A 57,671-nucleotide genomic window follows, 5' to 3' on the forward strand; every position below is an offset into this window, starting at 1 on the left:
GCCACCGGCGGGCCGGGCCCGGCGGGGTACGCCGGCCGGGGGCCGGGCCCGGGGCGGCCGGCGGGATAAGCCGGTCGGGCGGTCGGCGGTCGGCGGTCGGGTGGGCGGCGGGCGGCACGGTCCCGGCGGGGGTGGCGCGGGGCGTCGGGGGTGGGCGGCACAATGCAGCAGGGAACCCGAAACGAAGGCGGATCAACATCGTGACCCAGTCAGTCCATCAGCGGATCGCCGACGAGCTCGGCGTCGCCGAACGCCAGGTGCGGGCGGCCGTGGAGCTGCTCGACGGCGGTGCGACAGTGCCGTTCATCGCCCGCTACCGCAAGGAGGCCACCGGCCTGCTCGACGACGCCCAGCTGCGCGCCCTGGAGGAGCGGCTGCGCTACCTGCGGGAGCTGGACGAGCGGCGGGCCGCGGTGCTGGAGTCGATCCGCGGCCAGGGCAAGCTGGACGAGGCGCTGGAAGCGCAGATCATGGCGGCCGACTCGAAGTCCCGGCTGGAGGACATCTACCTGCCGTACAAGCCGAAGCGGCGGACCCGGGCGCAGATCGCCCGGGAGGCCGGGCTGGAGCCGCTGGCCGAGACGCTGCTCGGCGACCCGACCCGGGACCCGAAGGAGACGGCCGCCGGGTTCGTCGACGCCGACCGCGGGGTGGCCGACGCCGCCGCCGCGCTGGAGGGCGCGCGGGCCATCCTGATCGAGCGGTTCGCCGAGGACGCCGACCTGATCGGCGCCCTGCGTGAGCAGATGTGGTCGCGGGGCCGGCTGGTCGCCCGGGTACGCGACGGGCAGCAGGACACCGGCGCGAAGTTCGCCGACTACTTCGACTTCGCCGAGCCGTACCCGAAGCTGCCCTCGCACCGCATCCTGGCGATGTTCCGGGGCGAGAAGGAGGGCGTGCTCGACCTCACCATGGCCCCCGACGCCGAGGAGGACCCGGACGCCCCGCCCACCGGCCCGACCCGCTACGAGGCGGCCATCGCCGGCCGGTTCGGCATCAGCGACGCCGGCCGGCCCGCCGACCGGTGGCTGGCCGACACGGTGCGCTGGGCGTGGCGTACCCGGATCCTGATCCACCTCGGTGCCGACCTGCGGATGCGGTTGTGGCAGGCGGCCGAGGAGGAGGCGGTGCGGGTCTTCGCCACCAACCTGCGTGACCTGCTGCTCGCCGCGCCGGCCGGCAGCCGGGCGACCATGGGTCTCGACCCGGGCCTGCGGACCGGGGTGAAGGTGGCGGTGGTCGACGCCACCGGCAAGGTGGTCGCCACCGACACGATCTACCCGCACGAGCCGCGCCGGCAGTGGGACGCCTCGATCGAGACGCTGGCGAAGCTGGCCGGGGCGCACCGGGTGGAGCTGGTCGCGATCGGCAACGGCACCGCCAGCCGGGAGACCGACAAGCTCGCCGCCGACCTGATCAAGCGGTATCCGCAGCTCGGTCTGACCAAGGTGATGGTCTCCGAGGCCGGCGCGTCGGTCTACTCCGCCTCCGCGTACGCCTCGCAGGAGCTGCCCACGTTGGACGTGTCACTGCGCGGCGCGGTCTCCATCGCCCGGCGGCTCCAGGACCCCCTCGCGGAGCTGGTCAAGATCGACCCGCGCTCGATCGGCGTCGGCCAGTACCAGCACGACCTGTCCGAGGTGAAGCTGTCCCGCTCGCTGGACGCGGTGGTGGAGGACTGCGTCAACGGCGTCGGGGTGGACGTCAACACCGCCTCCGCCCCGCTGCTGACCCGGGTCTCCGGCATCGGTGCCGGGCTGGCCGAGAACATCGTGCTGCACCGGGACGCCAACGGCCCGTTCCGCACCCGCGCCGAGCTGAAGAAGGTGGCCCGGCTCGGCCCGAAGGCGTTCGAGCAGTGCGCCGGCTTCCTGCGCATCCCCGGCGGCGACGACCCGCTCGACTCGTCCAGCGTGCACCCGGAGGCGTACCCGGTGGTGCGTCGCATCCTGGCCAGCACCGGGCAGGACCTGCGCTCGCTGATCGGCAGGTCGGCCCTCCTGCGTGGGCTGCGGGCCACCGACTTCGTCGACGACACGTTCGGCCTGCCCACCGTCACCGACATCCTCGCCGAGCTGGAGAAGCCCGGCCGGGACCCGCGACCGGAGTTCCGCACCGCCACCTTCGTCGAGGGGGTGGAGAAGATCGGCGACCTCACCCCCGGGATGCTGCTGGAGGGGGTGGTCACCAACGTGGCCGCGTTCGGCGCGTTCGTTGACGTGGGCGTGCACCAGGACGGCCTGGTGCACGTCTCGGCGATGTCGCACACCTTCGTCAAGGACCCGCGCGACGTGGTGAGGTCCGGTGACGTGGTCCGGGTCAAGGTGCTCGACGTCGACGTGCCGCGCAAGCGGATCTCGTTGACCCTGCGGCTGGACGACGAGGTGCCGGCGGGCGGTGGCCGGCCGGCCACCGAGGGGCAGCGGCGCGAGCGCGGCACCCCCCAGGGCGGGCGCGGCGACACCCCGGGTGGACGGCGCGGCGGCGCGGGCGGGTCCGGCGGCCAGCGGGAGCAGCGGGGCGGTTCCCGGGGTGGGCCGCAGCAACGGCAGGGCCGGGGCGGCTCCGCGCCGGCACCCGCCAACGACGCGATGGCCGAGGCGTTGCGCCGGGCCGGCCTGGCCTGACCACCACCGTCGCCCCGCCCGGCGCCCACCGGGCGGGGCGGCGGTGGGCGTACCGTCGCGGTATGGATGGTGACGGCGGTCCGCAGTGGCGGGAACGGCAGCAGCGGGCGGTCCGGGCGCACGCGGCGGCCGACGCCCGCCAGCGCGACGGCGAGCACGCGCAGGCCGAGGAACTGGTGGCCCGGTTCACGGCCGAGGCGACCCGGCGCGGGCTGCGCACCAGCCGCCTGGTGGCCCAGGGCTACGACGGGCGGGGCCGCTACCGGACCGGGCTGACCGGCTGGTACGTCGACCGGGCCGGCCTGCGCGCGGTCACCGTCGACGGCCGGTTCTACCTGCTCACCGTGCCGTCGGGCGTACGCGCCCGGCTGTTCGGCGTCGACGTGCCGCCGGCCCGGCCGCCCCTGGTCGTCGGGCGCGGCGGACGCGACGGTGAGTCGATCCCGCTGGCCGACCTGCTCGCCCGCCGGCTCACCGCAGGCGACGACTGGCCCTGAACCCCGGATCCGCCACCATCTCGCACAGGGTCTGCTCGACCCGGTCGGCACCGACGGCGACGGAGAACATCCGGTCGTAGTGCGCCCGGCCGGCCTGCCCGAGCAGTTCCAGCTTCTCCCGGCCCAGGTCGCAGACCTCCCGCAGGGCGTCGGCGATCGAGTCGGGGTCACCGGGCCGGGCGGTGATCCCCGCGCCGCTGTCCCGGGCCACCGCGGCGGCGTCCCCTTCCGCGGCGACCAGCAGCGCCCGCCCGGCGGCGAGGGTCGCCTGCACCTTGCTCGGCATCGTGTACGCGGACATGCCGCCGGGGCGCAGGCTCACGTAGTGGACGTCCCCGGTGGCCATCAGCGCGGGCATCCGTTCCCGGGGCAACTGCCCGAGGAACCTGACGTTGGACGCGCCCACCGCCGTGGCCCGGCGGCGCAGCCGATCCTGCGTGGTGCCGGAGCCGGCGATCAGGCAGACCAGCCGGGGGTCGTCGGTACGGGCGCAGGCGTCGACCAGCGAGTCGAGCCCCTGTGCCTCGCCGAGCGCGCCCGCGTACACCAGGACCACCTGGTCGGGGCGGAGCCCGAGTTCGGCGCGCAGGTCGGCGGCGCGGACGCCCATCGTCTCGTCCGCCCACACCGGGATGTGCACGAGCTTGTCCCGGGGCACGCCCCGGTCGGCGAGCAGGTCGGCGGCACCGGGTGCGACGTGGGCGACCCGGGAGGCGCTGCGGTACATCGCCGCGCACCAGGCGGCCATCCCCCGCTCGACGGTCCGCGACACCAGGCCGGTGCCGAGGAAACCGCTGGCGACCACGCTGTCCGGCCACAGGTCCAGCACGTGCAGCAGCACCGGCACCCGGTGCACGTACCGGGTGAACCACATCGGCAGGGCGACGCTGATCGGCGAGTTGCCGACCCAGAGGGCGTCCAGGCCGCGCAGCGCCGGGGTGCCGGAGACCAGCGCGGAGACCGCGAACGACCCGTAGTTCGCCACCCGGCGCAGCGCGGAACGGTCGTGGCTGGGATAGAGGGCCACCCGGCGGACCCGGGTCGCGCCGTCGACCTCGTCGTGGCGGCGGGCCAGCCGGTAGCCGGGGGCCAGCCGGCCGGTCGGGTAGTTCGGGAACCCGGTGAGCACCCGGACCTCGTGCCCCCGTTCGGCGAGGGCGCGGGCGAGCATCCCGGGCAGGGCCGCCGGGCCGGGCTCCGGGTCGTACCACTGGGTGAGCAGGCCGATCCGCATCCGCCTCACCCCGCCGCCACGCCGGCCACCGGCCGGTCCGACCGTTCGCCGTCGGCCCGCCACAGCGCGCGCAGCGATGCGGTCAGGTCGTACGCCGGGGTCCAGCCGAGCATCCGGCGGGCGCGGTCGACGTCGGCGCACATCCAGGGCACCGCGGCCGAGCGGGTGGCGTCCGGCGGGAAGCCGCCGGGGCGGATCTGACCGGTGAACCCGGCCGCGTCGGCCAGCAGCCGGACGACGTCGCGGGTGGCCGTCGCCCGCCCGCTGCCCACGTTGACGACGCGGTGCGCGCCGACGGGGGCGCACCGCGTCGCGGCCAGCACCGCCGCCGCGACGTCCCGGACGTCGACCAGGTCCCGGTAGGTGTCGTGCAGGCCCAGGGCGATGTCGTCCGCGCCGTCGGCGATCGCCGTACGGACCATGGCGGTCGCCCGGGCCAGCATGTTGCCCGCCGGCATCCCCGGCCCGACCGGGTTGAAGACCCGCAGCACGATCGTGTCGAGCCGGCCCGCGTCGCCCGCCAGTTCGGCCAGCCGGGTGGCGGCCAGGTGGCTGAGCCCGTACTCGCTCACCGGGGCGGCCGGGTGCTCCTCCGCGACGGCGAGGCCGTGCGGCACGACGCCGTACTCCGCCGCCGAGCCGATCCGGACCAGCCGGGCGCCGGGCGCGGCGGCGGCCACCGCCTCGATCAGTTTCGCGGTCGTCACGACGTGCGCCTGGACGAAGTCGTACCCGGAGCCGACGATGCGGCCCGCCGCGCTCACCACCACGTCGGGTCGTTCCCGGGCGACCAGCGCGGTCAGCTCGGGCAGCTCCATCCTGGCCGGGTCGCACCGGGCGCGGGAGGGGGCCCGGACGGTGGTGTGGTCGGCGAGGGCGGCGTGGATGTGCCGGCCGAGGAATCCGCCCGCGCCCAGCAGCAGCACCCGGTTCATCGGCGCTGCACGACGTCCCGGTCGTCGGCCGACGACCCGGACGGGTGGGCGGCGGCCGACGTGGGTGCCGGTCCCTCGGCGGCCGGCGTGGCGGCCGACGGGGCGTTGCCGGTGAACTCGTGCCAGGTGGCCGCGCCGGGGGCGGAGATGCCCTCCCGGGTGAGCACCACCCGGACGGTGGTCAGCAGGATCCTCAGGTCCAGCAGGAAGGACCGCCGGTCGACGTACTCGACGTCGGAGGCGAACTTCGCCTCCCAGTCCAGGGCGTTGCGTCCGCGTACCTGGGCGAGCCCGGTGATGCCCGGCCGCACCTCGTGCCGGCGGGCCTGCTCGGGGGTGTAGAGGGCCAGGTACCGCACCAGGTGCGGGCGGGGGCCGACCACGCTCATCTCGCCGCGCAGCACGTTCCAGAACTCGGGCAGCTCGTCGAGGCTGCTCGCCCGCAGCCACCGGCCGACCCGGGTGAGGCGTTGCGCGTCGGTCACCAGCCCACGCTCCGGGTCGGGGTGCCGCATGGTGCGGAACTTCACCACGTCGAACAGTTCGCCGTGCAGGCCGGGCCGGGTGTGCCGGAACAGCACCGGCCGGCCGTGGGTGACCAGCACCAGCAGGGCGACCAGCACCAGCAGGGGCGCACCGAGGGTCAGCACGACCAGCGCGCCGAGCACGTCGAGCACCCGCTTGCACCTGTCGTACGGACGGCGGGTCGACGGGTCGGCGTCCCGTCCGGTCACCGGGCCGGCGGCACCGGCGCGCGGCTGTGCCGCGGGGGCAGCAACTTTGGACATGGAACAGACCTACCACTTTCCCGGTGACCGGTCCGCAGTTTCACATTTGCCGCACCGGCGGGTCGGCAATGGCCGTCGCGCAGCACCACGCGAAACGTGAAACGTGACCGTTCCTCCCTTTACCGGAAGCGCGCACGGTCTCGTTATCGCAACAGTATGGTCACCATTGACGAGATCGTGATCCCCGAGGATGGTCCGACGGGAAAAGGCAGGAGGAGATATGCTTTCCTCGCTTGCGGACAGGCGTTTCCTGGTCACCGGGGGCACTGGTTCGTTCGGCCAGACAATGGTTTCCCGACTGCTCGACGCCGGTGCCGCCGAGGTGCGGGTCCTCAGCCGGGACGAGTCGAAGCAGGACGCGATGCGGCACCGCCTCGGCAACGACCGGGTCCGCTACTACATCGGTGACGTGCGCGACTACGACAGCGTGCTCAAGGCCGCCCGGGGCATGGAGTTCGTGTTCCACGCCGCGGCGCTGAAGCAGGTGCCCTCCTGCGAGTTCTTCCCGCTGGAGGCGGTCCGCACGAACGTGCTCGGCAGCGCCAACGTGGTGGATGCCTGCGAACGCGTCGGGGTGGAGACGCTGGTCCTGCTGAGCACCGACAAGGCCGTCTATCCGGTCAACGCGATGGGCATGACCAAGGCGCTGATGGAAAAGGTGGCGCAGGCGCACTCCCGTAACAACGCGACGGCCCGGACCAGGGTCTGCTGCGTGCGCTACGGCAATGTCATGTACTCGCGCGGATCGGTGATTCCGTTGTTCATCGACCAGATCCTGCGCGGCGGCCTGCCGACGGTCACCGACCCGTCGATGACCCGTTTCCTGATGTCGTTGCCCGAATCGGTGGAACTGGTGGAGCACGCGTTCACCTTCGGCCAGCCGGGGGACGTCTTCATCCGCAAGGCCGACGCCTGCACCATCGGCGACCTGGCCACCGCGCTGTGCAACCTGTTCGGGGTGCCGGCGAAGTTCACCGTGCTCGGCATCCGGCACGGGGAGAAGCTCTACGAGACCCTGGCCAGCCGGGAGGAACTCGCGTTCGCCGAGAACCTCGGGGACTTCCTGCGGGTGCCGGTGGACAGCCGCGACCTCAACTACTCCCTGTACTTCGAGGAGGGCGACGTCGAGCACGGCGGCCTCGCCGACTTCCACTCGCACAACGCCCGCCGGCTGTCCGTACCCGAGATCGAGGCGTTGCTGATGACGCTGCCCGAGGTGCGCGCGCAGGTCGCGGCCGCCACGGCGGCCGTGGTGACGAGTTGAACGCGGGCACCGACGCCGCCCGCCCGGACCGGGTGCCCCGCCGCCGCACCGACCACCGGGCCGCCGACCCGGCGCGACGGGTCCTCGTCGTCGGGGTCACCGGCATGCTCGGGCATGCCGTGCTGCGCGAACTCGCCGACGATCCGACGCTCGACGTGCACGGCCTCGCCCGCAGCATCGACGACCGGGCGGGCTGCTACCCGCCGCACCTGCTGGCCCGCATCGTCCCGGCCGTCGACGTGACCCGGTTCGACCACGTCCGGCGGCTCGTCGACGAGTTGCGGCCCGACGTCGTCGTCAACTGCGTCGGCGTCATCAAGCAGCGGCCGGACGTGCAGGACGCGGTGCCGACGGTCACCCTCAACGCGCTCCTCCCCCACCTGCTGGCCGACGCCTGCGCGCAGGTCGGCGGCCGGCTCGTCCACGTCAGCACCGACTGCGTGTTCTCCGGCCGGCGGGGCGGCTACCTCGAGGACGACCTGCCCGACCCGCCCGACCTCTACGGCCGCTCCAAGCTGCTGGGCGAGGCGACGGGCGCGTCGGCGCTCACCCTGCGCACGTCGATCGTCGGGCACGAGCTGACCACCCGCCGTTCCCTGGTCGACTGGTTCCTCTCCCAACGGGGTCAGGTGCGCGGCTTCACCAGGGCGGTCTACAGCGGGGTGACGACCGTGGAGTTCGCCCGGCTGCTGCGTACGGTGGTCCTGCCCCGGCCGGAGCTGACCGGCCTCTACCACGTCGCCGCCGAACCGATCACGAAGTACGACCTGCTCCGGCTGGTCGCCGAGGTGTACGGGTGGCCCGGTGAGCTGGTGCCGGACGACGGGTTCGTCTGCGACCGGTCGATGCGCGCGGACGCCCTCGCCCACGCCACCGGTTACCGTCCGCCGAGCTGGCCGGACATGATCACCGCGCTGCACGCCGCCCGGGAACGTTGGGCGTTCGGCCAGGCCCGGCCGGGCCTGGCGGGCGCGCCGCGCTGACGCAGCAAACGACCATCGCCGGCGCTGCCGGCCCGTCGGAGTCGAAGGACATCACGTGGGTAACCGAGTGGGTCAACTGTGCCTGGTCGTCGGGGCGGTCCTGGCCGTGGTGGTCACCACCGTCGCCAGCGTCACCGTCCCGCTGGTCGCGGTCGGCGCGGTGGCGCTGCTGCTGCTCGCGCTGTTCGCGCTCGCGCAGCAGATGGACGGCTGGCGGTGGCTGCTGGGCCTGACCATGGCGCTGCTGGTCTGCGCCTCGTCCGGGCTGCCGGCCCTGGTGGAGGCCAGCTTCTATCCCCGGTACGCGGCGGTGGCCGCCCTGGTCGTCTGGGCGCTGGGCGCACCGGCCCGGACGGTGGCGCGGGTCGACCCGTGGACCCGCCTGCTCGTCGGCGCGCTGTGGGCGATGGCCGGCCTGGCCACGGTGAGCTTCACCTGGTCGGTGGTGCCGTTGGAGACCCTGCAACGGGGGGTGGCGCTGCTGCTGCTGGCCGCGCTGGTGCACGTCCTGGTCCGCCGCCGGTGGCCCGACCGGGCGGTCATGCTGGCCGACCTGCGCATGGTCTACCTGGTGCTCAGCGGGTCCGCCCTGATCAGCCTCGGCGTCGGGTTCGCCGACGGCACGCTCGTCGCCGCGTTGTCCCGGACCGACCGGTTCGAGGGCCTGTACAACAACCCCAACATGCTCAGCATCGTCTGCGCCCTGACCACGCCGCTGGGCTGGGCGGTCTACCGGCAGTCCCGCCGTCGGGTGGAACTGCTCGGCATGGTGCCGGCCGTGGCCTGCCTGCTGCTGTCGCAGTCCCGCACCGGCCTGATCGCCGTGCTCGCCGGGGCCTGCTGGGTCGTGCTGCGCAACGGGCTGGGCCGGATGGTCCGGCTGGGCGCCGGACTGGCCGTGGGACTGCTGGTGGCGTACCTGTTCAACCTGCTGCCGGTCCTGTTCGCCGGCCCCTGGATGCGGCAGCTCGTGCTGCGCTTCACCGACCCCACCGGCGGCGACCTGTCCAACGGCCGCACCGAGATGTGGCAGGCCACGGTGGACCTGTGGTGGCAGAACCGCCCCACCCTGGGCTTCGGGTACGCCTCCCGCAACCACCTGTTCGCCCTCGCCAGCCTCGACGAGTCCTTCGGGACCGGGGTGAGCGTGGTGCACAACAGCTACCTGCAACTGCTGCTGGAGCTGGGGCTCGCCGCCGTGGCGCCACTGGCCCTGCTGCTGCTGGCCGTCGGCCGGGTCGCCCTGCGGTCCCCGGTACGCCGGGCCGACTCCGGGCTGGTCTGGCTCGTCGTCACCGGCCTGCTGATCCAGATCACCGAGTCGGCCATCTTCGGCACCGGGCAGACGTACCCGTACGTGTTCTGGTGCGTGGTCGCCGGGGTGCTGCTGCACCTGCCCGGTGAACGTGCCGACGCCGACGCACCGGAGGCGGACCCGGCGGCGGTCCCGCCGTGGGTCGGTGCCCCGGCCGACGACCTGGTCCGCCGGCCGGTCCCGGCCCTGCGCTGAGGTCACGCGACGGTGGGCGTCCCGGTCGGGACGCCCACCGTCGCGTGTCCACCCGGCTCAGCGCCGGTCGTCGGCCACCAGGAAGGCGCTGACCTCGTCCCGCCAGGCGCGGTGGTCGAACGACCCGCGGGCCCGGGACCGGGCGGCCCGGCTCATCCCCGTCCACTCCTCGTCGCGCAGCCGCAGCGCCCGCTCGATCCCCCACCGCACGTCGTCCGGCCCGTTGCCGTCGAGCACCAGCCCCTCGACGCCGTCGTGCACGTGGGCGGCCAGGTCGCTGGTGTGGTTGAGCAGCACCGGGCAGCCGGCGGCGAGGCTCTCCGGCACCTTGGACGGGAAGCCGTTGGCCGCGTACCCGCCGGTGGGGCGGACCAGCATCGAGAAGTGCGACTCCGCGAGCAGCGTCAGCACGGTGTCCCGGGGGACGCGACCGAGGAACCGCACCTCGGCCACGATCCCGTCGAGGACCGCGACGTCCAGGTCGGAGTGGGTGGCGGCGGCCTCCCGGGTGACCCCGGCGATGGTGAGGCTGACCCGGCGCTGCTGCTGCGGGGTGAGCCGGCTGATCCCGCGCAGGATCACGTCCAGCATGTCCTTGCGGCCGGGGGTGCCGGCGTAGAGCAGCCGCAGCCCGGTGGAGAGCGCGGGTGGCCGGGCCGCCGGGAAGTCGTCGCAGTCCACCTGGGGCGGCACCACCAGCACCGACATCCCGTGCCCGGTGAGGTAACCGGCCAACGTGGTGGAGACCGCGGTGGCCCGGTCGACCAGCCGGGTGGCCAGGAACGTCGACCAGCGGTGCCGGACGTAGTACGGGGTGAGCCAGCCGTGGCGGAACTGCCGCCGGTCGTGACGTTCGCTGGCGTCGACGACCACCGGGCAACGCAGCGCGAGCCGCAGGACCGTCCAGTTGCCCAGCGTCATCAGCGCCATCGGGAGCAGCACCACGCTCACGTCGCCCCGGCGTACCCCCTGCCGGCGGGCGGCCCGCAGCACGCGGACCGGGCGGGCCAGCCGGGCCGGCAGCCGGGTGAGCCGGTGCCGGCCCCGCACGCGCAGGGTGACCAGATCGACCCCGGCCGCCTCGGGTGGCCGGGCGGGGAAGGCCATCTCGCAGGGCCAGTCGTTGACGACCAGCGTGCGGGTGCCCGCGGGCGCGGCGGACCTGGCGAGTTGCAGCAGGCGGTTGGAGGTGGCGTCACCGTGGGGGAAGGCGTACGCGCCGACGAGCAGGGGACGCGGTGGCCCGGTCCGCCCGGTCGGTCCGCCGTCGGGCAGGGGTCGCGGGTTCACGACCACGGTCTGCTCGTTCATCTCTGTCACCGTCCCGAGCCGACCGGCGGCCGGCTGCTCTGTCGTGGCGTACGGTCCCGTCCGGGGTGGGCCGCCGCCCACCGGTGGTAGATCTCCAGGTGGGTGCTGGCGGCCGTGTCGATGGCGAAGGCGCTGTGGACGAACCGGTCGGCGGCCACCGCGGGCGCGGTCGACGCGGTGTACGCCGCCGCCCGGCCCACCGCCCGCGCCCACACCTGCGGTGGGGCGTCGACCCCGACGACTGTCACGCCGGGCAGCCGCTCGTCGATGAAGCGCACGCCCGGCAGGTCGGCGGCGACGGTGCCGACGCCCAACGCGACGGGCTCCAGCACTCCCCCGGGCAGCCCCTCCAGGCAGGACGGGTGGACGACGACGTCGGCCTGCCGCAGCAGCCCGCCCACGTCGTCGCGGGGGCCCAGCAGGTGCACCCGGTCACCCAGCCCGGCGGCGTCCGCCGCCGCGCGGACCCGCTCGTCGTCGGCCGGGTCGCCCGGCCCGACGAGCACCGCGTGCGCGGACACGCCCCGGTCACGCAGCGCGGCCAGGATCGGCGGCAGCAGCCAGCGGCGTTTCTCGGGTGAGGCCCGGCCCACGGTCACGCAGACCAGGTCGGTCGGTCCCGCGCCGATCAGGGCCCGCAGGTCGTCGGGGCTGGGGCGGCGCAGCCGGTCGAGGTCGAGCCCGTTGAGCACCACCCGGCACCGGGGGTCGGCCCGCCAGCCCGGGTGGTAACCGAACGTCAGCGAGCTGGGCGAGACACCGAGGATGTCGGTGGCGCAGATCCGCAGCAGCCGCCCGCAGACCCACCGGTAGACCCGGCGGCGCAGGGTGCGCGTCGTGTTGTCGTCGCCCCGGAAGTGCGCGACCCGCCCGGGTACGCCGCGCAGCGCGCCCAGCGCGAGCGGCACGCCGGAGAAGTTGGCGCAGTCGGCGTGCACCACGTCCGGGCGTAGCCGCCCGAGCAGCCGCAGGAACCGCAGCGGGAAGCGCGGGTCGAGGGGGATCGCGGTGACGCTGCCGCCGTGCCGGGCGACCACGTCGGCCAGCGGCCCCGGGCCGATCCGGTCGCTGAGCGTCACCAGGTGCAGGTCGACGCCGCCGGCCGCGAGCCGGGGCAGCAGTTCGGCGGTACGCATCTCGGTGCCGCCGAAGTTCAGCTCACCGACGACCCGCAGCACCCGCAGCCGGCCGGTCACGACGGACCGCACCGGGCGAGCGCCCGCCGGTAGCCCACCAGCGCGGCCGGCACCATGGTCGACAGGTACGCGACGCAGGCCGCCGCCGGCAGCCCGGCCAGGCCGAACTGGCGCAGCCCCCAGACCTTGAGCACGGTGGCCAGCACCAGGAACGCCGCCCACCCGACGAACTGCGGCCGGAGCAGGCCGATGCTGTTCTGCACCATGATCAGTGGGGAGGTGACCGCGACCAGCAGTGACCAGCCTGCGAGCCCGACGAGGACGGGCAGCCGGATCGTCGACCGGTCGACCGACCCGAGCCAGAGGGCGATCAGCCGGTGGCCGGTGCCGACCAGCGCCAACCCGACCGAGCCCACGACCACCCCGTAGAGCAGCACCATGCGCCGGGTGTTGCGGCGTACCCAGGCCACCTCGCCCCGGGCCAGGGCGGCGCCGTTGACCGGCCAGACCGTCATGCCCACCAGCCCGACGAAGACCCACAGCACGCCGAACAGCTTCCCCACGACCGCGTAGTGGGCCGCCGCCGCGAGCCCCAGCACGTTGGCGACCAGCGGGTTGTCCACGTTCAGCGCGATCGACGACATCGTGGTGAGCGCGAAGAACCGCACACCCAGCCGGAGCAGGCCGGCGACGGTGTCCCGGTGCACGAGTCGTGGCCCCGGCCGGTGGGCAGGTGGGCAGGCCCAGAAGTAGGTGACGGTGTTGAGCAGGTTGGTCACCGGCACGGCCAGCACCGCACCGGCGACGACCACCAGTGGTGGCCAACCGGCGGCGATGGCGGCGAGCACCACGGCCAGGGCGGCCAGGGCGCCGGCCGACTGCCAGGCGTTGCTCTGCACCATCTGGCCCCGGGCGTACTGCACCCGCTGGACCAGCGAGAGCGGGATGTTGACGACGAACGCGCCGAAGCAGAGCAGGACCAGGGTGGGGGTCTGCGCGGCGACGCCCGGGTCACCGACGGCGAACAGCTCCACCCAGGGCACCACCGGCGTCACCACCAGCAGGGCGGCCAGCAGCAGCACCGCGACCACGCCGAGGGTGGCAAACGCGCCGGAGATCTCCCGGGCCTGCCGGCGGGGGTCGTCGGCCAGTTGACCGAGCCGGGTGAGCAGCCCGTTGCCCAGCCCCAGGTCGGCGAACCAGGCCATCCCGGTGAGCGCGGTGATCGCCATCCACAGGCCGTACCGCTGCTCGCCGAGGTACCGGAAGCAGGCGGGGGTCATGACCAGCGGCGCGGCCAGGCCGATCCCCTTGGCCACCATCGCGGTGGCGATGCCCACCGTGACGGTACGGTCCCGGCTAGGCCCCGGTGCCGGGAAGCCGGCCGGCGGCGCGGCGGTGGTCGTCGTCCCGGTGGCGGCGGTGGTCCCGGTGGCCGTCGCGGCGGCGGGCGTCGTCCCGGTGGGGGCCGTCGCGGCGGTGGGGGCCGTGCCGGCGGCGGCCCGGCCCACGGCCCGGGTCACCGGAGGGGGGCGGGGGCGACGGCCAGCCGCTCGGCCAGCCACCCGGCCGTGGCCCGCAGCCCCTGCCGGCGGTCCACGGGGGTGACGTCCGGGAACAACTCCCGCAGGGTGGTGTTGTCGGCGAGCGAGTGCGGCACGTCCCCGGTACGCGGTGCCACGTGTTGCCGGGCGATCGGCCGGCCGAACACCTCCTCCAGCTCGTCGAGGACCTGGAGCAGGCTGGCCCGCGCGCCGAAGGCGAGGTTGACCGGATGCGGGTGGTGCACCCGGCGGCGCACCGCGTCGAGGATGACCTCGCAGACCGTGCCCACGTAGGTGAAGTCGCGGGACTGGGTGCCGTCGCCGTGCACCTCGACCGGCTCGCCGCACAGGGCGGCGTGGGTGAACCGGGGGATGACGGCCGCGTACGCGTGGTCGTGGCGCTGCCCGGGGCCGAACACGTTGAAGAACCGGAACGCCAGCGTGGGCAGCCCGAACGACGCCTGGTGGGCCAGCGCGTACGCCTCGGTGGCGAGCTTGCTGGCCGCGTACGGGCTCATCGGGCGGGTCCAGGTCAGCTCCGCCTTGGGCAGTGCCGGGTTCATCCCGTACACCGACGAGGAGGAGGCGACCACCACGTGCCCGACGTCGTGCCGGCGGGCCGCCTCCAGCACCATCAGCGTGCCGGTGGCGTTCGCGTGGTGGGAGGCGAGCGGGTCGCGCAGCGAGCGGGGCACGCTGGGCAGCGCGGCCAGGTGGACCACCGCCTCCCGGCCCGCCATCGCCGCGTCCAGGGCCGCCGGGTCCAGGATGGATCCCTCGACGAGGTCGACGTCCAGCCCGGCGAGGTTGCCGCGCAGCCCCACCGAGAAGTCGTCGAGGACGCTGACCTCCTTGACGGCCGGCTCGCCGAGCGCGGCGCGGGCCAGGTTGGCGCCGATGAAACCGGCCCCACCCGTGATCAGAATGCGCATGAACCACCCCCGAGTACGCACATCACCTGTACATCGAGCCGGGACGCGGCACGTTACGGCGGCGGCACGAAATTCACCCTGCCCACGGCGGGGACCTCGGCCGCCGGGCGGGCCGGCATCCGCCGAACGGCCGACGGTGTTGTCCGGGAGCCGACCAAAAACCGCCGTGAACTGCGAAAACGCGCACAGTGACAGCATCGTCGTGCGTCGCGGTGGAGGTGTGGGATGCCTGAGCTGATCGTCTACCGGTCCAACGCCCTGATGTCGGTCAGGTCGCGGTTCGACGCCACCCGGGACGTGGTGATGCCCGCCAACCTGGCGTACGCCGAGGCGATGGTGGGCCTGTGGCACTCCGGCCTGCCGCAGGTGAGCCTGGTGCCCTCGACCGCGACCGACGCCCAGGTGTGGCCGGTCATGTCCGCCGTGGGCACCCGCGTCCACGACACCTCCGACGACAACTGCCCGATCAACACCGGCTGGTCGTACGTCGGCGGCAACCACGGCTACAACGTCGGCAACCAGATCGTCGTGGCCAACCACGGCAAGACGACGGCCGACGTGGGCTCGCAGTGGACCGACGGCACCCGCATCTTCACCCTGCTGGCCGTCACCAACGCCAGCAGCCTGCTGTTCGGCAACCCGTACACCGTGGTGGACGGCATCGCGCAGGGCGCCCGGGTCAAGCCGGCCGCACCGCTCACCCACGTCTCGGGGGCGACCAACCGGACCACCGTGCCGATCACCGGTCTCACCCCGGACGTGCAGATCCGCCCCGCCACCCACTCGCACACGGTCGCCGTCGAACTCGACGGGCGGCCGGTGCCCGACGGCCGGTCGACCGGCCTGGAACTGGTGATCCGGGAGTCCTACCTCATTCCGACCTACCAGGGGATGATCGACACGGCACGGGCGAACGTCGGCACCCCGATCGCCACGATCATGCCGAGGATCCCGTCGCTGTGCCGGATCGCCAACGTCTACCGCTGGTCACCCGGCGGCGGCCTGCTCGTCACCCAGACGGTGACCGCCCTGGCCCGGTTCACCCTCAACGCGGGCGTCACCCAGTGCACGCCGCTGACGCCGGTGACGGGCGGCTCCCGCCGGCAGTTCATGCCGAACGTGGGGGTGGCCGGCGGCCTGAACTGGTCGACCTGGGCCAACATCGACACCCTCGCCGCGCTCACCGACGTCACCCCGGCGGCCCTCGTCGACCGGACGATGCCGGCGGCCAGCATGACCCAGTGGGTGGTCAGCGGCGGCGGCGTGCAGCAGTGGGGCATCGCCGTCGGCCTGCTGCCGGTCGCGGACGGGGCGCCGCAGACCCGCGCCCGCTACACCACCGCCAAGAGCTGGTTCATCAGCTCCAGCCTGAAGAAGAACTACCCGCAACTGGTGTGGGGGCGCACCCTGGCCGCCGGGGAGTCGGTGACCGGCACCGCCTACCGCCGCTACCTGGCCCCGCCGTCGACCGCCACCGAACTCGTCGTCTCCGCCGGCGACGACGACTTCGTGGTGATCGAACGGGTCGGCGCGGTCGCCGAGGCCGAGTTGGCCGCGCCGCAACTGTTCCACCGGCTGCTGGTCCCGGTGGGCGCGACGAACCTCACCGTGCCCGACCGGGTCACCGTCGCCGGTGTGCCGTACGACGTGCCGGTCTCCCCCGGCTACGGGATGTGGCGCGCGGACCCCGACGAGGCCCTGCCGGAGCCGCTGCCGGGGGCGTCGCGGACCCGTGGCGGGTACTTCCTCGCCCGGTCCGGCCCGACGGTGGAGAGCACCTGCACCGGTGCCTACCAACGGCTGCTGCTGCACCCGTTCTTCCTGGCCGAGCCCACCCCGGTCGACCGGGCCTGCGTGGAGGTGACCCGGGTCGGCACCGGTGTGCTGCGCCACGGCGTGTACGCCCACGACCCGGCCACCGGCCGGCCCGCCCTGCTCGGCCCGGTCGCCGACTTCGGCACCGTGGCCGTCACCACCGTCGGGGTGAAGGAGTCGGTGCTGGCCGCGCCCGTCCTGCTGCCGGCCGGCTGGCACTGGTACGGGCAGGTGTGGCAGGTCAGTGGCGTCACCGCGCCCACGGTGCGGGCCGGCGGCGTCGGCTGCGCCACCGTGCTGAACCTGGGTTCGACGGCGGCGGCGATGACCGGGGACCGGTTCGGCTACGAGGTGGCCGCGGTGACCGGCGCGCTGGGGGCGATCACCATCGGCGGGGTGCACCAGTTCCCCCCGCCGCAGGTCGCCTACCGGCGGGCCTGATCCGACTCCGCCGGCCGGGCGGGTCGACGTGTCCCCGGCGTCAGCCGGTGGGGACGCCGTAGATCCGCTTCATCGCCTCGTGCTTGGCCGGCACGGGCAGGTGCCCGATGCCCAGCGACTTGGCCCGCAGCCGTTCCAGGTACTCGTCGGTGGTGCGCACCGGCCGGGCCGGGACCCCGGCCGCCACGGTGTTGTCCGGGACGTCCCGGGTGACCACCGACCCGGCCCCGATGACGCACCGGTTGCCGATGGTGACGCCGGCCAGGATCATCGCGCGCATGCCGATGTAGACGTCGTCGCCGATCGTGATCGGCGCGGTCCAGTCGAGGTCGGGATAGTCCTTGCGGAGGATCAGCGTGCCACCGTCGTGGGTGATGAACTGCACCTCGGAGGTGACGTAGACGTTGTCGCCGATGGTGATCAGCCAGGGTTCCGAGCCGAACATCGCCCGGTTGACCCCGTAGAACCTGACCCGACCGGTGAGGTTGACCCCCAGGGACCTGACGAACGCCTCGGGGTCGCGCGACGCGGCCAGATGGTCCCGTACGCGCCGGGCCATCGTACGAACACGACTGGGCACTGGCTGTCCTCGATCGCAGGTACGGTCACGGGCTGCCGGCCCCCGCCGGGTCCGGTCACTGGGAGAACGAGCCGGGTCCGGCCCCGGTGACGGGGTGACCGCCGCGCACGGCGGTCAGCGGCAGAACTGGCGGGCGTGTTCCAGCACGTGCAGTTCCCGGTGCCGCTGCCGCCAGTGCCGGTAGCGCCGCCCGGCGGTGGCCTTGGCCTCGGCACGTTCGGCGGGTGTCCGGTCGGCGAGCAGGTCGAGCGCCCGGCTGAGGTCGGCCGCCGTCGCCGGTCGGACCACCATCCCGCCGGTGTCGGCGATCAGGTCGCTGAACGGCGTGTTGTCCGAGCAGACGACCGGGCAACCCGAGGCCAGGCTCTCCAGGATCACGTGGCCGAAGTTCTCGCCGAGGGTGGGGAAGAGGAAGGCGTCGTACCGGCTGAACGTCGGCATGACGTCCGCCGCCGCGAGTTCGCCGAGGTACCGGACGCGGACGTGCCCCGGCATGGCCGCGATGAGCCGTCGGCAGCGCGACCAGTAGTGCGGGTCCTCCGGCGGGCCGAAGATGTCGAACTCCACCGGCCTCGTGACGCCGGCCACCGCCTCCAGGGCGGTGGACAGGTTCTTCATCGGCGAGATCCGGCCGACGAAGACCAACCGCAGCGGGCCGTCGTGCGCGACGACGGGTGGGGGCGGGTCCGCCGGGACCGGGCTCTCGTTGCCGTTCACCATCACCTGCGCCCACGGCAGGTTGGCCCGGATCTGCCGCTCCTCCAGCCCGCTGCACGCCTGCCAGCGCACCCGCAGCCTGCGCAGCAGCGGCGCCCACAGCGCCAGGAAGATCCGCTTCTTGGTCGCCCTGATCGCCAGGGCGCCGGGCGACAGCTCGCCGCGCGGGGCGACCAGGATGGCTCCGACCCGGACCAGCCGCAACGCCACCGCCAGGATCGCCAGCACCGAGAACAACGACCAGAGGCTGTTGACGTAGAGCAGGTCGACCGGACGGACCCGGACGTGGCGGACCAGCCGGGCCCAGTGCCGGGGGGCCCACGGGTTCAGGTAGAAGACGGCGGAGCGCCCGTCGCGTCGCAGCAGCGTTCCGGACAGACCGGGGTACGGTGCTGACGAGCCGAGGTCCCGGTCCCGGGTGACCAGGGTGACGTCGAGGTCCCCCGGCAGGGTGTCCAGGATGAACCGCAGCGAGCGGATCGGGCCACCGCCCCGGAAGCCCGGCTCGAACACCCCAGCGGTGGCGACCACCCGGTAGGTGCCCACGGACCGTCGTGGCGCGTCGGCGACGTCCAGGGAGGGCGGCCTTGTCAACTTGTTCACCATCGGTCCACCTTCACCGTGCCGCCCGAGAGGCGGCGTCCCGTAGGAATGTCCACACCGCACGGGCAGCGGCCGCAGGGCCCGGCCCGTTCGGGAGGTCGCAGTCGAGGGGAAGGGTGTGTCCGCGGGCCGTGGACTCGACCCGTGCCGCCGCGCACGCCGGGCGGACACCTGCGGTGCCGCGCGGGGGTGGCGGGCGGAGCGCGACCGGCGCTCCCCGTGACCGGGGGGGCAACGGTTGACCACCGACGTAGTGATCGTAGGCGCGGGTGGGATGGGCAGGGAGATGTTCGGGGTAATTCGGCTGCTCGACGCCCACGCGGTCGGTGCGCAGCCGTGGCGGGTCCTCGGCTTCGTCGACGACTACCCGACCGAGGAGAACGTGGCCCGGGTGCGGCGGCTCGGTGTCCCCTTCCTCGGTCCCACCCGCTGGCTCGCCGACGGTCCGGCGGGCCTGACGGTGGCGCTGGGCGTCGGGCATCCCCGGCTGCGCCGCGAGACCGACCGGGCCCTCGCCCGGTACGGCCTGCCCGCCGCCACGGTGGTGCACCCGGCTGCCGAGATCGGGCCGGACTGTGTCTTCGGGGAGGGGCTGTTCGCGGCCGGTGGGGCCCGGGTGACCACGAACGTGGTGCTGGGCCGCCAGGTGCACCTCAACCAGAACTGCACCGTGGGGCACGACAGCGTGCTCGGCGACCACGTCTCGGTCAATCCGCTCGCCGCGGTCTCCGGCTACTGCCGGCTGGACGACGGCGTCATGGTGGGCACCACCGCCGCCGTCCTGCCGGGACTGCGGGTCGGCCGGGACGCCGTGGTGGGCGCGGGCGCGTGCGTGACCCGGGACGTCCCGGCGGGCACGGTGGTCACCGGGGTGCCCGCCCGGCCGGTGGCACCCGGGTCAGCGGCGGATGCCCGCCCAGTCGTGGTGCCGGCGCACGGTCGACAGGATGAAGTCGACCACCCGGCGTGAGGTGTCCGGGACCCGGTAGTCCGCCGGGCAGTCGACCGGACCGGCCGCCACCTGGTCCACCACGACCCGTACCCCCTCCACCACGCCGGCCGGGTCGAGGCCGGTCATCACGATCGCCCCGGCGTCCAGCGCCTCGGGGCGTTCGATTGACTCCCGCAGGGTCACCGCCGGGAACCCGAGGATCGCCGCCTCCTCGCTGACGGTGCCGCTGTCGGACAGCGTGCACCGGGCGTGCCGTTGCAGGGTCACGTAGTCGAAGAAGCCGAACGGCTCGTGGAAGGTGATGCCGTCCAGGAGCGTGCCGTCGACGGCGAGCACCTCCAGCCGCTTGCGGGTGCGCGGGTGGGTGGAGACCAGCAGCGGCAGCCGCCACTCGTCGCGTACCGCGCACAGGCAGTCGAGCAGCCGACGGAGCCGGTCCGGGTGGTCGACGTTCTCCTCGCGGTGGGCGCTGACGACGAAGTAGCCGCCCGGTTCGAGGGCGAGCTGCGCGAGGATGGTGGACCGTTCGATCTGCGGCCGGTAGTGGTCGAGCACCTCGCGCATGGGTGAGCCGGTGTGCAGGATGCGCCGGGGGTGCAGGCCCTCGGCGAGCAGGTTGCGCCGGGCGTGCTCGGAGTAGAACAGGTTGAAGTCGGCGACGTGGTCGACCAGCCGGCGGTTGGTCTCCTCCGGCACGTTGAGGTCGAAGCAGCGGTTGCCCGCCTCCATGTGGTAGACGGGCACCTTCATCCGCCGGGCCATCAACGCCGCGATGGCGCTGTTGGTGTCGCCGAGCACCAGCAACGCGTCCGGCCGCAGCTCGCCGATGGCCTTCTCGGTGCCGACCAGCACCGCGCCGAGCAGGCTGCCCAGCGACCGGGTGTCGGCCCGCAGGAAGCGGTCGGGCGGGCGTACGCCCAGCTCGGTGAAGAAGATGTCGGACAGCGCCGGATCCCAGTTCTGTCCCGTGTGCACCAACGTGTGCTGCACGGTCCGGTCCAGCGTGTCGATCACCCGGGCCAGGCGGATGATCTCCGGCCTGGTCCCGACGACGGTCATCACCCGGGTCACGGACGCCTCCTCGTGGTTGGTCTCGGTGGTTGGGGGCACCGTCGGCCGGACGGGTCGGCGGTGGTCACGACGTCCGGCCCTGCGGGGGCACCCGGTGCGGCGGTTCGTCGACCGCCCGCCACGCCTGGTCGAGCACGCTGACCCGGGGCCGGCTGAGCCGCCACCGGCGGTAGGCCTCCCCCGCGCTGAGCCGGGCCGCCCGCCGCTGGGCGGGCGGGGCGGTGGCGACCCGGGTGAGCAGCGCGCCCAGCGCCGCCGGGGTCAGCTCGGTGAGCACCTGTCCGCCGCCGTCGCGCAGCACGGGTGTCCACGGCGTCCGGTCCGAACAGATCACCGGGCAGTACGCCGCGAGGCTCTCCGCGATGGCGTTGCCGAAGTTCTCGCCCCGGGTCGGCAGGACGGACGCGTCGTACCTGGCGAACGTCGTGCCGACCTGCCCGGGGGACAGCTCACCCCGGTAGCTGACCACCGACGGGTCCGGCAGGGCCGCCCACAGTTCCCGGCACCGTTGCCAGTACCTCGGGTCCTCGACCGGGCCGTAGACGTCCAGCCGGACCGGGGCCCGGACGTGGGCGAGCGCGGCGAGCACCAGGTCGAGGTTCTTCATCGGGGAGATCCGGCTGATGAAGACCAGCCGCGTGTGGTCGGTGGCCGGCAGCTCGGCCGGGGCGGGTTGCGGCTCGGGACCGGCGGCGAGCGCCACCACCCCGATGCGGGCCCGGGGCAGCACCCGGCGGATGTCGGCGACCTCCTGCGGTCCGGTGGCGTGCCACAGCACCCGGGGGCCGCGCAGCATCCACCGCCAGCCGGCCAGGAACACCCGCTTGCGCAGCCGGTGCAGGCCGAGGGCGGCAGCGCCGAACTCGCCCCGGGGGGCCACCAGGATGCGTTCGGCCCGCAGCAGGCCGAGCCGGGCCGCGACGATGGGCAGGATCGAGAAGACCGACCAGACGCTGTTGACGTAGAGCAGGTCGAACCGGGCCGAGCGCAGCGAGCGCCAGAGCGTCCGCCAGTGCGCCGGATGCCGTACGCCGAGATAGAAGATGTCGGTGCGGCCCCGGCGTACCCAGGTGCCGGACAGGCCGGGATAGGCGGCGGGGCAACCGAGGTCGCGGTCGCGGGTCAGCAGGACGGTGGAGACATCGGCGCTGGCCGTGTCGAGCACGTCGGAAATGGAGCGGACGGGCCCTCCGGCGCGCCAGCCGGGACTGAAGTAGCCGGCCGTGACGAGGACCCGGAAACTCTTCCCCCCGGCTTCGGCCAACCGTTCGTCGACTTCCGTCGCGGGGCTGGTGTCGCCGGCCATCCTCGCTCCTCGCTGAAGACACGAAACTGAGTGGCTCAACGAGCGGAGGCGCTTTTCGTGACTGTGTTCCGCAATTATCGCGAAGCTGTCGAACATTAGCCGGTAAATCCGCAGCCAGCAGGGCGTCAGCCGGTATAAGGAAGTCGGCGCACACAAATCGACCCGGCACGAGAGGACCCCCATGTCGCGAGTGGCACTCATATCCGGCACCACCGGTCAGGACGGTAGTTATCTGTCCGAGTTCCTACTCGACAAGGGCTACACGGTGCACGGGATAAAGCGAAGGTCGTCCTCGTTCAACACCGAACGGATCGACCGGGTCGACGTCCATCCCCGCGACGGCGAGGCCCGGCTGTTCCTCCACTACAGCGACCTGTCCGACCCGGCGTCGTTGAGCGCGCTGATCCGCGACATCCGGCCGGACGAGATCTACAACCTCGGCGCGCAGAGCCACGTCCGCGTCTCCTTCGACATCCCCGCCTACACCGCCGACGTCACCGGGCTCGGCGCCCTGCGGATGCTGGAGGCGGCCCGGGCGGCCGACGTCGACTGCCGCTTCTACCAGGCGTCCTCGTCGGAGATGTTCGGTTCCGCCCCGCCCCCGCAGCGTGAGCAGACCCCGTTCCACCCCCGCAGCCCGTACGCGTGCGCCAAGGTCTACGCCTACTGGACGGCGGTCAACCACCGCGAGTCGTGGGACATGTTCTGCGCCAACGGCATCCTGTTCAACCACGAGAGCCCCCGGCGGGGCGAGAACTTCGTCACCCGCAAGATCACCCGTGCGGTCGCCCGGATCGAGGCCGGCATTCAGGACAAGCTCTACCTGGGCAACCTCGACGCCGTCCGGGACTGGGGCTACGCCCCGGAGTACGTCGAGGCGATGTGGCTGGCCCTGCAGCAGGACACCCCCGACGACTACGTGGTGGCCACCGGCGAGGGGCACACGGTGCGGGAGTTCGTCGAGGCCGCCTTCGACCGGGTCGGGCTCGACTGGCAACGGTACGTCGAGATCGACCCCCGCTACTTCCGCCCGGCCGAGGTCGACGCGCTCATCGGCGACTACACCAGGGCCCGGCGGCGGCTGGGCTGGGCACCCAAGACCCTCTTCGGCGACCTGGTACGGATCATGGTGGACGCCGACCGGCAACTGCTGGAGGACGAGCGGATGGGTCGCCTGGTGCGGGTGGACCGATGAGGATCACCGTCGAGGCCACCCCCATCCGGCCGGGCCACGCCGCCGGGGTCGAGGCGTTCACCTACGGCCTGCTCACCGGCATGGCCGCCGACACCTCCTGCGAGCTGCGGGTGAACGTCCTGCGGGGCACCCTGGAGCGGTGGCGCGAGCAGGTGCCCGCCGACCGGCTCGGCTGGACCGAGGTCGCCCAGCCGCTGCGCTCGGACACCACCGGCGGGCAGTTGCTGCGCCGGTGGACACCGACCCGGGTCCGCGACTCCCTCGCCGTACGCCGGGCGGTCAACGCGGTCCGGCAGCGTTCGGTGCCCCGGCAGCGCGGCGCGGACGTCACCCTCTACCCGTTCCACAGTGCCCCGATCGGTCCCGGACCGTCCGTCGTCGTCGTGCACGACCTGCGGCACCTGCGGGCCGCCTTCCACTCCCCCGGCTTCGCCGCGGTGGTCCGGGAGAACGTGGCCCGCGCCGACGCCCTCGTGGTCACCTGGCCGCACCCGTACCGGGAGATGCTGCGGCTGTTCCCCGAGGCGGCGGAGCGGACCGCGCTCATCCCGACCCCGACGTTCCAACCCGCGCCCGACCGCGCCGCCGCGCGCCCCGAACCGGGCCTGCTGCTCTACCCGTCGTCCACCGCGAGCCACAAGAACCACGCGACGCTGCTGGAGGCGATGGCCCTGCTCCCGCAGTGCCGGCTGGTCTGCCCCGGGCCGCTGGTCGAGCCGGACGCCAGTCGGCTGCTCGCCCGCGCCGCGCAGCCCGACCTGCGCGGCCGGGTCTCCTTCCCCGGGTTCGTCACCCTCGACGAGCTGAACGCCCTCTACGCCCGCGCCGACGCGGTGGTGATCCCGTCGCTGTGGGAGGCGGCGAGCGGCGCCATGCTGGAGGCGTTCAGCTGGGGCCTGCCGGTGGCCTGCGCGGACGCCGAACCGCTGCTGGCGCAGTTGGAGTTCACCGGCGCCGAGGCGGCCGTCTTCCGGGCCACCGACCCCGCCTCGCTGGCCGAGGCGGTCTACCGGCTGCTGGCCGACCGGGCGCACTACGCCGCCGCCGCCCGGCACGCCGACGGCCGGCTGGCCACCCGCACCTGGACGGCGACCGGCGGCGACTACCTCGACGTGTTGCGCTGGGTGGCCGACGGCCGGCCGGGACCGATGCCGCGCTCGGCGTTCGCCGCCGAGCTGACCGGGGAGGAAACCTCGTGAGCCTGACCGACGACCGCTACCCGGTGGCCCGTCCGAGCCTGACCGACCTGGAGGAACGGTACGTCGTCGAGGCCGTGCGCAGCGGTTGGGTCTCCTCCCGGGGCCCCTTCCTCACCGACTTCGAGGACCGCTTCGCCCGCCGGTGTGCCACCGGCACGGCGGTCGCCACCGCCAACGGCACGGTCGCCCTGCACCTGGTCCTCGCCGCCGCCGGCATCGGTCCGGGCGACGAGGTCATCGTGCCCGCGCTGACCTACGTGGCGACCGCGAACGCCGTGGCGTACTGCGGGGCGCGGGCGGTCTGCGTGGACGTCCTGCCGCAGAGCTGGTGCGTCGACCCGGCCGCGGTCGCCGCGGCGATCGGACCCCGGACCCGGGCGGTCGTCGCCGTCGACCTGTACGGCCACCCCGCCGACTATCCGGCGCTGCGCGCGCTGTGCCGGCGGCACGGCCTGCTCCTGGTCGCCGACGCCGCGGAGTCCTTCGGGGCCACCCTCGACGGGGAGCCGACCGGTTCCCTGGCCGACGCCACGACCTTCTCGTTCTTCGGCAACAAGGTGATCACCGCCGGCGAGGGCGGCTGCGTGACCACCTCCGACGCCGCGCTGGCCGAGCGGATGCGGCTGCTGCGCAACCAGGGCATGGACCCGCGGCGGCGGTACTACTTCCCGGTGCTGGGCTACAACTACCGGATGACGAACCTGGCCGCCGCGCTGCTCTGTGCCCAGCTCGACCGGGCCGACGAGATCATCGCCCGGCGGGACGCGGTGGTCGCCGGCTACGAGGCGCAGCTCACCGACGAGCCGGCGCTGTCGGAGCAGCCGGTGCTCCCCGGGGTCCGCCGCGCACCGTGGATGGCCTGCTTCCTGGTCGGGCCCGCCGGGGACACCGGCTCCCGGGACGCGCTGGCGCTGGCGCTGGACCGGCTCGGCGTGGAGACCCGGCCCTTCTTCGTGCCGATCCCCGAACTGCCCGCCCACCACGATCCGGCGGCGCACTGCCCCGTGAGCGTCGACCTGAGCCGGCGGGGCATCAACCTGCCCACGTATCCGGAGCTGACCGAGCCCGGGGTCAAGACGGTGGTGGAACGCGTCCGCGCCGCCCTGGCGGCCGTCGGCTGAGCCGTCGTCCCCGCCGACGCGACCCGGTCCCGCCCCCGCTCAGCCGGCGGGCGGGACCGGGTCGCGTCGGCGGTGCGCCGGTGGGCGGGACCGGGCATCCCACCGGTGGGCAGGTGTGTGCCCGGCCACCCGCCGCAGCAACAACAGATAACTGCCCGCCCAGGCGACCGCGCTGACCAGCGCCAGCACCGCGAGGGCGCCCGCCGCGCCGGTCGCCCCGCCCAGGACCGCCGCGACGACGACCACCGGCACCCGCAGCCCGCCCAGCAGGACCCCGAGCAGGATCGCCCGGCGGCTCGCCTGCTCCACCCGCAGCCCGGCGAAGCCGACGGCGGCCGGCACCGCGAACAGGCTCTCCAACGCCAGCAGCACCAGCAGGCTGCGGGCCAGTTCCCAGTTGCCGCCGAGCAGCATCCTGCCCAGCCGGTCGGGCAGCAGGGCGACCGCCGCCGTCATCGGCAGGACACCGGCGGCCACCAGCAGCGAGACCCGTACGGCCGCCCGGGACCGGACCGACCGGGACGCGGTACGGGTGCGGGCCAGGTAGGGCAGGGTCAGCGTGGCGGCGGTGGACAGGAGCAGGTTCACCGGCCCCAGCAGGGTCCGCCCGGCGCTCAACGCCCCCACCACCGGGGTGCCAGCGAAGGCCGCCACCGCGCTCAGCGACAGCTGTGCCGACCCGGTGGTGAGCAGGAACTGCGTACCGAATCCCAGCGCCACCCGGCTCTGCGCCCGGTCGACGTGCCAGCCGGGCCGCAGGGCGTAGCCGCGCCGGACCGCGACGACCACGCCCAGCACGCCGCCGCCGACCGCCCAACCGGCCACCACCCACGGCGCGTCGACCAGCCCGAGCAGCCCGGCCAGCGCGGCACAGCCGGTGACCGCTGCCCAGATGGCCTCCTGCCACAACGCGCCCGACGGGACGCCGAGCCCGACGGCGACCGCCTTCGCGTGGTCGTAGAGCACCAGCCCCGGCAGGGCGAGGCCCACCCCGACCAGGTAGGGCGACCCGTAGGCCACCCCGGCGGCACCGACCGGACCGCCGCAGAGCACGCCGAGCAGGACGACCCGTCGGGTGGCAGGGGCGAGGCCCGTCCCCGCCGCCAGCGTCGCCTCGGTCACCATGCTGCGCACCAGCCCGGAGCCGAGCACATAACACGAGAAGGCCAGCGCGAACTCGCCCACCCCGCCGATCGACTCCAGCCGGGTGACGGTGACCGCCACCAGCAGGTTGCCCCCGCTGGACAACCCCCCGACGACCAGCGCAAGCACGGCCCGGCGGCCGGTCCGGGGGCGGTCCGCGGCGGCCCCGTGCCCGGTCACCGGGGCCCGGACCCGGACGCTCACCGGACCCGCCCACCGGCGGCGTCGGCCGGTCGCCCCCCGATCACCCGGGGCTGCCCGCCGGACGGGGGATGCGGCGGGTGGACCGGGCGGTGATGGTCCGGGTCATCCACAGCAGGAAGAAGACAGTCATCGCCGACACCACGTGTTGCAGGAAACCGATGGTCGAGTCGGGGTAGGTGCCGGACCAGAGCAGCACGTCGGAGCAGACCAGGCAGAACAGGCTCAACCTGGCCGGGCCGGGGCGGCCCCGCCAGCGCAGCAGCAACGCCACGAACCCGGCCCAGAAGGCGTGCACCGCCACCACCCCGACCGGACCGTCGAAGAACCAGATGTTGCCCAGCAGCAGGAAGTTGGAGGCGGACGTCGGTCCGCCGCCGAGGAACTGGTTGATCTGCTGTCCGGTCGACAGGGCCGGCCGGTCCGGGTCGAGGATCCGGGGCACCAGGCCGTAGCGGAGGTGGTCGGCCAGGTCGGGCTGGCCCAGGTCGACCGGGACCTCGATGCCGGCGGCGGCCGTCAGCTGCCGGTCCAGCCGCAGCCGGTCCGTCGACGTCACCGCGCTGTCCACGGCGATGCCCTGGTCCTCCCGGATGTCGTTGCGGTACTCGAACATCGACGGCCACAGCAGCACCAGCACCACCGTGCCGAGCATGAGGTACCGCAGCCGGAACACGCCGCACACCACCCCGGCGGCCACCGCGAAGAAGGCGAAGGCGATCAGCGGGGCGGTGATGGCGGTCAGCAGGGTGACGACCACCTGGGTGGCGACGAGCGCGCCGAGCCAGCCGTACAGCTTCTGCCGGGACAACCGCCCGCCCAGGTGGCTGGCGACCAGCAGCGCGAAGCCGAGTGCGCCCCAGCCGGAGAAGAGCTTGGTCAGTGCGGCCATCGGCGCGTCCGGCAGCTCACCGTAGATCTGCGCGACGATGCTGCCCCGGCCGAGGTAGGCGCCCAGCAGGTCGGCGGCGATGCTGGTCAGCGTCACCAGCCGGGCCACCGGGTAGAGGTACGGGTACCGGGCGGTCGCCTGCCGCATGCCCTGCCGCCACTGCGGGTCGGGTCGCCCGAAGAGCAGGCCGACCGTCTCGACGGTGACGCTGCCCAGCAACGCCAGCCCCAGCAGGGACACGATGAAGCCGGTCTGCGGGTTGTCGTAGAACACCGCCATCGGCAGGATCAGCAGGGCGTACGGCGCGAGCAGCAGGAACGTGACCGGGTAGCAACGCAGCAACCCACCGACCAGTTCCCGCTGGCGGCCCGGCCGGTCGCCGCCGAGCGGGTGGATCACCCGCGGGGCGGGCAGGCCGATCCTCGGTCCGGGGTCGGGGGCCACCCTGGACCAGGTCATCAGCAGTTTCCCCCTTGTTTCCGGTCGCCTCCTGCGCAACGAACCAGCGGGGGCGGCGACACGCTCGCGGGAAGAAAAACCCCGGAAACGGCCGGAAACGAACGCCCCGCCGGTCACCGTGCGGTGACCGGCGGGGCGCGACGACGTCGTCCGGGTGCTAGCCCAGCACCTCGTCGACCAGGGACTTCGCCTCGTCCTGGATGCGGGCCAGGTGCTCCGGGCCCTGGAACGACTCGGCGTAGATCTTGTAGACGTCCTCGGTGCCCGAGGGGCGGGCGGCGAACCAGCCCGACTCGGTGGTCACCTTGAGCCCGCCGATGGAAGCCCCGTTGCCCGGGGCGCTGGTCAGGGTGGCGGTGATCGGCTCGCCGGCCAGCTCGGTGGCGGTGACCTGCTCCGGGGAGAGCCGGCCGAGCACCGCCTTCTGCTCCCGGCTGGCGGGGGCGTCGATCCGGGCGTACGCGGGCGCGCCGAAGCGGTCGGTCAGCGCGGCGTAGTGCTCGCTCGGGGTCCGGCCGGTGGTGGCGATGATCTCGGCGGCGAGCAGGCAGAGCAGGATGCCGTCCTTGTCGGTGGTCCAGGTGCTGCCGTCGCGGCGCAGGAAGGACGCCCCGGCGCTCTCCTCGCCGCCGAAGCCGACCGTGCCGTCGAGCAGCCCGGGGACGAACCACTTGAAGCCGACAGGCACCTCCAGCAGCGGCCGGCCCAGGTCGGCGGCGATCCGGTCGATCATCGAGGAGGAGACCAGGGTCTTGCCGACGGCCGCCGCCGGACCCCACTGCGACCGGGTACGGAACAGGTGGCCGATCGCCACCGCCAGGTAGTGGTTGGGGTTCATCAGGCCCCCGTCGGGGGTGACGATGCCGTGCCGGTCGGCGTCGGCGTCGTTGCCGGTGGAGACCTGGAACCGGTCCCGGGCGGCGATCAGCGACGCCATCGCGTTGGGCGACGAGCAGTCCATCCGGATCTTGCCGTCCCCGTCGAGGGTCATGAACCGCCAGGTCGGGTCGACCAACGGGTTGATCACGGTGAGGTCGAGCCGGTGCCGCTGCGCGATCTCGCCCCAGTAGGCGACGCTGGCCCCGCCGAGCGGGTCGGCCCCGATCCGCACCCCGGCGTCGCGGATCGCGTCGATGTCGAGCACCGACGGCAGGTCGTCGACGTAGCCGGCGAGGAAGTCGTACGTGCCGGTGGTGTCGGCGGCGCGCGCCCGCGCGTACGGGATGCGTCTGACCTCCTTGAGCCCGGCGGCCAGGATCGCGTTCGCCCGGTCCTGGATCCACTTCGTGACGTCGGTGTCGGCGGGCCCGCCGTTGGTCGGGTTGTACTTGAAGCCGCCGTCGTCGGGCGGGTTGTGCGAGGGGGTGATCACGATGCCGTCGGCGAGCCCGTCGGTGCGTCCCCGGTTGTGGGTGAGCACGGCGTGCGACAGCGCCGGGGTGGGGGTGTAGCCGTCGCGGCTGTCCCGCAGCACGGTCACCCCGTTGCCGGCCAGCACCTCCAGCGCGTCGGCCTCGGCGGGGGCGGACAGCGCGTGGGTGTCCCGGGCCAGGAACAGCGGCCCGGTCAGGCCCTGCTCCCGGCGGTAGTCGCAGAGCGCCTGGGTGACGGCGAGGATGTGGTCGGAGTTGAACGCGTTGCGCAGGCTGGACCCCCGGTGGCCGGAGGTGCCGAAGGAGACCTGCTGCGCCGGGTCGTCCGGGTCTGGGTGCTCGGCGTAGTAGGCGGTCACCAGCCGGGGCACGTCGACCAGGTCGGCGGGCTCGGCGGGCTGTCCGGCACGGGGGTGGGCCACTGCGGAAACCTCCTCGGGTGGTACGGGGCGGGTGCGGTGTCTTCCCGGCGGCGGCCGGGTCACACACCCGGGCTCAGGGCTCGACGCGCTGCCCCTTGCCGATGACGACGACGCCGTTGTCGGAGACGGTGTAGCGCTGCCGGTCCTTCTCCAGGTCGACCCCGATCTCGGCGCCCTCGGGCACGAAGACGTTCTTGTCGAGGATGGCCCGGCGGACCACCGCGTGCCGGCCCACCTCGACGCCCTCCATCAGCACCGCGCCGTCGACCTGCGCCCAGGAGTGCACCTTGACCTTCGGCGAGACCACCGAGTTCTCCACCAGCGAGCCGGAGATCACCGCGCCGGGCGAGATCATCGAGCCGACCGCCCGGCCGACCCGCTCGCCCCACTGGTGGACGAACTTCGCCGGCGGGTACGGCGGCTGGTCGGTGTAGATCGGCCAGTCGAAGTTGTAGAGGTTGAACACCGGGTGCACGTTGATCAGATCCATGTGCGCGTCGTAGAACGAGTCGAGCGTCCCCACGTCCCGCCAGTAGCCCCGGTCCCGGTCGGTGCTGCCGGGCACCTCGTTGTCCTTGAAGTCGTAGACGTTGGCCTCGCCCCGCTCGACGAGCATCGGGATGATGCTGCCGCCCATGTCGTGCTTGCTGGTCTTGTCGGCCGCGTCCCGCTCGACGACCTCGCAGAGCGCCCGGGTGGAGAAGACGTAGTTGCCCATCGAGGCGTAGATCTGGTCGGGGGCGTCGGGCAGGCCGACGGCGTCGGTGGGCTTCTCCCGGAACGACGTGATCCGCTTGCCGTCCGGGCCGACCTCGATCACGCCGAACTGGTCGGCCATCGACAGCGGCTGCCGGATGCCGGCCACGGTCACCGCGGCGCCGGAGGCGATGTGGTCGTCGACCATCTGCCGGGGGTCCATCCGGTAGATGTGGTCGGCGCCGAAGACGATCACGTAGTCCGGCTGCTCGTCGTTGATCAGGTTGAAGCTCTGGTAGATGGCGTCGGCGGACCCGGCGAACCACCACGGGCCCCGGCGCTGCTGCGCCGGCACCGGCGTGACGTAGTTGCCGAGCAGGGTCGACATCCGCCAGGTCTTGGTGATGTGCCGGTCCAACGAGTGGGACTTGTACTGGGTCAACACGACGATCTTGAGAAAGCCGGCGTTCGCCAGATTGGACAGGACGAAATCGACCATGCGGTACATCCCGCCGAACGGGACGGCCGGCTTGGCCCGGTCCGCGGTGAGCGGCATGAGGCGCTTGCCCTCTCCGCCGGCCAGGACGATCGCGAGCACCTTGGCAGCCATGACCAGACGCTATCCATACCGCTGCGACTTCACCACTCGTACGGGCACAGTTCCGCGACCGGTGCGCGGCCGGATTCTGCACTAGGGTGCCGGGCATGACCGACTCCGCCCCGCTGCGCGTGGACCTGCTGACCCGCGAGTATCCGCCGGAGGTGTACGGCGGGGCCGGGGTGCACGTCGAGTACCTGACCCGGGAGCTGCGCCGGCTCGCCGACGTCCGGGTGCACTGCTTCGGCGCGGCGCGCGACGAGCCGGGCGTCACCGCGTACCCCGAGCCGGCCGCCCTGGACGGCGCGAACGCGGCGCTGCGCACCATGGGCGTCGACCTGGCGATGGCCGCCGGATGCGCCGGCACCGACGTGGTGCACAGCCACACCTGGTACGCCAACCTGGCCGGGCACACCGCCAAGCTGCTGTACGGGGTGCCGCACGTGGTGACCGCGCACAGCCTGGAGCCGCTGCGTCCGTGGAAGGCCGAGCAGCTCGGCGGCGGCTACGCGCTCTCCTCCTGGTGCGAACGGACGGCGATGGAGTCCGCCGACGCGATCGTCGCGGTCAGCGCGGGGATGCGCCGGGACGTGCTGACCGCCTACCCGGCGGTGAACCCGGACCGGGTCCGGGTGGTCTACAACGGCATCAACACCGCCCAGTACGCCCCGGACCCCGGCACCGACGTGCTGGACCGGCTCGGCATCGACCCGGACCGGCCCAGCGTGGTCTACGTCGGGCGGATCACCAGGCAGAAGGGCCTGCCGTACCTGCTGCGGGCGGCCCGGGACCTGCCCGCCGACACCCAGCTCGTGCTGCTCGCCGGTGCCCCGGACACCCCGGAGATCGCCGCCGAGGTCCAGGGGCTGGTCACCGAGCTGCGGGCCAGCCGGTCCGGGGTGGTCTGGGTGGCCGAGATGCTGCCCAAGCCCGAGGTGATCCAGGTGCTCACCCATGCCACGATCTTCGTCTGCCCCTCGGTCTACGAGCCGATGGGCATCGTCAACCTGGAGGCGATGGCCTGCGAGACGGCGGTGGTGGCGACCGCCACCGGCGGCATCCCCGAGGTGGTCGCCGACGGCGAGACCGGGCTGCTGGTGCCGATCGAGCAGGCCGGCGACGGCTCCGGCACCCCGCTGGACCCGGACCGGTTCGTCGCCGACCTCGGCCGGGCGATCAACGAGTTGCTGGCCGACCCGAAGCGCACCGGGGAGTTCGGTCTCGCCGGCCGGCGGCGGGCCGTCGAGCACTTCTCCTGGGACGCCATCGCCGCCCAGACCCTGGAGCTGTACCGCTCGCTGCTCGCATAGGGCCGGTTACTCCCCGGGCGCGATCAACTTCAGCGTCGGGAAGTACGAGCGGTAGCGGCTGCCGTCGCGGGTGAGCAGGCGGTAGCGGCAGACCGCCGCGTGCGCGCCGATGTAGAAGTCGGCGATCGGCGAACGCTTGGCGCCGCCCTGCCGGCGGTATCGCGCGTACGCCTTGCCGGCCAGGAAGCCCGCCGGGTACGGCAGTTCCTCGCGGAGAAAATCCGTGGCGGGCAGCGCATCGTCGAGTTCCTCGACACCGTCGAACCGCACGGATACCTCGGCATACACGATCGGATTGATCACCAGAACGCCGGCGTCCCGGGCGGCGGCCAGGGCCTCACCCGACCAGTCTGCCCATTGCGGGTCCTCGGTGAAGACGTCCAACAGGACGTTGGTGTCGACCAGCGTGGCAACCGTGTCCGGCACCCGACCGGCGACAGCCCGGATCCGTTCACTCCCCACGGAGAAGGTCCATCAGATCCTCGGTCGACATGCCCCGCACCTCCTGGGCGCTGCCCCTGCCGCGCATGTGTCGGACCAGACGCTGGCCACGGGTGTCGGCTTCACTGACGCGCACGATGCGCAGCGCGCCGCCCTCCTCGATCACGTCTACCTCGTCGCCCTCGTGCAGGTTGTACCGGACCCGCAGTTCCGCCGGGATCGTCACCTGACCTTTGCTGTTCAACCTCATGGCAGGCCCCCTAGATACGTAATACACATGATACGTGTCGCAGGTCTCTGCCCGGCTGCTCCCAGGTGACGTGAAGTGCGGCGGCGAGGTGGACCAGGGCCGGCGGGGCGGCAGCCCGCCATGCCCAGACAACCTCTGGATGAGCAGGTCATCGAGGATGTGACCCGCTCGATCCGGCTGGCGCTTCGCATCGTGGATTGCCCGCCCGCACGATGCGTCACCCCGACGGGGGTGCACTCTCCAGTAGGTCGTATGACTGTCAGGCATCTTTATGCCTGACAGTCATACGGGTCTCCGACGAAAGTACCGCCGGACGGAGGCAGGCTCCGTGACCATCCCGATGGGCCATCGGAAGATCGCCGCCGACCTGCATGCCGAATCCAGCAGGCCAGCACCCCGCGCCCGCCGCTCGCCAGTACGACGTGCCCGGCTGGCAGAAGGATGCCAGCCGGGCACACGTGTCTCCGGACAGGTGACGCGGGGAGGGGATCCGACGCGGGGCAGGGGCCTGAGGGGAAGGGACCTACCGCACGACCGGGCCACGCGGCAGCACCGCCGGAGAGCTACAGGCAGGGCGGACGCCTGCGCGCAACCCGGAGAGCTACGAGCAGGGCCGGACCCAGGCGGTGCTGACCCAGCCGTTGGTGTCACCCGAGGCGTCCCAGAGCGAGACGTGGTAGCGGCCGTTGGCCTCCTGCGCCGCGAACATGCGGGTGTTGTAGCCGACCGAGTGCGGCCACTTCGTGGTCGACGAGGTGCTGTCCACGAACACGGACAGGCTGACCGCGGTGGAGCACTTGCTGTACTGGTAGTAGGCGGCCTGGGCGGCACCGCCGGTCGCCACGGCCGTGCCGAGGCTGGTCAGGGCGGTCGCCGTCAGGAGGGCGAGCGCGCGCTTGCTGGTCGTACTCACGGGTACCTCCGAGTCGTCGGGTGGTGCGGGGTCGGCGGTGCCGTACGGCGGCCGGTTCAGCAGGCGCGGACCCAGGCGGTGCTGACCCAGCCGTTGGTGTCACCCGAGGTGTCCCAGAGCGAGACGTGGTAGCGGCCGTTGGCCTCCTGCGCCGCGTACATGACGTTGTTCCAGCCGATCGAGTGCGGCCACCGCGTGGTCGACGAGGTGCTGTCGACGAAGAAGGAGAGCGAGACCGCAGTGGAGCACTTGCGGTACTGGTAGTAGCCGGCCTGGGCGGCGGTGCCGGGCAGCACGGCCGCGACGAGGCCGGCGACCGCGGTGCCTGCCACGAGGGTTGCCGCGCGTGATTTGAGCCGATTCATCCTACCTCCAGATCGCGATCTGTCGATTGACCCGGCCGACCATACACACGTGGTGATCTCACGGCAACGCCATGTGTCCGGACCTGGGCGGCGACGCCGGGGCGGGGCGAAGGGGACGCTTGGTTGAGCGCGAGGGGATCTCGCACAGTAGGTTGAGCGGGTGAGCGGACGGTTCCCGATCGAAGACGTCTCCCCCGTCGTCGCCTGCGGTCGCTACCCGGCCAAGGCGGTGGTCGACGAGCTGGTGCCGGTGTCGGCCCGCGCCTACCGGGAGGGGCACGACGCGCTCGGCTGCAACGTGGTCTGGCACGGCCCCGACGGCGTGACCCGCCCGTTCACCCGGATGCGGCCGGGCGAGCCGGGGCAGGACCGCTGGCACGCCACCATCCGACCGGACGCCGTCGGCGAGTGGTCGTTCACCGTCGAGGCGTTCCAGGACCCGTACCTCACCTGGCACAACGCGGTGACCAAGAAGGTCGCCGCCGGGCAGGGCGCGGCCGAGCTGGCCAACGACCTGGCCGAGGGAGTCCGGGTGCTGACCGCCGCCCTGGCACTCGTACCGGGGGGTGCGGCCGGGCGGGTCGAGGCGGCGGTGGCCGCCCTGGGCGACAAGGAGGCCGACCTGGCCCGGCGGGTAGCCCCGGCGCTCGACCTGGCCGACCTGCTCTGGGACCACCCGGTGCGGGAACTGGTCACCACCGGCACCCCGTACCTGCTCTGGGTGGACCGCCCCCGGGCGCTCTTCTCCGCCTGGTACGAGTTCTTCCCCCGCTCCGAGGGCGCGATCCCGGCCACCGTCGACGCCCCGGCCCGCTCGGGCACCTTCGTCACCGCGCTGGAACGGCTGCCCGGGGTCGCGGCGATGGGCTTCGACGTGCTCTACCTGCCACCGATCCACCCGATCGGCCGGGTCAACCGCAAGGGCCGCAACAACGCGCTGACCGCCGGCCCCGACGACGTCGGCTCGCCCTGGGCGATCGGCGCGGCCGAGGGCGGCCACGACGCCATCCACCCCGACCTGGGTACGCCCGAGGACTTCCGCGACTTCGTCGCCGCCGCCGCCGAGCAGGGCCTGGAGGTGGCGATGGACCTGGCGTTGCAGTGCGCCCCCGACCACCCCTGGGTGACCGAGCACCCGGAGTGGTTCACCACCCGGGCCGACGGCAGCATCGCGTACGCGGAGAACCCGCCGAAGAAATACCAGGACATCTACCCGGTCAACTTCGACAACGACCCCGAGGGCATCCGGGCCGAGGTGCTGCGGGTGGTCCGGCACTGGATCGGCGAGGGCGTCCGGATCTTCCGGGTGGACAACCCGCACACCAAGCCGTTCGACTTCTGGCACTGGCTGATCGCCGAGGTCAAGCGCACCGACCCGGACGTGCTCTTCCTGGCCGAGGCGTTCACCCGGCCGGCGATCATGCACGGCCTCGGCAAGATCGGCTTCACCCAGTCGTACACCTATTTCACCTGGCGGACGACGGCCGCCGAGATGCGGGAGTACTGCGAGGAACTGGTCGCCTCGGTCGACTGGATGCGGCCCAACTTCTGGCCCAACACCCCGGACATCCTGCACGAGTCGTTGCAGCACGGCGGACCGCCGATGTTCAAGATCCGGGCGGTGCTGGCCGCGCTGCTCAGCCCGTCCTGGGGCATCTACGCCGGTTTCGAGCTGTTCGAGCACGTCGCCCGGCCCGGCGCCGAGGAATACCTCGACAACGAGAAGTACGAGCTGCGACCCCGGGACTGGGCCGGCGCGCAGGCGCACGGCCGCTCGCTCGCCCCGTTCGTCGCCACCCTCAACCGGGTCCGCCGCGAGCACCCGGCCCTGCACCGGCTGCGCAACCTGGTCTTCCACGACATCGACAACCCGGCGCTGCTCTGCTGGTCCAAGCGCGACCCGGACACCGGCGACACGGTCATCGTGGTCTGCTCGTTCGACTCGCACACCGTGCAGTGGGGCAACACCACGCTGGACATGCCGGCGCTCGGCTTCGACTGGCACGAACGGTTCACCGTGCACGACGAGCTGACCGGGGCCGGCTACGAGTGGGGGCAGCGCAACGCGGTCCGGCTCGACCCGTACCTGCAACCCGCGCACGTGCTGACGGTCCGCCGCCCGCCGACGCCGCCGACCGGGATTCCGGCCGGCGCGGAACCGGCCGGGTTGACAGTCGAGGAGGTGCCCGCGGAACTCTCCGGCGGCACCGCGCCGACCACCCCCGCCCCGGAGGCCGACCAGCCGGCCGGCCCCACCGCGACCGACCTCCCCGCCCCCGACCTGCCCGCACCTGGCCCCGCCAGGGTCCGCCGTGGCAGGGCCGGCGGCACCCGGGCCGGTGGCACCAGGACCGGCCGTGCCCCGCACGGCAGCACCCCGACCGACCCCGCCCCGAAGGACGACCGATGGACCAGCTGATCGCCGGCGCGACGCACGACCCGCACGCCCTGCTCGGCGCGCACCCCGCCGACGGGTGGACCACGATCCGCACCATGCGGCGGGGCGCCGGTGACGTGGCGCTGCTCGTCGGCGACGACCGGCACCCGATGAAGCGGGTGCACGACGTCGGCGTCTTCGAGGCCCGCGTCGAGGGCAGCGTGCTCGACTACCGGGTCGACGTCGACGGGTGGGTCACCGACGACCCGTACCGCCACCCGCCGAGCCTCGGCGAGCTGGACCTGCACCTGATCGGCGAGGGCCGGCACGAGCGGCTCTGGGAGGCGCTCGGCGCGCGGGTCCGCGACGACGGCGTCGCCTTCGCGGTGTGGGCCCCCAACGCGCGTGGCGTACGCGTGGTCGGCGACTTCACCGGCTGGGGTGCCGACGACGGCTGGCCGATGCGCAGCCTCGGATCCAGCGGCGTCTGGGAGATCTTCGTGCCCGGCGCACCCGAGGGGGCCCGCTACAAGTACCGGGTCCTCGGTGCCGACGGGCGATGGCGGGACAAGGCCGACCCGATGGCCGCGTACGCGGAGGTGCCGCCGGCCACCGCCTCGGTGGTGCACCGGTCCCGCTACGAGTGGACCGACGCGCAGTGGCTGGAGCGGCGGGCCCGCCGGCAGCCGCACCGGGAACCGATGAGCGTGTACGAGGTGCACCTCGGCTCGTGGCGGCCCGGCCTCGGCTACCGCGAGCTGGCCGAACAGCTCACCGCGTACGTCACCGAGATGGGCTTCACGCACGTGGAGTTCCTGCCGGTGATGGAGCACCCGTTCGGTGGTTCCTGGGGCTACCAGGTCACCGGCTACTTCGCGCCCACCTCCCGGTTCGGCGACCCGGACGACTTCCGGTACCTGGTCGACCGGCTGCACGCCGCCGGCGTCGGGGTGCTGCTGGACTGGGTGCCCGCGCACTTCCCCAAGGACGAGTGGGCCTTGGCCCGCTTCGACGGCACCCCGCTCTACGAGCACCCCGACCCGCGCCGCGGCGAGCACCCCGACTGGGGCACGTACGTCTTCGACTTCGGCCGCCGCGAGGTCCGCAACTTCCTGGTCGCCAACGCCCTCTACTGGTGCGACGAGTTCCACGTCGACGGCCTGCGGGTCGACGCGGTCGCCTCGATGCTCTACCTGGACTACTCCCGCCCCGAGGGGCAGTGGCTGCCCAACCGGCACGGCGGCCGGGAGAACCTGGAGGCGATCGCCTTCATGCAGGAGGTCAACGCCACCGTCTACAAGCACCACGCCGGGGTGGTGATGATCGCCGAGGAGTCCACCGCCTGGCCCGGGGTGACCCGACCCACCAGCGACGGCGGGCTCGGCTTCGGCTTCAAGTGGAACATGGGCTGGATGCACGACACCCTGCTCTACACCGCGAAGGACCCGATCTACCGCCAGCACCACCACCACCAGCTCACCTTCTCCCTGGCGTACGCCTGGAGCGAGAACTACGTGCTGCCGATCAGCCACGACGAGGTGGTGCACGGCAAGGGGTCGCTGGCCGGCAAGATGCCCGGCGACACCTGGCAACGGCTGGCCAACGTGCGCGCGCTGCTGGCGTACATGTGGGCGCACCCGGGCAAGCAGTTGCTCTTCATGGGCTGCGAGCTGGGCGACGACCGGGAGTGGAGCGAGGAACGCGGCCTCGACTGGTACCTCCTGCACGATCCGGCGCGGGCCGGGGTGCAGCGGCTGGTCGCCGACCTCAACGCCGCCTACCGGGGCACCCCGGCGCTGTGGGCGCAGGACACCGACCCGGCCGGGTTCCGCTGGATCGCCGGTGACGACGTCGCCAACAACACGGTCTCCTTCGTCCGGATCGCCCCGGACGGCGCGACCCTGGTCTGCGTGGCGAACTTCTCCGCCGGCCCGCTGGAGGACTACCGGGTCGGCCTGCCGGCCGCCGGCACCTGGACCGAGGTGATCAACACCGACGCCCACCACTACGGCGGCTCCGGGGTGGGCAATCTCGGCGCGGTACACGCCCAGGACGTCCCCTGGCACGGCCTGCCCGCCTCGGTTTCGCTGCGGGTGCCCCCGCTCGGCGTGCTCTGGCTCCGCCGCGACTGACCCGGCCGTACGGGACGCCGGTCGGGTCGGGGATCAGACCAGGCCGGCGTCGCGGAGCAGCTTCCACAGCCCGGCCCCATCCGGGGCGGAGAGCCACTTCTGCCCGACCGGGCCCGCCGAGGACGGCCGGTCGTTCGGCACGGGCAGGCTACCGGCGAGCACCGACTGCGTCGGGGAGAGCCGGCGGATCGCCACCCCGGCGACGTTCTCCGGGTGGGCGGCGGCGAACTCGCGGTAGATCTCCTGGTCGTGCTGCCCGTCGTCGCCGATCAGCAGCCACCGCACGTCGGGGAACTCGGTGGCCAGCCGGGCCAGGGTGGCCCGCTTGTGTTCCCGGCCGCTGCGGAACCAGCGGTCGGCCGTCGGCCCCCAGTCGGTGAGCAGCAGCGGGCCGGCCGGGTAGAGGTGCCGGGACAGGAACCGGGTCAGCGTCGGCGCGACGTTCCACGCGCCGGTCGACAGGTAGAACACCGGGCTGCCCGGGTGGGCGGTGACCAGGCGTTCGTACAGCACCGCCATGCCGGGCACGGCCGTGCGGGCGTGCTCGTCGAGGACGAAGGTGTTCCACGCGGCCAGCATGGGCCGGGGCAGCGCGGTCACCATCACCGTGTCGTCGATGTCGGAGAGGATGCCCAGGCGCACCTCCGGGTCGATGATCCGGACCAGCGCCTCGACCGGTTCGGCGTCGGCGACCCGCAGCCGCACCGACGCCCAGCCGGGGGTGAAGTCGGCCTTGACCACGGTGTCGACGAAGCCGCTGCGGTCGGCCCGGGCGGTGTGCACGCCGTCGCCGGCCTCGATGGTGACCTCGACGTGCTTGGCGGGCAGGGTGGCGAAGCTGCGCCAGCCGCGGACCTTCTCCAGCCGGCCCTGCCGCCGGTCGGGGCGGCTGAGCAGCACCCGGCACAGCACCCGGGCCCAGCCGGGCGCGCCGTAACCGGCGTACGCGACGATGTTGGGCTGCCACCCGGTGCGCCGCAGCCGGCGCTCCACCAACTGGTGCAGGGCGTCCTCGATCCGCGCGGCCCGGTGCAGGGTGGGTACGGCCAGCTGGCCTGCGGTGGTGGATGGCACGCTGCAACCCTGCCACAGGTGTCCGGCAGCGGCCAGGCGAGCGCCCAGGTAGCCGGCCCGGCTGGCCCGATCGGGCCCGGCGCGGCCGGTGGGCGTGACACACTCCGGTCGGGACGACGACGGGGGCGTTGGTCGTGTCGACACCTGTACCGCCCGACCGCGCGCGGCTGGACCGCCCGGCGCTGGTCGCGCTGCTGCTCGGGGTGGCCGGGGTGGGGTACCGGCTGGCCCTGACCCTGCTGACGGTGCCCGCCGCGAACAGCGACGAGGCGACGTTCGGGCTGGCCGCGCTGCACATCGCCGCCGGCCGGGAGCACCCGGTGTTCCTGTACGGGCAGCACTACATGGGCATGGCCGAGTCCTACCTGGCGGCGCCGCTGGTGGCCCTGGCCGGGCCGTCCTGGCCGGTGCTGCGGTTGCCGCTTGTCGCGTTGTACGCCGTCTTCCTCTGGTTGTCCCACCGGCTGACCCGGCGGCTCTACCGGCCGTGGTTCGCCACCTTCGTCGTCGGGCTGTTGGTGCTCGGCACCGAACGGGTGGTGCGTGACCAGCTCACCGTGGTGGGCGGGCGGCCCGAGGGCAAACCGATGGTGCTGGCGATCCTGCTGGTCGCGGTGGGCCTGGCCGGGCGGCGCGGCCGGTGGCGGCGGCCCGGCTGGCGGCGGGCGGCTACCGGACTGGCCGGGGTGCTCGCCGGGGCGGCGCTCTGGTCGGACTGGCTGCTCGCCCCCTACCTGGCGGTCGCCGGCCTGCTGCTGCTGTACGCGCTGCGCCGGAAGCTGTGGGGCTGGTCGGGGCTGCTGCTGGTGGCCGGGGTCGCGGTCGGGATGGCACCGCTGGCCTGGGACAACCTGGTCGCCCCGCCGGGCGCGGACTCGCTGTCGGTGCTGCGTCAGCTCAGCGCCGGTACCGGCCCGACGCCGCCGTGGGCGGACCGGGTGCGGGGCGGGCTGCTGGAGGGGGTGCCGCTGGCCACCGGCCTCTGCCCGGTCACCGGCTGCGCCCGCTGGCAGGAGTGGTTCGGGGTGCTCTACCTGGTGCTGCTGGTCGCCGCCGCCGGTCTCGCCCTGGTCGGCCACCGCCGGGCCGTGGGCCGGCCGGCGGCCGTGCGGGTCCGACCGCTCGCCCAGCTCGCCCTGGTCGCCGGTGCCGCGCTGACCCTGCTGTCGTACGTCCGCAGCCCGCCCGCCGCGACCGACCCGCTCGCCAACGCCCGCTACCTGTCGGTGGTGCAGATCTCCCTGCCGGCGGTGCTCTGGCCGCTCTGGCTGGCGGCGGCGGCCTGCTGGCGGGGCAGTGTCGGGGTGGTCGGCCGGCTGGTCGGGGCGGGCGCCGCCGCCGTGCTGGCCGGGTTGACCACCACCGCCGTGGTGGCGACGGGCCTGTTCCTGGCCACGCTCGACGCGCCCCGGGCCGACCAGCGGCGGGCCCGGGACCTGGCCGACGCGGTTCGGCGTACCGGGCTGCGGGAGGTCTACGGCGACTACTGGACCTGCAACCGGTTGACCTTCGACACGGGCGAACGGGTGGTCTGCGCGGTGCTCGACGGGCGGCTCACCCCGGGGCAGAACCGGTACCCGCCGTACTGGCGGCGGGTGGAGCGGGCGGCGCGGCCCGGGTACGTGCTGCCGGTCGACTCCCCGGCGGAACGCCGGCTGCGTCACCTGCTCGGGGACGGAGCCGACGACGCCCGGCTGGTCGAGGTCGCCGGATATCGCGTGTACCGCCCGCCGAGCGCCGTCCGGCCGTGGCGCTGACCTCGGCCCGTACGCTGTGCCGGTGCTCATCCTGCTGCCGCCCTCCGAGGGCAAGGCCGACGCCGGCACCGGGCGTCGGCTCGACCTGACCCGGCTCTGCCTGCCCGAGCTGACGCCGGCCCGCGAGGAGGTGCTGGGCGCGCTGATGACGCTCAGTGCCACCGGCCGGTCCGACGCCGCCGCGGACGCCGCCCTGACCGCCCTCGGGTTGACCGCCGGTCAGCGGGGCGAGCTGGCCCGCAACGCCCGGCTGGACCGGGCCGCCACCGCGCCGGCCGGGCAGGTCTACACCGGGGTGCTCTACGAGGCGCTCGGCCTGGCCACCCTGCCGCCCGGGGCGCTGCGGACGGCCCGCCGCACCGTGCTGGTCAGCTCGGGCCTGTGGGGGGTGGTCCGGCTCGCCGACCGGATTCCGCCGTACCGGTGCCCGATCGGGGCGCGGTTGCCGGGGGTGGGGGCGCTGTCGGCGTACTGGCGGCGGGTGCTGTCGCCGGTGCTGACGGCGGCGGCCGGCGGCGGCCCGGTGCTGGACCTGCGCTCCGCCGCCTACGCGGCGACCTGGACGCCGCCGGCGGAGCTGGCCGGTCGGACGGTCACCGTGCGGGTGCTGCACGAGCGCCGGCCGGGCGAGCGCACGGTGGTCAGTCACTTCAACAAGGCCACCAAGGGGCGGCTGGTCCGTGACCTGCTGTTGGCCGGGGCCCGGCCACGCACCGCGACCGGGTTGATCGGCGCGTTGCGTGACCTGAAGTATCCGGTCGAGGAGCGGCCGGTGACGACGGGTCGACCCCGGCAGATCGACGTGGTGGTGACCGAACTCTAGGAACGCAAGATTTCCTCAAATCCGGTGCCGATGGCTGGAGGCGGGCCGACCGGCAGGCGACCGTTAGGGGAATCCCACGTCGAGAAGGAGCGGTCCGATGACCTCCGAACCCCGCCTGCTCGACCGGCCGCACCTCCCGTCGTCCCCGCCCCCGCTGGACTGGCTGACCCTGGCCGACGCGTTCGAGGTGGCCTGCCTGGTGCGCTGCACGCCGACGCCGACGGCCCGCCCGCACACCCCCACGCCACCGCAGCGGGGGACCGTGGAGTTCAACCGGGAGGACGCGGCGCTGCGGATGCGGCAGCTGCTCGCCCGGCTCGACGTCCCGGTCGAGCACGAGGTGGTCACCGGTGGCCTGCGCCGCCGGTACGAGCTGCACCGGTTGCACGTGCCGGCGGATCACCGCGCCGGGTTCACCCGGTTGCGGGAGACGGGGTGGCGGCAGGGACGTCGGGAACTGCTCGGGCCCGCCGTCGGGTCCTCCACCCCCCGGGCCGCCTGGCGGACCCGGCTCGCCTCGGCCGCCTGGCGTTCGGCCCTGCTGGCCGGCGGCCGGCACGTCCGACGGCACATCCTCGGCATCCGGCTGGCCGACCGGGAACTCGCCGCCGTGCTGATCCGGTCGGCGGCGCTGCTGGAGGTGCCGGCGCTGCTGCATCCGGGGGCCGGCTGCCTGGTGGTGAGCGTCGCGGACGGGCCGGACCGGCTGCGGATCATGGAACGGGCCGCGTTGGCGCCCGCCCGGACCACCACCCTGGTCTGACCCCCGCCACCGGCCACCACACCGCCCGCTGACCCGGGGCTCAGACCGGGCACCGGCGGCCCGAGCTTGCGCCGGAGCCGGTGACGGCGCAGAGTGCACCGCGTGAGCCGTAGCCGGACCGGGCGCGGCCGGCGGTCCGCCTCCGCCGGCGGGGCGCTGCTGATGCTGCTGGTCGTGGTGCTCGGCGGGCTGGCCGCCTGCCAGGAATCCCCCGACGAGCCGATCCCGATCCGGATCGCCACCGGCAGCCCGACCGCCGTCTACCACGCCTTCGGCCAGTCGCTGGCCACCGTCCTCAACCGCGAGCTGCCCGGGGTCCGGGCCAGCGTGGTGGTCACCGCCGCCTCCGCCCAGAACGTCCGGCTGGTCGGCTCCGGTGCCGCCGAACTGGGCTTCACCCAGGCCGACGTGCTCGACACCAGCCCGACCACCCCGCCGAGGGTGCTCGCCGTGGCCCGCGTCTACGACGACCTGCTGCACCTGGTCACCACGGCCGGCGGTCCGATCCGCGAGCTCGCGGACCTGCGCGGGCGACGGGTGTCGGTGGGCGCGGCCGGCTCCGGCACCGAGGTCACCGTGACCCGGCTGCTGGAGGTGGCCCGGCTCGGCGGGGACACGGTCCGGCAGGAACACCTCGGGCTGGACGACTCGGTGGCGGCGTTGCGCGCCGGCCGGATCGACGCCTTCTTCTTCTCCGGTGGCCTGCCGGTACGTGGGGTGAAGGCGCTGGCCGACGCCACCTCGATCCGGCTGGTGAACCTCGGCGAGTGGACCGAGCCGCTGCGCCGCGCCTACCGGGAGGTGTACGTCTCCCGGGACGTCCCCCGCTCGGTGTACGGGGTGGACCCCGTCACCACCGTCGCCAACCCCAACTACCTGATCGTCCGGGCGGACCTGCCCGAGCCCCTGGTACGCGAGGTGACCCGGCTGCTGATGGAACGCCGGTCGGAGCTGGCCGCCGCCCATCCGGCGGCCGGCCGGATGAGTCCCCGCTCGGCGATCGCCACCACGCCGTTGCCGCTGCACCCGGGCGCGGCCGACTGGTACCGCTCCGCCAAACCCTGACCGCTCAGCCCGGCCCGGACGCCCCCGCCCGGCCGCCGGTGGGTGTCGCCGGGATGGTGGTTGCTGCCGGGGCGCCGGGCAGGGCCGGGGTGGTGGGGCCCGCGGCCGGGGCGCGGTCGGCGGCCGGATCGGCGTCTGCGGCCAGGTCGGGGTCTGCGGCCAGGTCGGGGGCCGCGGCCGGAGCGGAGCCGGCCGGGGCGGGGAACCACAGTTCGGCGACCAGGCCACGCGGCTGCCCCGGGTGCATGGTGAGCCGACCGTCGGAGGCGTCCACCAGCACCGCCACGATGGTCAGGCCGAGACCGGCACCCTCGATGTTCTGCGCGTCCGGGGCCCGCCAGAACCGCTCGGTGGCCTGGTCGAGCTGGCCCGAGGTCATCCCCGGGCCGGTGTCGCGCACCTCCAGCGCGGTGCCCCCGTCGGCGTGCCGGACCGCGACGGTCACCTCACCACCGTCGCCGCTGAACTTGATCGCGTTGTCGATCAGCGCGTCCAACGCCTGGTCGACGGCGGTCGGCACGGTCCGGGCGTAGGCCGGGCCGGACGCCACCAGGCGCAACGTGACCGACCGGTGCCGGGCCAACGGCTCCCACGCGGCGACCCGGGACGCGGCCACCGCCGCCGCGTCCACGGTGACCCGTTCGTTCTGCTCCCGCTCGGCGCGGGCCAGGGTGAGCAGCCCGTCGAGGACCAGCGCCAACCGGTCGGTCTCCTCCAGGGCGAGCCGGTGCTCGGCCCGGCCGTCCTGGTCGACCACGCTCGGCCCCAGCTCCTCCACCCGCAGGCGCAGCGCGGTCAGCGGGTTGCGCAACTGGTGACTGGCGTGCGCGACGAAGGCCCGCTGCCGGTCCATCACGTCGGCGACCACCGCCGCCATGTGGTTGAAGTTGGCCGCCAGCCGGCGCAGCTCCGGCGGCCCCCACCGGTCCTGCACCCGGGCGCCCCGGTCCCCCTCGGCGATCTCGTGGGTCACCGCGTCCAGTTCGGTCACCGGGCGCAGCACCCAGCCGGCCAGCCCGAACGCGGTGGAGACGCAGGCCAGCACGGCGAGCAGTCCGATCCCGGCGAGCAGCAGCCACCACGCGGTGACCGTGCGGCGGACCTTCGCCACCGGCGTGGCGGTGACCACCGCGCCGAGCACCTCACCGCCGTCGTTGATCGGCACCGCCACCACCAGCGGGCCGTCCACCCACGGCCACACCGAGTCCGGCCCGTTGAACTGCTGCCCGGCCAGGGCGGTGTCCAGGGCCGCCCGGGTGTCCCGGCCGGTGTGCCAACTCGTCGACACCACCAGCGCCCGGCCGTCCCGGTCGACGACGGCGGCCCCGATGCCGTAGAGCTGGTCGTAGCTGACGAGTTCGCCGGTCAGCGGCCCGGCCCCGCCGCCGCGCAACGCCGGCCCGGCCAGCGAGGCGAACCGGGTGGCGTCAGCGAGCCGGTCGGCGCGGACCCGGTCGGTCTCCCGGGACGCCAGGGTCGCCGCGAGCGGCGTCTCCAACGCCAGCAGCACCAGCACCATCAGCAGCAGATAGCTGATCACCAGTCGACGCCGCACCGGCTGCCCCTCACTCGCCCCGGAGCCGGTAGCCGACCCCGCGTACGGTCTCCACCAGCCGGGGGTCGCCGAGCTTGGCGCGCAGCGAACCGACGTGCACCTCCACGGTGTGCCGGTCGGCCCAGGTGGTGCCCCAGACGTCGAGCAGGATGCGGTCCCGGGGCACCGCCGTGCCGGGCTGACGGGCCAGCGAGAGCAGGATGTCGAACTCCTTACGGGTCAACGCCACCGGCTGACCGGCGACGGCGACCGTCCGGGCGGCCACGTCGATGCGGACCGGCCCGACCTCGATCAGGTCCCGGGCCGGCGCGGCGTGCGCCGCCCGCCGCAGCACCGCCTCGATCCGGGCCTGCAACTCCACCATCGAGAACGGCTTCACCACGTAGTCGTCGGCGCCGAGCCGCAGGCCGAGCACCCGGTCGCGTTCCTCGCCCCGGGCGGTGACCGCGATGATGCCGAGCTGGCTGCTGCGCCGCCGCAGCTCCCGGCACACCTCCGTACCGTCACCGTCGGGCAGGGTGAGGTCGAGCAGGACCAGGTCGCAGGGGGCGGCGGAGAGCGCGGCGGCGACGGTGGCCGCGTGCTCGACCTCGTACCCGCGTCGGGTCAGCGCCGAGGCGAGGGCGGCGGCCACCCGTCGGTCGTCCTCGACCAGCAGGATGCGCACCGGTGACCCCCATTCGTCGTACGGATGTCGAGCGAATGGTGGCAGAAGCGCCGGCGTGGGGGAAACGGTGGGCGACCCCGCGCCGGTCACCGGGATGCCGCCGCCACCGGCCGGGGAAACGGCGCGGGACCCGGGGCGGGCGTCCACCCCGGGTCCCACGGCCCGGTCGGTCAGCGGCAGAGCCGGCCGATCTCCTCCTGGAACCGGTCCATCGGGTTGGCCTCGGCCGGGCCGAGCAGGTAGGTCTTCAGCTCCCGCCGGGCGTCGGTCATCGGGTCGTCACCGACCCGGGTCACCGCGACGATCTTCTCCAGCTCGCCGCAGTCCCGGGAGAGCAGGTACGCCCCCCGGGAGGTGGGGAACTCGCGCCGGAACTCGTCCTCCGGCAGCCCGCTCGGGTTGGCCACCACGTACGGCCGCTGGCTCTGCACGAAGTCGGAGACCACGCTGGAGATGTCGCTGATCAGCAGGTCGGTCTGGTTGAAGCAGTCGAACAGGGCGGGGACCCGGCCGGTGACCACCCGGTGCCCCGGGCCGTCGAGCGAACCGGAGTCGGGGTCGCCGCCGGCGGCGCGGATCAGCGACACCAGCCGCTCGTGCACCGCCCGTGCCTCCTTGGAGCGGGAGCCGGTCAGCGGGTGCGGCTTGTAGACCAGGCGCACCTGCGGCGAGGCGAGCACGCCCCGGACGATCCGCTCCCCCATCAGCACCAGCGAGGTGTGGTACGGGTCGTCGTCGAGCCAGCCCTCCCAGGTGGGGGCGTACAGGACGGTGAACGGCCGGTCCGGGGCGGTCCCGCCGAAGGTGTGCACCCCGGCGAGCTGCGGCCGGCCGATCTCCACGATGTCCTCGTCGCGGACGCCGACCGCGGCCCGCGCGTACCGCTCCCGTCCGGCCAGGCCGGCGACCCACACCTCGTCGTACACCTTGCTGTACGGGTTGACGCTGGCCTGCTTGTCGCTGTCACCGTGGCCGACGAACACGTGCTTCATGCCCGGCTCGCGCAGCATGTGGATGTTCGCGCCGACGTTGGCCGCGTAGAGGGCGGCCCGCACCGTGCCCAGTTCGAGGTTCATGAAATCCGGGCCGGTCGGCACGCAGATCACCGGCAGCCGGGTGTCGGCCAGTTCGAAGAACGCCTCCCTGCTGCGCATCAGCACGACCGCCCGCTGGTGCAGCGCCTCGGTCGGGGCCAGCCACATGTTCGCCTGGTAGACGTCCTTGGCCGGGCCGGCGAAGTAGAGCGCGACCTCGGGGCGGTAGCCGTCGATCCACCGCTGGAGCACCGGCAGCACCGGGCTCTTGCCGGTGCCCCGCCCGCGCAGCCAGGTCACCGCGACGACCGCGCCGACCAGGGCGGCGAGCCCGGCCGCCAGCGCGGCGACCGCCAGCATGACGGTGACGTCGGTGCGGACCGCCGCGACCACGGCGGCCGGGATCAGCAGCACGTTGAGCACCGCGAGCTGGACGCCGGCCAGGGCGGCGACCCACCCGGGCGGGCGGGGGGCCGAGCGGATCGGCCCCAGCTCGATGTTGCGGACCAGCGCGGAGACCGGGTTCCGCCTGTCGATCATGGTGTTGAGGGCGCCCGAGAAGACGGCGGTCACCCAGACCGCCGCCGGCAGCACCAGCAGCCAGGTCAGCTCGGCCCCGGTGAGCGGGACCGTGGCGGCGACCAGCAGCACGCTGGCGAGGTCCCGGCTGAGCTGCCGGTAGCCCCGGTTGAGGCCGACCTTCTCCAGCAGCGTCTCCGAGGGGGGCGACCAGCGGGTGACGGCGAACTCGCCGACGACGGCGGCCAGCCCGGCCACGGCGAACAGGGCCACCCATCCGAAGCCGCCCGCGACGAGCATGACCAGGTAGGACAGCACCAGCAGCGCGCCTCGGGCGGCGGTGCCGGTGCGTTCCAGTAACGAGCCGAACAAGGGGGACGCTCCCTACGAGATCGATGACGGGCGGGGCCCGGCGGTCGGCGGCCTCGTCGTACGACGGGCGTGACCGCAGCACCGCGACCGACCGGGCCGGCCTGCGGGTGACTGCGACTTTAACGCGAGAGGACGTCCCGGTGTCGCTCGGGTATCCAGGTCCATTTCGGTCAGACGAGCCGATACCTGGCGGGCGGCCCGGGACGTCCCCCGCTCAGCCCGCCCGGCCGTAGCAGGTCGTCGCGCCCGGTCCACGCCGCGAGGCGAACTCGGTGAAGCCCAGCTCGACGGCCGTCTCCCGGGCGTACCGGTTGCCGTTGTAGACGCAGATGGTGCCCACGCCGAGCCGCTCGACGGCGGCGGCGACCTGCGCCCGGTCGGGTTTCTCCCGCCCGTCGGCGAAGTGGGCCAGCAGCAGCCGGTCCTTGGCGAAATCGGAGTTCAGGTCGTACTCGACCAGGTAGAAGTCGCGGGGCAGGACGACCCGGACCCGGCTGGTGACGATCAGTGAGGTCCGCATGATGGTCGAGGGGGCGAGGACCAGGCCGTCCGGCCGGTCCTGCCCGGCGATCCAGAACGCGATCTGCTGCCGCTGCTGGGGCAGCTTCCAGGTGGGGCGGGTGTGCGTCTCCACCCAACTGTCAGGCGACCACATCGGGGTGGCCCAGACGGCGAACGAGGCGACCATCGCGGCGGCGACCAGCCCGCCGACCGCGCCGCGCAGCAGCCGCGACGGCGACGGGACCGACACCGTGCAGAGCAGGCCGATCAGGGTCGGCAGGGCGAGCAGCCACGGCACCCGCCAGAGCACCACGGAGATCCCGGTCAGCGCGCCGAGCGTCTCCAGCACGCCGGGCACCAGCAGCACGCTCATCACCAGGGCGGCGCCGGCGGCCAGCAGCGCCGGGGTGCGGCGGCGGGCCAGCAGCGGCCCGCACCACAGCGCCAGGCCGCTGATCACCCCGACGATTCCGACCAGCAGCGTGCGCCGGTAGGTGTACTCGGCGTCGAAGAAGGCGTCGTCCGCGCCGGCGGCGTCCATGCCGCCCAGCACGAGCCGGGACACCACGATCGCCCCCACCGGGTACGCCACGGCGGCGAGCCCGCCGACCACCGCGTCCTTCCACCGGCCGACCAGCAGCATGGCCAGCCCGGCCGCACCGACCAGCATCGGCAGGATGATCGCCGAGGTGGTGGTGAGCCCGGCCGCGGTGACCGAGAGGGCGAAGACGAGCAGCAGCGAACGGCGCGACCGGGTGTCGAACCACTCGGTGAGGTAGAGCCACATCAGCGGGATGACCGCCGAGACGAACATCCCCTTGCCCTCGTAGAGGCGGGGCAGGTGGAAGGTGCCGAGCGCGGCGTCCGAACCGGCCACCAGGTAGAGGTAGGTCACCGCGACGCTGAACGCGAGCACCGGCCGGCGCGGGGCCCACCGGTGGGTGAGCCGCCACAGCGCCAGGACGGCCAGCACCGCCATCACCGGCAGCGCGAGGTACCAGGTGGCGGACGCCCCGTGGATGCCGAGCACGTGGGCGAGCGCGCCGTCGAACACCTCGATCGAGGGGGTGGGCGGCAGCGAACCCATCGCCGGGGCGACGTTCTCGGTGAACAGGAAGTCGTTGGTGGGCACCAGGTCACGCTCGGCCACCCAGACCGTCTTGCCCACGTAGTAGACGTCGTCCGGGGTGTTGCGGGCCAGGTAGAGCGAGGAGATCGCCGCGCCGACCGAGATCAGCAGCGCGTACCCGGACTGGCCGGCGGTGGGGACGGGCGGCGCGGGTGGGTCCGCGTCGTCGGCCCGCCACGCCCGCCGGGTGAGCAGCATGACCCCGATGCCCGCGACGGCACCGGCAGCGGCCGGGACCCACCAGGAGAGCACGTCGCCGGCCGGGGTGCCGGCGAGGCCGGCGGTGACGGCGGCGACCACCCCGGCGGCGACCACTGGCAGCAGGAAGCGGCGCGGCTGGCCCGTCCCGCCCGACGGGGCGGGGTCGGCGGCCGGTGCGGGGGGCGCGGCGGGGACGCGGCTCCGCCGCAGGGCGCGCACCCCGACCACGGCGGCGATGCCGACGCAGCCGACGAGCCAGCTCAGGAAGGTCACCGACGGGCGCAGCCCGAACAGGAAGGAGGCGTGGTAGAGCACCGTCCACAGCGCGAAGCCGAGCACCCCGGCGTCGGTGATGACGGCCGGGGCGGCGGCGAGCGCCGACCGCAGCCGGTGCGCGGGCCGCGGTCGTCCGGCGGCCGGCCCGGCGGGGGGTGGTGCGACGGGCGGGGGCGCGACGGCAACGGGGTCGGCGTTCGGCACGGGTCGTCCTTGTCGTCGTACGGGCACGGTACGCGAGAGTCGTACGGCCGGCGGGCGGCGGACGGTCGCCCGGCTCCGGTCCGGAAAGCAGGGTAACCGCAACCACCCCCGGTCGATGGCCGGTGGGCGGCGTGGCGGTGTCCCGGAGGTGGCCGGGCGGGGGCCGGTCAACCGGACACCGGCGCCTCCCGCTGGCGGGGCACCGTGCCGTTCGCGGTCAGCCCGGTCGCCACCGACTCCACCAGCAGATCCAGGTAGCTCGGGGTGAGCGGGGTCCGCGCGATGGCCAGCCGCCAGTACAACGGGCCGACGATCAGGTCGACGGCCGCGTCGGCGTCGGTGTCGGCGGGCAGTTCGCCGCGTTGCACCGCCAGGCTGATCAACCGGCCGCCGATCTCCTGCTGCTTGGCCCGCAGGAGCTGCTGGAGGGTGGCGTCGATGGTCGGGTTGCGGGCCGCCTCGGCGAGCAGGTCGGGGATGATCTGCGAGGCCAGCGGGTGGCTGAGCGCGTGGGCGATCACCTGGAACAGCAGCGTCAGGTCGCCGCGTAGGCTGCCGGTGTCCAGCGCCGGCAGTTTGTTGCCGGCGGCGGCCACCACGGTCTCGATCACCAGGTCGAGTTTCGAGTTCCACCGCCGGTAGATCGCGGTCTTGCTCACCCCGGCCCGGCGGGCCACCGCCTCGATGGAGAGCCGCCCGTATCCGACCGCGGCGAGTTCCTGCATCAGGGCACGGCGGATGGCTCTGGTGATGTCGCCCCGCAGCACCGCGGCACCGGCCGGCGTACGCCTCTTGTCGCTGGTCATCGGGGACTCTTCGCACCTGTCACGGGGGCCAATGTAGCGCAACGACGGTACGGTTGCGTCCCGACGTGTTTTGGACTACCGTCCACGCAGCGACGAGGCTGCCCCGGCACCGCGCCGACCCACGGATCCCCATCGTCGCGCGCATCCCGTTGGTACGAAAGATCGGAGCGCCCTTCCCATGGCCACCACCGCGCTGGTCGACCCTGAAACGGGCCTGACCCAGGCGCAGCTGGCCGCTCGGCACGGACTCCGGGTCGCCGGTGAGCGCCCGTCCCTGACCGAGTACAGCCGCAGACTGTGGGCCTACCGGCACTTCACCGCCGCGTACGCCAACGCCAAACTGGTCGCTTCGTACAGCAACGCCAAGCTGGGCCAGATCTGGCAGGTGCTCACCCCGCTGACCAACGCCGCCGTCTACTACCTGATCTTCGGCGTGGTGCTCGGGCAGAACACCATCCCGAACTTCATCGCGTACCTGACCACCGGGTTGTTCATCTTCAACTTCACCCAGAGCGCGGTGCTGGCCGGCACCCAGTCGATCAGCGGCAACCTGGGGCTGATTCGGGCGCTGCACTTCCCCCGGGCCTGCCTGCCGCTGGCCGCCACGCTCACCCAGTTCCAGCAACTGCTGGCCTCGATGATCGTGCTGGTCGGCATCGTCCTGGTGACCGGCGAGCCGATCACCCTGGCCTGGCTGATGCTGCCCCCGGCGCTGCTGCTCCAGGCGCTGTTCAACGCCGGGGTCGTGATGGTGGTCGCCCGGATGGGCTCCAAGGCCAGCGACCTCAAGCAGGTCATGCCGTTCATCCTGCGCACCTGGATGTACGGCTCCGGCGTGCTCTACAGCGTCAAGCTGTTCGACCGGCTGCCCGAGTGGGCCTCGACGGTCATCCAGTTCAACCCGATCCTGGTCTACATCGAGCTGGCCCGGTACGCCCTGCTGGAGCAGGCGCCGCTGCTCAACGAGTCGGTGACCCAACTCTGGCTGGTGGCGGTCGGCTGGGCGGTGCTGGGCGGCATCGCCGGGTACGTCTACTTCTGGCGCGGCGAACAGGAGTACGGCCGTGGATGACCGGTACGAGACGTCCAACGACGTCACCGTGACCCTGCCCCGGATCGTCGAGCGGATCCCCACCGTGGTGGTCGACGACGCGCACGTGATCTACCGGGTGCACAAGGGCGCCGGGGGCGGGACCACACCGGTGGCCGCGCTGCGCCGGCTGGTCAAGCGCTCCTCCGCGCCCAACATCCAGGAGGTGCACGCGGTCAAGGGGGTGTCGTTCACCGCCTACCGGGGTGAGGCGATCGGCCTGATCGGCAGCAACGGCTCCGGCAAGTCGACCCTGCTGCGCACCATCGCGGGGCTGCTCCCGGTCAACCGGGGCGCGGTCTACACCCAGGGCCAGCCCTCCCTGCTCGGGGTGAACGCCGCCCTGCTCAACGACCTGTCGGGTGAGCGTAACGTCACGCTGGGCTGCCTGGCGATGGGCATGCAGCCCGACGACGTGGCCCGGATGACCCCGGAGATCATCGAGTTCTCCGGGATCAACCAGCGCGGCGACTTCGCCAGCCTGCCGATGCGGACGTACTCCTCGGGCATGGCGGCCCGGCTGCGGTTCTCCATCGCCGCCGCCAAGAAGCACGACGTGCTGCTGATCGACGAGGCGCTCGCCACCGGCGACAAGGGCTTCCGCAAGCGCAGCGAGCAGCGGGTGCGGGAACTGCGCGAGGGGGCCGGCACGGTCTTCCTGGTCAGCCACCAGCTCTCCTCCGTGCGGGACACCTGCGAACGGACGATCTGGTTGGAGTCGGGGCTGATCCGGATGGACGGGCCCACCGACGAGGTGATCCGGGCGTACGAGGCATTCGCCAACGGCAAGTAGTATTCCGGGCGCGCGTACCGCGTCGGTTCGACGCCCGGCGGACCGCGTCGTCCCGTTGGGGCGGCGCGGTCCGCGCGTTAAGGTTCATCCCGTCGCCACGCTGGCGCAATCTTCCGTTCAGGGTGACCCCCGGGACGCGTGCAGACATCCCCCGAGAGTGAGGATCGGCAATGACGCAGGACCACACCACTGGCCCGGACGCCACACCGGAGACCCCGGCACCGTGGCGGCCCTCGCGGACGGTGGCGGTGGTGCTGGCCGGAGGCACCGGGACCCGGCTGGGCCTGGGCATCCCGAAGCAGTTGCTGAAGATCGCCGGCAAGCCGATCATCGAGCACACCCTGGCCGTCTTCGAGGCCGCCCCGGAGATCGACGAGATCATCGTGCTGATGGCCACCGGCCACGTCGCCGAGGCGCAGCAGATCGTCGACAAGGCCGGCTTCCGCAAGGTCAGCAAGGTCATCTCCGGCGGCGACACCCGCAACGCCACCACCCGGATCGCCCTGGACGCGGTCGGCGACGGTGACGTCAACATCCTCTTCCACGACGCGGTCCGCCCGCTGGTCAGCGCCCGGATCGTCCGCGAGTGCGTGAACGCGCTGTGGACCTACTCCGCCGTCGACGTGGCCATCCCCTCGGCCGACACGATCATCCAGGTCGACGAGGACGAGTGCATCACCGACATCCCGGTCCGGTCCCGGCTGCGCCGGGGGCAGACCCCGCAGGCGTTCCGCTCGGGCACCATCCGGGAGGCGTACCGGCGGGCCGAGGGCGACCCGGACTTCGCCGCCACCGACGACTGCGGCGTGGTGCTGCGCTACCTGCCCGGCACCCCGATCAAGGTGATCGACGGGTCGGACGAGAACATCAAGGTCACCCACCCGGTCGACGTGCACCTCGCCGACAAGCTGTTCCAGCTCGCCGCCGCCCAGGCCCCCCGGCTGTCGCACCGCAGCTACACCGAGGAGCTGGCCGGGCGGACGATCGTCATCTTCGGCGGCAGCTACGGCATCGGGCACGACCTGGCCGAGCTGGCCCGCGGCTACGGCGCGCAGGTCTTCCCGTTCAGCCGCTCCAGCACCGGCACCCACGTCGAGCAGACCGGCGACGTCGAGGCCGCGCTGAAGACCGCCTTCGAGGCCACCGGCCGGATCGACCACGTGGTGGTCACCGCCGGCATCCTGGAGAAGGGCGCGCTGGCCGAGATGGACGAGGAGACCATGGACCGGGTGCTCCAGGTCAACTTCGTCGGGCCGGTGATCGCCGCCCGGCAGTCCCTGCCGTACCTGCAGCAGACCAAGGGGCAACTGCTGCTCTACACGTCCAGCTCGTACACCCGGGGCCGGGCCCAGTACGCGCTCTACTCGTCGACGAAGGCGGCGCTGGTCAACCTGACCCAGGCGCTGTCCGACGAGTGGGCCGAGTACGGCGTCCGGGTCAACTGCATCAACCCGGAGCGGACCGCCACCCCGATGCGTACCAAGGCGTTCGGCGAGGAGCCGGAGCACACCCTGCTGGCCGCCGAGACGGTCGCCCAGTCCTCGCTCGACGTGCTGATCTCCGACCTGACCGGCCAGGTGATCGACGTCCGGCGGGCCCCCGGCGAGGTGGCCCCGGTGCCGGCCCAGCCGACCGCGGCCGAGCAGGACCGGCTGCCCAGCGGCGTCGACGCCGGCTGACCCGACCCCCGGAGACGTACGACATGCGTGGTGACCTGGTCAGGAAACTGATCGCACGGTGCCTGACCACCGGCCTGGCCGTGCTCGCCTTCCTGGTGGTGGCGCTCACCGGCGCGACCGGCTGGGGCCTGGCCCTGGCGGTGGCCGCGCTGGCCGCCGCCGGCTACGAACGCCGGGTCCGCCCCGACGCCGACATCGTCGCCGAGACGGTGCTGCTGGCCGCCGGCATCCTGGTCGGTCACGCCCGCCGGCTCGACGACGGGTTCGACCCGGTGCTGGCGCTCACCGCGCTGGTGCTGCTGGGTCTGGTGCTGCTGGTGGGGCCGCTGCGCGACGCCGGCAACCTGGAGATCCGGGCGGCGAACCTGCCGGTGCGGGCGTGGACCCCGCTGGTCGCCGCCCGCCTCGGCGGCGTACTGCTGGGGCTGCTCGCGGTGGTCGCGGTGGCCGCCGCCCTCGCCCTGCCCGCCTGGGTCGCGCTGGCCGTCGTGCTGGTGGTGGCGGCCGGCTGCGGCGCGGTCGGCCTGGACCTGGCCCGGCGGCGGTTCCGGCCGTCGGGCGGGGGCGGCCCGGTGACCCGGGCGCTGCGCGCGCACCAGCCGGAGTTCCTGCTCTATTTCTCCGCCCCGCCCGGCTCGGAGTACCAGGTCACCATGTGGCTGCCCTACCTGGAGCGGCTCGGCCGGCCGTTCCTGGTGCTGCTGCGGGAGCCGGAGTTCCTGCCCACGATCGCCGCCGCGACGAGCGCCCCGGTGGTCTACTGCCCCACCCTCAAGGCGATGGACGAGGCGCTGGTGCCCAGCCTGCGGGTGGCGTTCTACGTCAACCACGGGGCGAAGAACAGCCACTGCATCCGGTTCACCCAGCTCACCCACGTGCAACTGCACCACGGCGACAGCGACAAGGCCCCCAGCGCCAACCCGGTCTCGGCCATCTTCGACAAGATCTTCGTGGCCGGTCAGGCGGCGATCGAGCGGTACGCGCGGGCCGGCGTGGACATCCCCGCCGAGAAGTTCGTCGTGGTCGGCCGTCCACAGGTCGAGGCCATCGAGGTACGCCGGGAGGCCCGCCCGCCGGCCGCCCCGACCGTGCTCTACACCCCCACCTGGACCGGCCACCACGCCGACGCCAACTACTGCTCGCTGCCGGTGGCCGAGCCGCTGCTGCGCCGGCTGCTCGACCGGGGAGCCACGGTGATCCTGCGGGCCCACCCGTACACCGGGCAGAACCCGGCCTCGGCCCGGCAGTTGGCCCGGCTCACCGAACTGCTCGCCGCCGACCGGGCCCGTACCGGCCGGCAGCACCTGTGGGGTGCGGCGGCCAGCCGTGAGCTGACCCTGACCGACTGCGTCAACCGCTCCGACGCGCTGGTCTCCGACGTCTCCGGGGTCATCTCCGACTACCTCTACTCGGGCAAGCCGTACGCGGTGACCGACCTGGGTGTCGACGGCGACGAGTTCCTGACCCGGTTCCCGCTGGCCCGCTCCGGTTACGTGCTGCGCCGGGACATGGCCAACCTCGACGAGGTGCTGACCGGGCTGCTGGACACCGACCCGCTGGCGGCGGCCCGCTGGGACACCCGCCGCCGCTACCTGGGCGACTTCCCCGCCGACGCGTACGCCGACGGTTTCCTCGACGCCGCCCGCCGGGAGCTGGAGCCGGGCTGGACTCCGCCGACGCCCCGGGCCGCCACGGTCCTCTCCCCCCGGGCCTGAGCCGGCGGTGGCCGACGCCTGTTGGGCCGATGTTGCGGTATCCGAGTCCGCTGACACCGCTGTATCGGCCCCATACGAGCACCGCCCCGGCCACCCGTGGTCGGGGCGGCCGGGGCGGGTGGGGTGGATCGGTCAGGCGGAGTAGCCCCGGGTGGCGATCCAGTTCGCCAGGGTGGTCACGCTGACCCAGTAGGCCGGCAGGGACGGGTCGGCCGAGTCGGCGATCCGCACGGTACGGCCGTTGTCCCGGTAGCCCACGGCGGCGACGTAGTGGCCGCCGGGGAAGGAGTGCCAGCCGCCGTCGAGGTCGGTGGC

Annotated in this window: 46 protein-coding genes and 1 pseudogene (1 of these 47 running past the window's edge); 21 read left to right on the plus strand and 26 right to left on the minus strand. The window is 73.5% G+C overall.

The features are described from left to right. The first annotated feature begins 200 nt into the window (after positions 1-200). Together B5D80_RS19720 and B5D80_RS19725 are read left to right on the plus strand one after the other, a co-directional pair. Positions 201-2,627, plus strand: a complete 2,427-nt coding sequence (locus B5D80_RS19720; protein ID WP_245854787.1) for a Tex family protein — start codon at positions 201-203, stop codon at positions 2,625-2,627. Between the two features lie 62 nt (positions 2,628-2,689). Next, on the plus strand, positions 2,690-3,124 hold the full coding sequence (locus B5D80_RS19725; RefSeq protein ID WP_088645377.1) for a hypothetical protein: 435 nt from the start codon (positions 2,690-2,692) through the stop codon (positions 3,122-3,124). On the opposite strand, the gene B5D80_RS19730 is transcribed toward B5D80_RS19725, so the two are convergent. Genes B5D80_RS19730 through B5D80_RS19740 form a run of 3 tightly spaced genes read right to left on the minus strand, consistent with a single transcriptional unit; the run spans position 3,099 to position 6,081 of the window. Then, complete coding sequence (locus B5D80_RS19730) at positions 3,099-4,358, minus strand: glycosyltransferase family 4 protein (protein WP_088645430.1); 1,260 nt, start codon at positions 4,356-4,358, stop codon at positions 3,099-3,101. The two genes, B5D80_RS19725 and B5D80_RS19730, sit on opposite strands and share 26 nt — an antisense overlap. A gap of 5 nt (positions 4,359-4,363) precedes the next feature. After that, on the minus strand, positions 4,364-5,293 hold the full coding sequence (locus B5D80_RS19735) for an NAD-dependent epimerase/dehydratase family protein (protein ID WP_088645378.1): 930 nt from the start codon (positions 5,291-5,293) through the stop codon (positions 4,364-4,366). Then, on the minus strand, positions 5,290-6,081 hold the full coding sequence (locus tag B5D80_RS19740) for a sugar transferase (RefSeq protein ID WP_088645379.1): 792 nt from the start codon (positions 6,079-6,081) through the stop codon (positions 5,290-5,292). The genes B5D80_RS19735 and B5D80_RS19740 overlap by 4 nt, the downstream gene beginning before the upstream one ends. 220 nt (positions 6,082-6,301) lie before the next feature. On the opposite strand from B5D80_RS19740, the gene B5D80_RS19745 reads away from it, so the two are divergent. From B5D80_RS19745 to B5D80_RS19755, 3 genes are read left to right on the plus strand one after another with little or no spacing between them, the layout of a single operon-like run. Continuing rightward, a complete protein-coding gene (locus tag B5D80_RS19745) occupies positions 6,302-7,345 on the plus strand; it encodes a polysaccharide biosynthesis protein (RefSeq protein ID WP_088645380.1) in 1,044 nt (347 codons plus the stop codon). After that, a complete protein-coding gene (locus tag B5D80_RS19750) occupies positions 7,342-8,328 on the plus strand; it encodes a dTDP-4-dehydrorhamnose reductase family protein (RefSeq protein ID WP_211291587.1) in 987 nt (328 codons plus the stop codon). The genes B5D80_RS19745 and B5D80_RS19750 overlap by 4 nt, the downstream gene beginning before the upstream one ends. Positions 8,329-8,383: 55 nt before the next feature. Continuing rightward, positions 8,384-9,838, plus strand: coding sequence for an O-antigen ligase family protein (locus B5D80_RS19755; protein WP_144081717.1), 1,455 nt, complete (start codon positions 8,384-8,386; stop codon positions 9,836-9,838). A 57-nt stretch (positions 9,839-9,895) separates the two neighbouring features. Here the strand turns inward: B5D80_RS19755 and B5D80_RS19760 are convergent, their stop codons facing one another. Genes B5D80_RS19760 through B5D80_RS19775 form a run of 4 tightly spaced genes read right to left on the minus strand, consistent with a single transcriptional unit; the run spans position 9,896 to position 14,761 of the window. After that, positions 9,896-11,149, minus strand: a complete 1,254-nt coding sequence (locus B5D80_RS19760; RefSeq protein WP_144081718.1) for a glycosyltransferase — start codon at positions 11,147-11,149, stop codon at positions 9,896-9,898. A gap of 5 nt (positions 11,150-11,154) precedes the next feature. Further along, a complete protein-coding gene (locus B5D80_RS19765) occupies positions 11,155-12,357 on the minus strand; it encodes a glycosyltransferase (RefSeq protein ID WP_088645383.1) in 1,203 nt (400 codons plus the stop codon). Next, entirely contained in the window at positions 12,342-13,808 is a 1,467-nt protein-coding gene (locus tag B5D80_RS19770) for a lipopolysaccharide biosynthesis protein (protein ID WP_088645384.1), read from the minus strand. Before B5D80_RS19770 ends, B5D80_RS19765 begins: the two co-directional genes overlap by 16 nt. Beyond that, a complete protein-coding gene (locus tag B5D80_RS19775; RefSeq protein WP_088645385.1) occupies positions 13,805-14,761 on the minus strand; it encodes an NAD-dependent epimerase/dehydratase family protein in 957 nt (318 codons plus the stop codon). The genes B5D80_RS19770 and B5D80_RS19775 overlap by 4 nt, the downstream gene beginning before the upstream one ends. A gap of 225 nt (positions 14,762-14,986) precedes the next feature. On the opposite strand from B5D80_RS19775, the gene B5D80_RS19780 reads away from it, so the two are divergent. Then, positions 14,987-17,017, plus strand: a complete 2,031-nt coding sequence (locus B5D80_RS19780; RefSeq protein ID WP_088645386.1) for a hypothetical protein — start codon at positions 14,987-14,989, stop codon at positions 17,015-17,017. A gap of 40 nt (positions 17,018-17,057) precedes the next feature. Here B5D80_RS19780 and B5D80_RS34845 read toward each other — a convergent pair whose 3' ends face one another. Beyond that, entirely contained in the window at positions 17,058-17,576 is a 519-nt protein-coding gene (locus B5D80_RS34845) for an acyltransferase (RefSeq protein WP_088645387.1), read from the minus strand. 135 nt (positions 17,577-17,711) lie between these two features. Beyond that, on the minus strand, positions 17,712-18,920 hold the full coding sequence (locus B5D80_RS19790; RefSeq protein ID WP_088645388.1) for a glycosyltransferase family 4 protein: 1,209 nt from the start codon (positions 18,918-18,920) through the stop codon (positions 17,712-17,714). Positions 18,921-19,170: 250 nt separating this feature from the next. Here B5D80_RS19790 and B5D80_RS19795 point away from each other — a divergent pair, with 250 nt between their 5' ends. Next, entirely contained in the window at positions 19,171-19,887 is a 717-nt protein-coding gene (locus tag B5D80_RS19795) for a NeuD/PglB/VioB family sugar acetyltransferase (RefSeq protein WP_281253481.1), read from the plus strand. Here the strand turns inward: B5D80_RS19795 and wecB are convergent. Together wecB and B5D80_RS19805 are read right to left on the minus strand one after the other, a co-directional pair. After that, on the minus strand, positions 19,816-20,940 hold the full coding sequence (gene wecB / locus B5D80_RS19800) for a non-hydrolyzing UDP-N-acetylglucosamine 2-epimerase (protein WP_088645432.1): 1,125 nt from the start codon (positions 20,938-20,940) through the stop codon (positions 19,816-19,818). The genes B5D80_RS19795 and wecB overlap by 72 nt on opposite strands. Before the next feature lie 64 nt (positions 20,941-21,004). Next, positions 21,005-22,246 (minus strand): glycosyltransferase, encoded by a 1,242-nt coding sequence (locus B5D80_RS19805; protein ID WP_158224221.1) that lies wholly within the window; start codon positions 22,244-22,246, stop codon positions 21,005-21,007. A 181-nt stretch (positions 22,247-22,427) separates the two neighbouring features. Between B5D80_RS19805 and gmd the strand changes: the two genes are divergently transcribed. Genes gmd through B5D80_RS19820 form a run of 3 tightly spaced genes read left to right on the plus strand, consistent with a single transcriptional unit; the run spans position 22,428 to position 25,761 of the window. Next, positions 22,428-23,441, plus strand: a complete 1,014-nt coding sequence (gene gmd / locus B5D80_RS19810; RefSeq protein ID WP_088645391.1) for a GDP-mannose 4,6-dehydratase — start codon at positions 22,428-22,430, stop codon at positions 23,439-23,441. Continuing rightward, positions 23,438-24,640, plus strand: coding sequence for a glycosyltransferase (locus B5D80_RS19815; RefSeq protein WP_088645392.1), 1,203 nt, complete (start codon positions 23,438-23,440; stop codon positions 24,638-24,640). Before gmd ends, B5D80_RS19815 begins: the two co-directional genes overlap by 4 nt. Continuing rightward, a complete protein-coding gene (locus tag B5D80_RS19820; RefSeq protein ID WP_211291588.1) occupies positions 24,637-25,761 on the plus strand; it encodes a DegT/DnrJ/EryC1/StrS family aminotransferase in 1,125 nt (374 codons plus the stop codon). Before B5D80_RS19815 ends, B5D80_RS19820 begins: the two co-directional genes overlap by 4 nt. A 39-nt stretch (positions 25,762-25,800) precedes the next feature. Here B5D80_RS19820 and B5D80_RS19825 read toward each other — a convergent pair whose 3' ends face one another. The 4 genes from B5D80_RS19825 to glgC form a co-directional block, all read right to left on the minus strand. Next, positions 25,801-27,108, minus strand: a complete 1,308-nt coding sequence (locus B5D80_RS19825; RefSeq protein ID WP_088645393.1) for an MATE family efflux transporter — start codon at positions 27,106-27,108, stop codon at positions 25,801-25,803. 40 nt (positions 27,109-27,148) lie between these two features. Further along, complete coding sequence (locus tag B5D80_RS19830; protein ID WP_088645394.1) at positions 27,149-28,456, minus strand: hypothetical protein; 1,308 nt, start codon at positions 28,454-28,456, stop codon at positions 27,149-27,151. Positions 28,457-28,613: 157 nt separating this feature from the next. Beyond that, entirely contained in the window at positions 28,614-30,251 is a 1,638-nt protein-coding gene (gene pgm, locus B5D80_RS19835) for a phosphoglucomutase (alpha-D-glucose-1,6-bisphosphate-dependent) (RefSeq protein ID WP_088645395.1), read from the minus strand. A 73-nt stretch (positions 30,252-30,324) separates the two neighbouring features. After that, a complete protein-coding gene (gene glgC, locus B5D80_RS19840; protein ID WP_088645396.1) occupies positions 30,325-31,557 on the minus strand; it encodes a glucose-1-phosphate adenylyltransferase in 1,233 nt (410 codons plus the stop codon). 95 nt (positions 31,558-31,652) lie between these two features. On the opposite strand from glgC, the gene glgA reads away from it, so the two are divergent. Continuing rightward, complete coding sequence (glgA, locus tag B5D80_RS19845; protein WP_088645397.1) at positions 31,653-32,855, plus strand: glycogen synthase; 1,203 nt, start codon at positions 31,653-31,655, stop codon at positions 32,853-32,855. A 6-nt stretch (positions 32,856-32,861) separates the two neighbouring features. Here the strand turns inward: glgA and B5D80_RS19850 are convergent, their stop codons facing one another. From B5D80_RS19850 to B5D80_RS19865, 4 genes are all read right to left on the minus strand, one after another. Then, complete coding sequence (locus B5D80_RS19850; protein ID WP_088645398.1) at positions 32,862-33,317, minus strand: type II toxin-antitoxin system VapC family toxin; 456 nt, start codon at positions 33,315-33,317, stop codon at positions 32,862-32,864. Further along, complete coding sequence (locus B5D80_RS19855) at positions 33,307-33,546, minus strand: AbrB/MazE/SpoVT family DNA-binding domain-containing protein (RefSeq protein WP_088645399.1); 240 nt, start codon at positions 33,544-33,546, stop codon at positions 33,307-33,309. The genes B5D80_RS19850 and B5D80_RS19855 overlap by 11 nt, the downstream gene beginning before the upstream one ends. A gap of 601 nt (positions 33,547-34,147) precedes the next feature. Next, on the minus strand, positions 34,148-34,459 hold the full coding sequence (locus B5D80_RS19860; RefSeq protein ID WP_088645400.1) for a hypothetical protein: 312 nt from the start codon (positions 34,457-34,459) through the stop codon (positions 34,148-34,150). 56 nt (positions 34,460-34,515) lie between these two features. Further along, positions 34,516-34,791, minus strand: coding sequence for a hypothetical protein (locus B5D80_RS19865; protein ID WP_088645401.1), 276 nt, complete (start codon positions 34,789-34,791; stop codon positions 34,516-34,518). Between the two features lie 193 nt (positions 34,792-34,984). Between B5D80_RS19865 and B5D80_RS19870 the strand changes: the two genes are divergently transcribed. Together B5D80_RS19870 and glgB are read left to right on the plus strand one after the other, a co-directional pair. Continuing rightward, positions 34,985-37,243, plus strand: coding sequence for an alpha-1,4-glucan--maltose-1-phosphate maltosyltransferase (locus tag B5D80_RS19870; protein ID WP_088645402.1), 2,259 nt, complete (start codon positions 34,985-34,987; stop codon positions 37,241-37,243). After that, positions 37,231-39,333, plus strand: coding sequence for a 1,4-alpha-glucan branching protein GlgB (gene glgB / locus B5D80_RS19875; protein ID WP_088645403.1), 2,103 nt, complete (start codon positions 37,231-37,233; stop codon positions 39,331-39,333). The genes B5D80_RS19870 and glgB overlap by 13 nt, the downstream gene beginning before the upstream one ends. Positions 39,334-39,366: 33 nt before the next feature. Here the strand turns inward: glgB and B5D80_RS19880 are convergent, their stop codons facing one another. Beyond that, positions 39,367-40,407: an App1 family protein phosphatidate phosphatase gene (locus tag B5D80_RS19880; RefSeq protein WP_088645404.1), complete on the minus strand. Its 1,041-nt coding sequence runs from the start codon at positions 40,405-40,407 to the stop codon at positions 39,367-39,369. Between the two features lie 134 nt (positions 40,408-40,541). Here B5D80_RS19880 and B5D80_RS19885 point away from each other — a divergent pair, with 134 nt between their 5' ends. From B5D80_RS19885 to B5D80_RS19900, 4 genes are all read left to right on the plus strand, one after another. After that, positions 40,542-42,164, plus strand: coding sequence for a hypothetical protein (locus B5D80_RS19885; protein WP_088645405.1), 1,623 nt, complete (start codon positions 40,542-40,544; stop codon positions 42,162-42,164). A gap of 22 nt (positions 42,165-42,186) precedes the next feature. Then, a complete protein-coding gene (gene yaaA, locus B5D80_RS19890) occupies positions 42,187-42,987 on the plus strand; it encodes a peroxide stress protein YaaA (RefSeq protein WP_169733083.1) in 801 nt (266 codons plus the stop codon). Between the two features lie 97 nt (positions 42,988-43,084). Further along, on the plus strand, positions 43,085-43,750 hold the full coding sequence (locus B5D80_RS19895) for a hypothetical protein (protein ID WP_088645407.1): 666 nt from the start codon (positions 43,085-43,087) through the stop codon (positions 43,748-43,750). 102 nt (positions 43,751-43,852) lie between these two features. Continuing rightward, complete coding sequence (locus tag B5D80_RS19900) at positions 43,853-44,815, plus strand: TAXI family TRAP transporter solute-binding subunit (protein ID WP_425437218.1); 963 nt, start codon at positions 43,853-43,855, stop codon at positions 44,813-44,815. 163 nt (positions 44,816-44,978) lie between these two features. On the opposite strand, the pseudogene B5D80_RS19905 reads toward B5D80_RS19900, so the two are convergent. The 5 genes and pseudogenes from B5D80_RS19905 to B5D80_RS19925 all read right to left on the minus strand — a co-directional run. After that, positions 44,979-46,370 (minus strand): annotated as a pseudogene (locus tag B5D80_RS19905) (sensor histidine kinase); the annotation flags it as partial. Between the two features lie 10 nt (positions 46,371-46,380). Further along, positions 46,381-47,037, minus strand: coding sequence for a response regulator transcription factor (locus B5D80_RS19910; RefSeq protein ID WP_088645409.1), 657 nt, complete (start codon positions 47,035-47,037; stop codon positions 46,381-46,383). 170 nt (positions 47,038-47,207) lie between these two features. After that, complete coding sequence (locus B5D80_RS19915; RefSeq protein ID WP_088645410.1) at positions 47,208-48,962, minus strand: CDP-glycerol glycerophosphotransferase family protein; 1,755 nt, start codon at positions 48,960-48,962, stop codon at positions 47,208-47,210. A gap of 214 nt (positions 48,963-49,176) precedes the next feature. Further along, positions 49,177-51,273 carry a DUF6077 domain-containing protein gene (locus tag B5D80_RS33425; RefSeq protein WP_088645411.1) on the minus strand — a complete coding sequence of 699 codons (2,097 nt, stop codon included), beginning with the start codon at positions 51,271-51,273 and terminating at the stop codon, positions 49,177-49,179. 167 nt (positions 51,274-51,440) lie between these two features. Then, positions 51,441-52,079 (minus strand): TetR/AcrR family transcriptional regulator, encoded by a 639-nt coding sequence (locus tag B5D80_RS19925; RefSeq protein WP_088645412.1) that lies wholly within the window; start codon positions 52,077-52,079, stop codon positions 51,441-51,443. A gap of 178 nt (positions 52,080-52,257) precedes the next feature. Between B5D80_RS19925 and B5D80_RS19930 the strand changes: the two genes are divergently transcribed. The 4 genes from B5D80_RS19930 (at position 52,258) to B5D80_RS19945 (ending at position 57,356) form a co-directional block, all read left to right on the plus strand. Next, positions 52,258-53,151, plus strand: a complete 894-nt coding sequence (locus B5D80_RS19930) for an ABC transporter permease (RefSeq protein WP_088645413.1) — start codon at positions 52,258-52,260, stop codon at positions 53,149-53,151. Next, complete coding sequence (locus B5D80_RS19935) at positions 53,144-53,962, plus strand: ABC transporter ATP-binding protein (RefSeq protein ID WP_088645414.1); 819 nt, start codon at positions 53,144-53,146, stop codon at positions 53,960-53,962. Before B5D80_RS19930 ends, B5D80_RS19935 begins: the two co-directional genes overlap by 8 nt. A 170-nt stretch (positions 53,963-54,132) precedes the next feature. Then, positions 54,133-55,641: a bifunctional cytidylyltransferase/SDR family oxidoreductase gene (locus B5D80_RS19940; protein ID WP_088645415.1), complete on the plus strand. Its 1,509-nt coding sequence runs from the start codon at positions 54,133-54,135 to the stop codon at positions 55,639-55,641. A gap of 23 nt (positions 55,642-55,664) precedes the next feature. Then, positions 55,665-57,356, plus strand: a complete 1,692-nt coding sequence (locus B5D80_RS19945; RefSeq protein WP_088645416.1) for a CDP-glycerol glycerophosphotransferase family protein — start codon at positions 55,665-55,667, stop codon at positions 57,354-57,356. Between the two features lie 132 nt (positions 57,357-57,488). Here B5D80_RS19945 and B5D80_RS19950 read toward each other — a convergent pair whose 3' ends face one another. Next, a protein-coding gene (locus tag B5D80_RS19950) for a C39 family peptidase (protein ID WP_211291590.1) crosses the window boundary here: on the minus strand, positions 57,489-57,671 show its 3' portion. Its footprint extends 666 nt past the window's final position; only the last 183 of its 849 coding nucleotides appear in the window; its start codon lies beyond the right edge, outside the window; the stop codon is at positions 57,489-57,491.

The organism is Micromonospora wenchangensis, from assembly GCF_002210435.1.
GTDB classification, from domain to species: domain Bacteria; phylum Actinomycetota; class Actinomycetes; order Mycobacteriales; family Micromonosporaceae; genus Micromonospora; species Micromonospora wenchangensis.

Coding starts and splice junctions, on each gene's coding strand:
- B5D80_RS19790 (WP_088645388.1), bottom strand. CDS start 18,920: ATGGTGAACAAGTTGACAAGGCCGCCCTCCCTGGACGTCGCCGACGCG.
- B5D80_RS19855 (WP_088645399.1), bottom strand. CDS start 33,546: ATGAGGTTGAACAGCAAAGGTCAGGTGACGATCCCGGCGGAACTGCGG.
- B5D80_RS19815 (WP_088645392.1), top strand. CDS start 23,438: ATGAGGATCACCGTCGAGGCCACCCCCATCCGGCCGGGCCACGCCGCC.
- gmd (WP_088645391.1), top strand. CDS start 22,428: ATGTCGCGAGTGGCACTCATATCCGGCACCACCGGTCAGGACGGTAGT.
- B5D80_RS19945 (WP_088645416.1), top strand. CDS start 55,665: ATGCGTGGTGACCTGGTCAGGAAACTGATCGCACGGTGCCTGACCACC.
- glgA (WP_088645397.1), top strand. CDS start 31,653: ATGACCGACTCCGCCCCGCTGCGCGTGGACCTGCTGACCCGCGAGTAT.
- B5D80_RS19930 (WP_088645413.1), top strand. CDS start 52,258: ATGGCCACCACCGCGCTGGTCGACCCTGAAACGGGCCTGACCCAGGCG.
- glgC (WP_088645396.1), bottom strand. CDS start 31,557: ATGGCTGCCAAGGTGCTCGCGATCGTCCTGGCCGGCGGAGAGGGCAAG.
- glgB (WP_088645403.1), top strand. CDS start 37,231: ATGGACCAGCTGATCGCCGGCGCGACGCACGACCCGCACGCCCTGCTC.
- B5D80_RS19830 (WP_088645394.1), bottom strand. CDS start 28,456: ATGACCTGGTCCAGGGTGGCCCCCGACCCCGGACCGAGGATCGGCCTG.
- B5D80_RS19925 (WP_088645412.1), bottom strand. CDS start 52,079: ATGACCAGCGACAAGAGGCGTACGCCGGCCGGTGCCGCGGTGCTGCGG.
- B5D80_RS19740 (WP_088645379.1), bottom strand. CDS start 6,081: ATGTCCAAAGTTGCTGCCCCCGCGGCACAGCCGCGCGCCGGTGCCGCC.
- B5D80_RS19940 (WP_088645415.1), top strand. CDS start 54,133: ATGACGCAGGACCACACCACTGGCCCGGACGCCACACCGGAGACCCCG.
- B5D80_RS19725 (WP_088645377.1), top strand. CDS start 2,690: ATGGATGGTGACGGCGGTCCGCAGTGGCGGGAACGGCAGCAGCGGGCG.
- B5D80_RS19745 (WP_088645380.1), top strand. CDS start 6,302: ATGCTTTCCTCGCTTGCGGACAGGCGTTTCCTGGTCACCGGGGGCACT.
- B5D80_RS19730 (WP_088645430.1), bottom strand. CDS start 4,358: ATGCGGATCGGCCTGCTCACCCAGTGGTACGACCCGGAGCCCGGCCCG.
- B5D80_RS19895 (WP_088645407.1), top strand. CDS start 43,085: ATGACCTCCGAACCCCGCCTGCTCGACCGGCCGCACCTCCCGTCGTCC.
- B5D80_RS19775 (WP_088645385.1), bottom strand. CDS start 14,761: ATGCGCATTCTGATCACGGGTGGGGCCGGTTTCATCGGCGCCAACCTG.
- B5D80_RS19735 (WP_088645378.1), bottom strand. CDS start 5,293: ATGAACCGGGTGCTGCTGCTGGGCGCGGGCGGATTCCTCGGCCGGCAC.
- B5D80_RS19805 (WP_158224221.1), bottom strand. CDS start 22,246: ATGGCCGGCGACACCAGCCCCGCGACGGAAGTCGACGAACGGTTGGCC.
- B5D80_RS19780 (WP_088645386.1), top strand. CDS start 14,987: ATGCCTGAGCTGATCGTCTACCGGTCCAACGCCCTGATGTCGGTCAGG.
- B5D80_RS34845 (WP_088645387.1), bottom strand. CDS start 17,576: ATGGCCCGGCGCGTACGGGACCATCTGGCCGCGTCGCGCGACCCCGAG.
- B5D80_RS19760 (WP_144081718.1), bottom strand. CDS start 11,149: ATGAACGAGCAGACCGTGGTCGTGAACCCGCGACCCCTGCCCGACGGC.